General features: G+C 67.0%; 48 protein-coding genes and 1 tRNA gene (2 of these 49 only partly in view). 24 read left to right on the top strand and 25 right to left on the bottom strand.

Annotated elements, in window-relative coordinates; genetic code table 11:
• Both ACT53T_RS01745 and ACT53T_RS01740 read left to right on the top strand, forming a co-directional pair.
• On the top strand, positions 1–449 hold the final stretch of the coding sequence (locus ACT53T_RS01745; RefSeq protein ID WP_476159681.1) for a YfhO family protein. Its footprint begins 2017 nt before the window's first position; 449 of the gene's 2466 nt are visible here — the last part of the coding sequence; the start codon falls outside the window, past its left edge; it ends in the stop codon at positions 447–449.
• Positions 450–518: 69 nt separating this feature from the next.
• Positions 519–1469 (top strand): hypothetical protein, encoded by a 951-nt coding sequence (locus ACT53T_RS01740; protein WP_400770161.1) that lies wholly within the window; start codon positions 519–521, stop codon positions 1467–1469.
• 72 nt (positions 1470–1541) lie between these two features.
• Here ACT53T_RS01740 and ACT53T_RS01735 read toward each other — a convergent pair whose 3' ends face one another.
• The gene (locus tag ACT53T_RS01735) at positions 1542–2561 is read right to left on the bottom strand and encodes a TorF family putative porin (RefSeq protein ID WP_400770162.1); all 1020 of its coding nucleotides are present in this window, start codon (positions 2559–2561) and stop codon (positions 1542–1544) included.
• Between the two features lie 327 nt (positions 2562–2888).
• Positions 2889–10682: an apolipoprotein A-IV repeat region-like domain-containing protein gene (locus ACT53T_RS01730; protein ID WP_476159680.1), complete on the bottom strand. Its 7794-nt coding sequence runs from the start codon at positions 10680–10682 to the stop codon at positions 2889–2891.
• Positions 10683–11056: 374 nt separating this feature from the next.
• On the opposite strand from ACT53T_RS01730, the gene ACT53T_RS01725 reads away from it, so the two are divergent.
• Positions 11057–11398 (top strand): Hpt domain-containing protein, encoded by a 342-nt coding sequence (locus tag ACT53T_RS01725; protein ID WP_476159679.1) that lies wholly within the window; start codon positions 11057–11059, stop codon positions 11396–11398.
• A gap of 4 nt (positions 11399–11402) precedes the next feature.
• On the opposite strand, the gene ACT53T_RS01720 is transcribed toward ACT53T_RS01725, so the two are convergent.
• The 5 genes from ACT53T_RS01720 to ACT53T_RS01700 form a co-directional block, all read right to left on the bottom strand.
• A complete protein-coding gene (locus ACT53T_RS01720; protein WP_018267247.1) occupies positions 11403–11630 on the bottom strand; it encodes a hypothetical protein in 228 nt (75 codons plus the stop codon).
• 110 nt (positions 11631–11740) lie between these two features.
• Positions 11741–12805: an SGNH/GDSL hydrolase family protein gene (locus ACT53T_RS01715; RefSeq protein WP_476159677.1), complete on the bottom strand. Its 1065-nt coding sequence runs from the start codon at positions 12803–12805 to the stop codon at positions 11741–11743.
• 33 nt (positions 12806–12838) lie between these two features.
• Positions 12839–13666, bottom strand: a complete 828-nt coding sequence (locus ACT53T_RS01710; protein WP_476159676.1) for a class I SAM-dependent methyltransferase — start codon at positions 13664–13666, stop codon at positions 12839–12841.
• 245 nt (positions 13667–13911) lie between these two features.
• A tRNA-Leu gene (locus ACT53T_RS01705) sits at positions 13912–13996 on the bottom strand.
• A gap of 80 nt (positions 13997–14076) precedes the next feature.
• Positions 14077–15180 carry a choloylglycine hydrolase family protein gene (locus ACT53T_RS01700; protein ID WP_476159674.1) on the bottom strand — a complete coding sequence of 368 codons (1104 nt, stop codon included), beginning with the start codon at positions 15178–15180 and terminating at the stop codon, positions 14077–14079.
• Between the two features lie 273 nt (positions 15181–15453).
• Between ACT53T_RS01700 and ACT53T_RS01695 the strand changes: the two genes are divergently transcribed.
• Positions 15454–17046, top strand: a complete 1593-nt coding sequence (locus ACT53T_RS01695) for a L,D-transpeptidase family protein (RefSeq protein ID WP_476159673.1) — start codon at positions 15454–15456, stop codon at positions 17044–17046.
• Between the two features lie 89 nt (positions 17047–17135).
• Here ACT53T_RS01695 and fabI read toward each other — a convergent pair whose 3' ends face one another.
• Positions 17136–18014: an enoyl-ACP reductase FabI gene (gene fabI / locus ACT53T_RS01690; protein WP_018267252.1), complete on the bottom strand. Its 879-nt coding sequence runs from the start codon at positions 18012–18014 to the stop codon at positions 17136–17138.
• A gap of 331 nt (positions 18015–18345) precedes the next feature.
• On the opposite strand from fabI, the gene ACT53T_RS01685 reads away from it, so the two are divergent.
• The 3 genes from ACT53T_RS01685 (at position 18346) to ACT53T_RS01675 (ending at position 21817) form a co-directional block, all read left to right on the top strand.
• Entirely contained in the window at positions 18346–18846 is a 501-nt protein-coding gene (locus ACT53T_RS01685) for a sigma factor-like helix-turn-helix DNA-binding protein (RefSeq protein ID WP_476159671.1), read from the top strand.
• Between the two features lie 10 nt (positions 18847–18856).
• Complete coding sequence (locus ACT53T_RS01680; RefSeq protein ID WP_476159670.1) at positions 18857–19735, top strand: anti-sigma factor family protein; 879 nt, start codon at positions 18857–18859, stop codon at positions 19733–19735.
• A gap of 150 nt (positions 19736–19885) precedes the next feature.
• On the top strand, positions 19886–21817 hold the full coding sequence (locus tag ACT53T_RS01675) for an acyltransferase family protein (RefSeq protein ID WP_476159669.1): 1932 nt from the start codon (positions 19886–19888) through the stop codon (positions 21815–21817).
• Positions 21818–21837: 20 nt separating this feature from the next.
• On the opposite strand, the gene ACT53T_RS01670 is transcribed toward ACT53T_RS01675, so the two are convergent.
• From ACT53T_RS01670 to ACT53T_RS01660, 3 genes are all read right to left on the bottom strand, one after another.
• Positions 21838–22284, bottom strand: coding sequence for a DUF2147 domain-containing protein (locus ACT53T_RS01670; RefSeq protein ID WP_018267256.1), 447 nt, complete (start codon positions 22282–22284; stop codon positions 21838–21840).
• 66 nt (positions 22285–22350) lie between these two features.
• Positions 22351–22779 carry a DUF1772 domain-containing protein gene (locus ACT53T_RS01665; RefSeq protein WP_018267257.1) on the bottom strand — a complete coding sequence of 143 codons (429 nt, stop codon included), beginning with the start codon at positions 22777–22779 and terminating at the stop codon, positions 22351–22353.
• Between the two features lie 103 nt (positions 22780–22882).
• On the bottom strand, positions 22883–23947 hold the full coding sequence (locus ACT53T_RS01660) for a GSCFA domain-containing protein (RefSeq protein ID WP_476159720.1): 1065 nt from the start codon (positions 23945–23947) through the stop codon (positions 22883–22885).
• A 218-nt stretch (positions 23948–24165) separates the two neighbouring features.
• Between ACT53T_RS01660 and ACT53T_RS01655 the strand changes: the two genes are divergently transcribed.
• Entirely contained in the window at positions 24166–25215 is a 1050-nt protein-coding gene (locus ACT53T_RS01655; RefSeq protein WP_476159668.1) for a WcbI family polysaccharide biosynthesis putative acetyltransferase, read from the top strand.
• 33 nt (positions 25216–25248) lie between these two features.
• On the opposite strand, the gene ACT53T_RS01650 is transcribed toward ACT53T_RS01655, so the two are convergent.
• The 3 genes from ACT53T_RS01650 to ACT53T_RS01640 form a co-directional block, all read right to left on the bottom strand.
• On the bottom strand, positions 25249–25938 hold the full coding sequence (locus ACT53T_RS01650; protein WP_476159667.1) for an MOSC domain-containing protein: 690 nt from the start codon (positions 25936–25938) through the stop codon (positions 25249–25251).
• A 96-nt stretch (positions 25939–26034) separates the two neighbouring features.
• Positions 26035–26271: a thioredoxin family protein gene (locus ACT53T_RS01645; RefSeq protein WP_018267261.1), complete on the bottom strand. Its 237-nt coding sequence runs from the start codon at positions 26269–26271 to the stop codon at positions 26035–26037.
• Positions 26272–26401: 130 nt separating this feature from the next.
• The gene (locus tag ACT53T_RS01640; protein ID WP_476159666.1) at positions 26402–27073 is read right to left on the bottom strand and encodes a MarR family winged helix-turn-helix transcriptional regulator; all 672 of its coding nucleotides are present in this window, start codon (positions 27071–27073) and stop codon (positions 26402–26404) included.
• A gap of 109 nt (positions 27074–27182) precedes the next feature.
• On the opposite strand from ACT53T_RS01640, the gene ACT53T_RS01635 reads away from it, so the two are divergent.
• Positions 27183–27524 carry a hypothetical protein gene (locus ACT53T_RS01635; RefSeq protein WP_018267263.1) on the top strand — a complete coding sequence of 114 codons (342 nt, stop codon included), beginning with the start codon at positions 27183–27185 and terminating at the stop codon, positions 27522–27524.
• Between the two features lie 25 nt (positions 27525–27549).
• Positions 27550–28557 carry a hypothetical protein gene (locus ACT53T_RS01630; RefSeq protein WP_476159665.1) on the top strand — a complete coding sequence of 336 codons (1008 nt, stop codon included), beginning with the start codon at positions 27550–27552 and terminating at the stop codon, positions 28555–28557.
• Between the two features lie 4 nt (positions 28558–28561).
• Here the strand turns inward: ACT53T_RS01630 and ACT53T_RS01625 are convergent, their stop codons facing one another.
• A complete protein-coding gene (locus ACT53T_RS01625; RefSeq protein WP_476159664.1) occupies positions 28562–29914 on the bottom strand; it encodes a glutamate--tRNA ligase in 1353 nt (450 codons plus the stop codon).
• 206 nt (positions 29915–30120) lie between these two features.
• On the opposite strand from ACT53T_RS01625, the gene ACT53T_RS01620 reads away from it, so the two are divergent.
• Entirely contained in the window at positions 30121–31257 is a 1137-nt protein-coding gene (locus ACT53T_RS01620) for a ceramide glucosyltransferase (protein WP_476159663.1), read from the top strand.
• 69 nt (positions 31258–31326) lie between these two features.
• Here ACT53T_RS01620 and ACT53T_RS01615 read toward each other — a convergent pair whose 3' ends face one another.
• Positions 31327–31767 carry an Hsp20 family protein gene (locus ACT53T_RS01615; RefSeq protein WP_026191558.1) on the bottom strand — a complete coding sequence of 147 codons (441 nt, stop codon included), beginning with the start codon at positions 31765–31767 and terminating at the stop codon, positions 31327–31329.
• Between the two features lie 225 nt (positions 31768–31992).
• On the opposite strand from ACT53T_RS01615, the gene rpmF reads away from it, so the two are divergent.
• The gene (rpmF, locus tag ACT53T_RS01610) at positions 31993–32181 is read left to right on the top strand and encodes a 50S ribosomal protein L32 (RefSeq protein WP_024878183.1); all 189 of its coding nucleotides are present in this window, start codon (positions 31993–31995) and stop codon (positions 32179–32181) included.
• 78 nt (positions 32182–32259) lie between these two features.
• Here rpmF and ACT53T_RS01605 read toward each other — a convergent pair whose 3' ends face one another.
• Both ACT53T_RS01605 and ACT53T_RS01600 read right to left on the bottom strand, forming a co-directional pair.
• On the bottom strand, positions 32260–33054 hold the full coding sequence (locus ACT53T_RS01605; protein ID WP_476159662.1) for an SDR family NAD(P)-dependent oxidoreductase: 795 nt from the start codon (positions 33052–33054) through the stop codon (positions 32260–32262).
• A gap of 3 nt (positions 33055–33057) precedes the next feature.
• Positions 33058–33555 (bottom strand): tellurite resistance TerB family protein, encoded by a 498-nt coding sequence (locus ACT53T_RS01600; protein ID WP_018267271.1) that lies wholly within the window; start codon positions 33553–33555, stop codon positions 33058–33060.
• A gap of 348 nt (positions 33556–33903) precedes the next feature.
• Here ACT53T_RS01600 and ACT53T_RS01595 point away from each other — a divergent pair, with 348 nt between their 5' ends.
• On the top strand, positions 33904–35238 hold the full coding sequence (locus ACT53T_RS01595; RefSeq protein WP_476159661.1) for a DEAD/DEAH box helicase: 1335 nt from the start codon (positions 33904–33906) through the stop codon (positions 35236–35238).
• A gap of 222 nt (positions 35239–35460) precedes the next feature.
• Complete coding sequence (locus ACT53T_RS01590) at positions 35461–36951, top strand: glycerol-3-phosphate dehydrogenase (RefSeq protein WP_476159660.1); 1491 nt, start codon at positions 35461–35463, stop codon at positions 36949–36951.
• Here ACT53T_RS01590 and ACT53T_RS01585 read toward each other — a convergent pair.
• Positions 36932–37633, bottom strand: coding sequence for a class I SAM-dependent methyltransferase (locus tag ACT53T_RS01585; protein WP_476159659.1), 702 nt, complete (start codon positions 37631–37633; stop codon positions 36932–36934). The genes ACT53T_RS01590 and ACT53T_RS01585 overlap by 20 nt on opposite strands.
• An 88-nt stretch (positions 37634–37721) precedes the next feature.
• Here ACT53T_RS01585 and glpK point away from each other — a divergent pair, with 88 nt between their 5' ends.
• On the top strand, positions 37722–39203 hold the full coding sequence (gene glpK / locus ACT53T_RS01580) for a glycerol kinase GlpK (RefSeq protein ID WP_476159657.1): 1482 nt from the start codon (positions 37722–37724) through the stop codon (positions 39201–39203).
• Between the two features lie 13 nt (positions 39204–39216).
• Here the strand turns inward: glpK and ACT53T_RS01575 are convergent, their stop codons facing one another.
• A complete protein-coding gene (locus tag ACT53T_RS01575) occupies positions 39217–40920 on the bottom strand; it encodes a hypothetical protein (RefSeq protein ID WP_476159656.1) in 1704 nt (567 codons plus the stop codon).
• A 791-nt stretch (positions 40921–41711) separates the two neighbouring features.
• Between ACT53T_RS01575 and ACT53T_RS01570 the strand changes: the two genes are divergently transcribed.
• The 5 genes from ACT53T_RS01570 (at position 41712) to ACT53T_RS01550 (ending at position 45628) form a co-directional block, all read left to right on the top strand.
• Complete coding sequence (locus ACT53T_RS01570) at positions 41712–42413, top strand: response regulator transcription factor (RefSeq protein ID WP_018267279.1); 702 nt, start codon at positions 41712–41714, stop codon at positions 42411–42413.
• 6 nt (positions 42414–42419) lie between these two features.
• The gene (locus ACT53T_RS01565; protein WP_476159655.1) at positions 42420–44252 is read left to right on the top strand and encodes a stimulus-sensing domain-containing protein; all 1833 of its coding nucleotides are present in this window, start codon (positions 42420–42422) and stop codon (positions 44250–44252) included.
• A complete protein-coding gene (locus ACT53T_RS01560; RefSeq protein ID WP_476159654.1) occupies positions 44249–44737 on the top strand; it encodes an HPr kinase/phosphorylase in 489 nt (162 codons plus the stop codon). The genes ACT53T_RS01565 and ACT53T_RS01560 overlap by 4 nt, the downstream gene beginning before the upstream one ends.
• A gap of 184 nt (positions 44738–44921) precedes the next feature.
• Entirely contained in the window at positions 44922–45323 is a 402-nt protein-coding gene (locus tag ACT53T_RS01555) for a PTS sugar transporter subunit IIA (protein ID WP_036293661.1), read from the top strand.
• The gene (locus ACT53T_RS01550; RefSeq protein WP_476159653.1) at positions 45320–45628 is read left to right on the top strand and encodes an HPr family phosphocarrier protein; all 309 of its coding nucleotides are present in this window, start codon (positions 45320–45322) and stop codon (positions 45626–45628) included. The genes ACT53T_RS01555 and ACT53T_RS01550 overlap by 4 nt, the downstream gene beginning before the upstream one ends.
• A gap of 19 nt (positions 45629–45647) precedes the next feature.
• Here the strand turns inward: ACT53T_RS01550 and ACT53T_RS01545 are convergent, their stop codons facing one another.
• Positions 45648–48497 carry an AMP-binding protein gene (locus ACT53T_RS01545; protein ID WP_476159651.1) on the bottom strand — a complete coding sequence of 950 codons (2850 nt, stop codon included), beginning with the start codon at positions 48495–48497 and terminating at the stop codon, positions 45648–45650.
• 182 nt (positions 48498–48679) lie between these two features.
• Here ACT53T_RS01545 and ACT53T_RS01540 point away from each other — a divergent pair, with 182 nt between their 5' ends.
• From ACT53T_RS01540 to purQ, 3 genes are all read left to right on the top strand, one after another.
• On the top strand, positions 48680–49558 hold the full coding sequence (locus ACT53T_RS01540) for a hypothetical protein (RefSeq protein WP_476159650.1): 879 nt from the start codon (positions 48680–48682) through the stop codon (positions 49556–49558).
• Positions 49559–49678: 120 nt separating this feature from the next.
• Positions 49679–49915 (top strand): phosphoribosylformylglycinamidine synthase subunit PurS, encoded by a 237-nt coding sequence (gene purS / locus ACT53T_RS01535; RefSeq protein ID WP_400770190.1) that lies wholly within the window; start codon positions 49679–49681, stop codon positions 49913–49915.
• Positions 49916–49919: 4 nt separating this feature from the next.
• Positions 49920–50606 carry a phosphoribosylformylglycinamidine synthase subunit PurQ gene (gene purQ, locus ACT53T_RS01530; RefSeq protein ID WP_476159648.1) on the top strand — a complete coding sequence of 229 codons (687 nt, stop codon included), beginning with the start codon at positions 49920–49922 and terminating at the stop codon, positions 50604–50606.
• A gap of 60 nt (positions 50607–50666) precedes the next feature.
• Here purQ and ACT53T_RS01525 read toward each other — a convergent pair whose 3' ends face one another.
• The 3 genes from ACT53T_RS01525 to ACT53T_RS01515 form a co-directional block, all read right to left on the bottom strand.
• A complete protein-coding gene (locus ACT53T_RS01525; RefSeq protein ID WP_476159646.1) occupies positions 50667–51671 on the bottom strand; it encodes a CorA family divalent cation transporter in 1005 nt (334 codons plus the stop codon).
• A gap of 111 nt (positions 51672–51782) precedes the next feature.
• Positions 51783–53000 carry an acyltransferase family protein gene (locus ACT53T_RS01520; RefSeq protein WP_476159645.1) on the bottom strand — a complete coding sequence of 406 codons (1218 nt, stop codon included), beginning with the start codon at positions 52998–53000 and terminating at the stop codon, positions 51783–51785.
• 64 nt (positions 53001–53064) lie between these two features.
• Positions 53065–54258 carry an acyltransferase family protein gene (locus tag ACT53T_RS01515; RefSeq protein WP_476159644.1) on the bottom strand — a complete coding sequence of 398 codons (1194 nt, stop codon included), beginning with the start codon at positions 54256–54258 and terminating at the stop codon, positions 53065–53067.
• Between the two features lie 193 nt (positions 54259–54451).
• Here ACT53T_RS01515 and ACT53T_RS01510 point away from each other — a divergent pair, with 193 nt between their 5' ends.
• Entirely contained in the window at positions 54452–55831 is a 1380-nt protein-coding gene (locus ACT53T_RS01510) for a class II 3-deoxy-7-phosphoheptulonate synthase (RefSeq protein ID WP_476159643.1), read from the top strand.
• A 147-nt stretch (positions 55832–55978) separates the two neighbouring features.
• Here ACT53T_RS01510 and ACT53T_RS01505 read toward each other — a convergent pair whose 3' ends face one another.
• Positions 55979–56104: the 3' portion of an FTR1 family iron permease gene (locus ACT53T_RS01505; protein ID WP_400770196.1), read on the bottom strand. Its footprint extends 708 nt past the window's final position; only the last 126 of its 834 coding nucleotides appear in the window; its start codon lies beyond the right edge, outside the window; it ends in the stop codon at positions 55979–55981.

Here is a 56104-nt window from a genome sequence, read left to right as displayed (position 1 = left end):
GCGCCGCGCCGCGCGCCTATGTCGCGACCCATGTCGCCGGCGTCGATTCGGACGCCGCCATCGCCGACGACGATATTCCCGATTTCGACGGCGCCCGCGAGGCGCTGGTCGATCAGACGGATCTCCCCAAGCTCGGCCCCGCCCTCGCCGATCCGGCGACGGCCGGCGGGCCGGAGGGAAAAGCGACCATCGTCTCCTATGAGAACGAGCGCATTCTCATCGACGTCGAATCGGACAAGGACGGATTGCTCGTCCTCCACGATCTCTATTATCCGGGCTGGGAGGCGCGCATCGACGGCGCGCCGGCGCCGATCGTGAAGGCGAATATTCTGTTCCGCGGCGTGCCGACGGCGAAGGGACGCCATCGGGTCGAATTCCTATTTCGGCCGTTTTCGCTCGCCAATCTCGCCTCCGCCGCCTCCACCCTGCTCGCTCATCGAGAGGAGTGACAGGGCGGACGGCGGGCCTCACAATAGGCCGTCGAATCCGGGCGTCTCGCCCTCTCCAATTTGCGGCGCATGAAGCTTCTCATCCTCCACACATCGCGGCTGCTGCTCGCCTCGACCCTGCTGGCGGCGGGCGCCGGCGACGCCGCCGCCCAGACCGCCGCCCCGCCCGCCCAGCAGAAGGGCCGCTCGGCCAAGCCGGCCGCGCCAGCGGAAGAGGAGAAGCCCGTCGTCGGCGCGACATTGCGGCTCTCCGCCGCGCTGACGCAGAGCGATTCCGCCGTGCTGCATAGCGGTCTGGTCTGGCGGATTTTCGATGACGCCACGCAGCCGGACGGCTCCCGCAAGCTGGTCGCGGAATCACGCGAGGCGAGCTTTTCAGCGCAATTGCCGGACGGCGCCTATATCGTCCATGTCGCCTTCGGCCTCGCCGGGGCGACGCGCCGCGTCGTCATGGAGGGGCGCAATGTCAGCGAGAGGTTGACGCTCAACGCCGGCGGGCTGAAGCTCATCGACACTCTGGGCGACAATCAGCTGCCGGCGCAGCGGCTCGCCATCTCCATCTATGTGCCGGAAAAAGGAAATTCCGAGGCCAAGCTGGTGCTCGCCAACGCCCGCTCCGGCGAGGTTCTGTGCCTGCCGGAGGGCGCCTATCACATCGTCTCGACGCTTTTGGATGTGAGCCAGGGGTCGCAGGGCGACAACAACACGACCAATTCCGTCGTCACCGCCGATTTGCGCGTGCCCGCCGGCAAGGTCACGGAGGCGACGCTGCGCCATCGCGCCGCGACCATGACGCTGAAGCTGGTGAAGGCGCCGGGCGGCGAGGCGCTGGCCAACACCTCCTTCTCCGTGCTGACGCCGGGCGGCGACGTGATCCGCGAATTGATCGGCGCCTTTCCGTCGCTGGCGCTGGCGGAGGGCGAATATGTCGCCATCGCCCGCCGCGAGGGCAAGACGTTTCAGACGACGTTCAAAGTGACCTCGACGCAGGATCGCGACGTCGAAATCCTCGCGCAATGACGGACAAAAAAACGGACCCGCGTCGCCGCGGGTCCGTCTCCAGAAGGATGAAGTCGAAAGAGTTCGACGGCCTTACTTGAAGGTCGCCGAGCTGAAGTCGATCGACAGCGAGGCGACGAAGCGCGCGCCGCACCAGCTCGACGAGCTCTGGCCGGTGATGGTGTTCACCGAAGCCACGAAATTGCCCGCCGGATCGGAGGTGTTCAGGAAGCAGCCCGCGCGGGTCAGATTGGAGTCGTAGTAGCGCAGGTCGAGCGTGACGACGTTCCAATTATAGGAAGCGCCGACGTTCCAGGTGTTGTAGCTGGCGAATTTGAAGCCCTTGGTGCCGAGAATGCCGGTCGCGAGGAAGGCATAGTCGGGATCGATATAGCTTCCGCCATAGGCCGGGCTGGAATTGCCGATGTAGTAATGGCCGAAGGCGCCCGAGAGCGACAGTCCCGAGTAATCGGTGTTGGCGAAGGGCGTGACCTTGGCGTTGATCTCGGAATACAGCGCGTGGGCGCTATAGTTGTTCCAGTTCGGATCGTAAGCGACCTGGCCGCCCAGAGTCACATAGTCGTTCACCGTCCAGCTCGGCTTGAAGTAGATCTCGACATAGCTCGGGTCGAAAGCCGTGGTGGGGAGCGCGGTGTAGGAGTTCTTGAAGGTCGTGACCGGCAGCGCGCCGCCGATGAACCATTGCTGATGGTTGCTCGGATAGGCGTAGTAGATCGCGCCGAAGTCCAGCGTCAGCGGACCCCAGACGGGGCGGATGCCGGCGGTGATGTCGATCTCGGCGAGCGGGCTCGTGGGCAGCGTCACATTGGTGGCGGCGAGGCCCGTGTAGAACCAGCCGTAGCGCAGCTCCTCATAGACGCTGCCGGCCGGACGATGGGCGCTGTTGGAAATGCCGCGGACGATGTAGTCCGACATGAATTTCGCGCCATAGGCGTAATCGAAGCCGGCGTCGAGGACGTCGAAGTTCGGCTCGGGCAGAGCGACGAGCGGCTTGGCCTCCTCGTGCTTCATATCTTTCATTTCTTCGGCGGCATAGGCGGCGGGCGCGAAGAGCGCGAGCACGGCGACGCCGGCAAACAGTGCGGATTTCATAATCTTAGGCTCCCCGATACTGGAATCATCCTCGTCGCGATTTTTGCGACAAAGCTCCTAGGCACTCAAGCGGAACAGGGAAGCAATTGCCTACGTCTCGAGCAAATTTGGGCTTCGGGCACGTTTTTCGATTCAAGAGTGGCTAAAATGTCACAATGAAGTATGGAATACGACAAATTTTGTCGATTTTGAACAGAAAAGGGCGCGGCGGCGCCGGCCGTGACGCGGCCCTGACAAAAACGGACACGGATTACAGGTTGCCAGATACCGGCTACGCAGTGATGGCCGTCCCCGGCGCCTAATTTTGCGGCGCCAGGGCGGGATACGTCACTCGAAACGGCCCGCCGCATGGCCGAGCATGGTGTAGACCTTGCCGGCGTCGGAGGTGAGATAGCCGCGCGTCAGCGCGCCGTCGCGATCATTGCGGCTGGTGTCGGCGACGAGCCGCTCGAACTCCTGCACATAATGATCGACGGTGGCGTGGAAATCGGGATCGACGCGGTAGCGGCGACGAATCTCCTCGAAGGTCTGATGACCCTGTGCGGTGTAGAGCCTGCGCGTGAACAGGCCCTTCTCGCCGCGCTGGAAGCGGTCCCAGAACTCGCCCACCGCCGCGTGATCGACCATGCGGGCGATGTCGAGGGTGAGATTGTCCAGCGCGCCCGCTGCCTTGGCCCGGCCGGCCGCCGTATTGGCGCGCGGCGGCGCGGCCGCGGGAGCCTCGTCGCGGGAGGCGCGCGCCAATAGATCGGTCAGCCAGCCATCCTCGGTCGCCGAGGCGACGGGCCGCGCCGGAGGAGCCGGCTGCGGCGGGGGCGGCGGCTGGATCGCCCGCGCGGCGCGTTGCGGCTCCTCGCGCGGGGCGCGGGGGGCCCAGCTCGGCTCTTGCGCGCGCGGGGCGGGAGGAGCGACCGGCGGCGGAGGGGGCGGCGGAGCCGCCGGGGCGGGCGCGGGCTGCGGCTGGGCCTCGAAGCCGCGACGCGCGGGAGCGGCCGAGACCGCCGCCGGAACCGGCTCCGCTATGTCATAGGCCCGGCCCGAGCGCGCGACGATGTCGGTCAGCTCGTTGAGCGCCTTCACCTGCTCGCCGACGACCCGGCGCAGCGCGGCGGCCTGCTCGGCCGTCTCGCGCGGCAATTCCTGAGCGCCGCGACGCAGCTCGGCGCGGGTCTGCTCCAGCTCGGTCTGAATCTCCGCCGACATGCCGCGAATCTCATTCGCGGCGGCGGCGAATTTCTCCGTCGCCCGGCCGAATATCTCGGCCATCTCGTCATTGGCCTGATCATAGGCCGCGCGCAGCGCCGCGGCGGTCTCCTCCCGCTCGCGCGAGGCGGCGTCGCGCACGGCGGAAAAGCGCTCGTCGACCAGCTCCGCCGTCTCCTGCGTCGATTGGGCGATGAAGCCGCCAACATCGCGCGCGCGCTCCTCGACCCGGCGGAAGTTCTCCTCGACGAGGCCGGAGAAATTGGCGACCGTGTCCTCGAAATCCCGGCGCTTGTCCTCGACCAGCAGCACGAGATTTTCCAGCGAGCGGCGGCGCGCGTCGAGCGCCGCGTCCAGCTCGGATTGGCTCTGCGCCAGCCGCTCGGCGCTCTGCGTCAGGCTCTGCTGATGCGTCTCCATCGCGCCGACCACGGAGCCCGCGTCGCGCATCACGCCGCTCGAGACCTCGCCCACTGTCGCGATATGTTGCGCGACCGTCTCGATCGCGCCCTGGAACTCGCGCAGCTTGCCGCCGAGCTCCTTGTCGAGATTGGCGAGATTGCCGCCCGCCGCCGAGATGATGGTCTGCAGCGAGGAATTGGTCTCGCCCAGCCGGTCGAGCACCTCGGGCAGCTCGGCGCGAAGCTTCTCATTGACGTCGAGCAGCGCGCGCACGGAGCCCTCGGCGCCGTCGGTGAGCGCTTTCTTCAGCTCCTCCGCCGATTGGTCGATCGCCGCCGCCAGCTCGACGCGCTTCTCGCCGAGATGCTGCACGATGGTGGAGCCGCGACTCTCGATCGCGTGAGCGACCAGCTCGCCGACATTGGCGAGCTCGCGCGTCACCTCGCCGCCGCGATCGCCGAGCGTCGTCTGGATCTGCGTGAGGCGCTGCTCCAGCGTCGAGCTGATCTCGCCGACGCGCTCGGTGAGCGCCTGGCCGAGATCGCCGGTGCGGGCGTGCAGAGTGGTGTCGAGATCGCGCCGCGCCGAGGCGAGCGTCGCGTTGATCTCCTCGATGCGGGCGTTGATGGTCTCGACGACGACGCGGCTGCGCTCGCCGATCTCGCCGGAGACCGCGTCCAGACGGCCGACGACATTGTTCTCGAAGACGCCGATGCGTCCGTCCAGCGTGCCGGCGATCTCCTCCGCGCGGCCGCCGAGCGTGGCGTTGATCTCCTCCGCCTTGGAGGAGAGCGTCTCGGTGAGCTGGGTCGAGCGGGCGAGCAGCACCGCATCGATATCCTTGACCTTCTCATCCAACGAGCGAATGACCTCGCGGCCGCCCTCGCCCATGGCGCGCGCCACCTCCACCGCATGGCGGGCGAGCGTGTCCTGAAAGGCCTTGCCGGCCGAATCGAGCCCGGAATCGACGCGCCCGACCAGCGCGTCTATGCGGTCCGCCGCCTGACGCGTGCGCGCGTTGGAGACGGTCTCGAAGCTCTCGATCTTCGACGACATGACCGCGGCGATCTCCTCGGCGCGGGCGCCGAGCAATTCGACCAGCGCGGTGCCGTCGCCGGAAATCGTCTTGTCTATGGCCGCCAGCCGCTGGCCGACATCCTCCGACAGGCGCTGCGACTGATCGCCGATGCGCGCGGCGATCTCGTCGGCGCGCTCCGCCAGACGATCGGCCAGCGCCCCGCCCTGCTGGACGATGGCCGCGTCCACCGCCGCCAGACGCTCGGCCAAGGTCGCCGCGAGCTGCTGCGAATGCTCGCCGATCTGCGCCGCGATCTGGCCGCCCTGATGGCGCAGGCGCTCGTCGAAAGCGACCAGCTGCTGCTCCACCCCGCGCGTGACCCCCTCGCCGCTCGCCGCCAGCGCCGCGACCAGCGCGCCGCCGCGATCGACGATCGACGTGTCCACCGCCGAAAGCCCCTCGGCCAGCGCCGAGGCGAGCTGCTGCGAGCGTTCGCCGATCTGCGCGGCGAGCTCGCCGCCCTGATGGCGCAAGCGCTCGTCGAATGCGGCGAGCTGCTGCTCGACGCCGCGCGCCACGCCGTCGCCGCTCGCCGCCAGAGCCGCGACCAGCGCGCCGCCCTGGTCGATGATCGTCGTATCGACCGCCGCGAGCCGCTCGGCGAGCGCCGCCGCCAGCTGCTCGGAATGCTCGCCGATCTGCGCCGCCATGAGATTGCTGCGATTGCGCAGCGCCTCGTCGAAGGCCGCGAGCTGCTCGCCGACGTCGCGGGTGAAGCCCTCGCCATTGGCGGCGATGGCCGCCACCAGAGCGGCGCCCTCGTTGACGATGGCGGAGTCGACGGCGGTCAGACGCTGGGTGAGCTCGGCCGCGAGCTGCTCGGAATGCTCGCCGAGCCTCGCGCCGAGCTCGTCGCCGCGATTGCGCAACGCCTCGTCGAAAGCCGCGAGCTGATCGCCGATGTCGCGGGTGAAGCCTTCGCCATTGGCGGCGATGGCCGCCACCAGCGCCGCGCCTTCGTTGACGATGGTCGAATCGACCGCCGCCAGACGCTCGGAGAGCTCGGCCGAAAGCCGCTGCGAATGCTCGCCGATCTGCGCGCTGAGCTCGCCGCCGCGATTGCGCAGCGCCTCGTCGAAAGCGGCGAGCTGATCGCCGATCTCGCGCGTGAAGCCTTCGCCATTGGCGGCGATGGCGGAAACCAGCGCGGAGCCTTCCTCGACAATGGCCGAGTCGACCGCGGTGAGCCGCTCGGTGAGCTCGGCCGCGAGCTGCTGCGTATGCTCGTCGATCTGCGCCGCGAGACGCGCGGAATGGCCGCGCAATGTCTCGTCGAGAGAGGCGAGGCGCTCGGCGACGTCGCGCGCCAGGCCTTCGCCGCTCGCCGTCAGCGCATTGGCCAGCGCGCCGCCCTGATCGAGCGCCATGGCCTCGAAAGCGGCGATGCGGCCGGCGAGCGCTTCCTCGATGCGCTCACCCTGCGTGGCGATGGCGAGCGCCGCCTCGCTGGCCGTGACCGCGAAACGCTCCTGCAGCGAGGCGGACTGCTCGGCGAGGGTCGCGGCGACATCGGCGACGCTCGCGGCGAGGCCCGCCTCGAGCGCGGCCCCGCCGACCGTGAAGGCCTGCTCGGCGCGGCTCTGCGTCTCCTCGAGCGTGCGGGAGACTTGCGCGGTCGCCTCCTCCAGCGCGTCCAGCCGATTGACCAGCACGCCGTCGACCCATTCCGCCTGCTCGGTGACGCGGGCGACGACGTCGCCGCTCTGCCGCACGACCTGCTCCTCGAAAGCGGTGAGCCGCTCGGAGAGCACGGAGGCGATGCGATCGGAATGCTCGGTGACGCGCGTCGCCACCTCGTCGCCATGGCGCACCACCGTCTCCTCGAAGGCCGCGAGGCCTTGGGAGAGATAGGCGCCGATCTCGTCGCCGCGCTCGACCAGGCGCAGCACGGTGTCGTCGCTGCGGCCGGCGATGCGCTCCTCGAAGGAGGCGATCCCTTCGGCGATGGCCTGGCCGACGCGCTCGCCCTGCTGCAGGAAGCGCGATGCGGTTTCCTCGCTCTGCTGCACGACCGCCTCGCGGAAGGCCTCGAGCCCGCCGGCGACGGCGGATGTCGCGCGCTCGCTCTGCTCCTCGAGGCTGGACAGCGTCGCCTCATGCTGCTGCGAGAGCCGATCCTCGAAAGCGGCGATGCCTTCCGCCACGGCGAGGCCGAGCGCGTCGCCATGAGCGGTGAGCCGCGCCGCGGCCTCCTCGCTCTGGCCGAGCACGCGCGTCTCGAATTTGGCGAGGCCTTCGGTGACGATGCCGCTGATCGTGTCGCCATGGGAGACGAGGCGCTGGGCCACATCCTCGCCATGGCCGAGAATGCGCGCCTCGAAGGCCGCGAGGCCCTCGGCGACCGCGACCCCGATCGCGTCGCCATGGGAGACCAGACGTTCGGCCGCCTGCTCGCTCTGGCCGAGGACCCGCTCCTCGAAGACGGCGAGGCTGCCGGAAACCGTGGAGCCGATCTGCTCCGCATGGGCGATGAGACGTTCCGTCGCCTCGGCGCTGTGGCCGGTCACGCGCTCCTCGAAGGCCGCGAGGCCTTCCGAGACCGCGGCTCCGATCGCGTCGCCCTGCGCGACGAGACGATCGGCGACCACCTCGCTGTGGCCGAGCACGCGCGCCTCGAAAGCGGCGACGCCCTCCGACACGGAGAGGCCGATGCGCGCGCCTTCCTCGATGAGGCGCTCGGCGGCCGCGGCGCCCTGGCCGGCGACACGCTCCTCGAAAGCGGCGAGCCCTTCATTGACGGCCGCGCCGACCGCATCGGCGTGCGCCGCGAGCCGCGCCGCGACATCCTCGCTCTGGCCGGCGACCCGCTCCTCGAAGGCCGCGAGGCCCTCGGTGACGGCGGCGCCGATCGCGTCGCCATGCGACACGAGACGATTGGCGACATCCTCGCTATGGCCGATGACGCGTTCCTCGAAGGCGGAGAGGCCTTCCGCCACCGCCGAGCCGATGACCTCGCCATGAGTGACGAGACGCGTCGTCACCTCGTCGCTCTGACCGGCGACGCGTTCCTCGAAAGCCGCGAGGCTGGCCGCCAACGCCGCGCCGATGGCGTCGCCTTGCGTCGAAAGACGCACGGCCGCCTCCTCGCTGCGGCCGGCGACGCGCTCCTCGAAAGCGGCGAGGCCTTCCGCAACGGCGGAGCCGATCGCGTCGCCATGGGTGACGAGACGCGTCGCCACGTCCTCGCTGTGGCCGAGAACGCGCTCCTCGAAAGCCGCGAGACCTTCCGCAACGGCGGAGCCGATCGTGTCGCCATGGAGGACGAGACGCGCCGCCACTTCCTCGCTGTGGCCGGTGACGCGCTCCTCGAAAGCCGCGAGGCCCGCGGCGACCGCCGAGCCGATGGTCTCGCCCTGAGCCGAGAGCCGCTCCGCCGCCGCCTCGCTGCGGCCCGCGACGCGCTCCTCGAAAGAGGCGAGGCCGGCGGCCACGGCCGAACCGATCTCGTCGCCCTGCATCAGCAGGCGGATCGCCACCTCGTCGCTACGACCGGCGACGCGCTCCTCGAAAGCCGCTAGCCCTTCGGCCACCGTCTGGCCGAGACGCGCGCCCTCCTCGGCGAGGCGCGCCGTCGCCTCGGCGCTGCGCTGCGCGACGCTCTGCTCGAATTCCGCGACGCCCTGCGTCAGCGCCGCGCCGATGCGCTCGCCCTGCTCGGCGAAGCGCGTGGCGATCTCGCCGCCCTGGACGACGACATTCTCCTCGAAGGAGACGAGGCGATCGGCGAGCGTCTCGGTGACGCGATCGCCATGCGAGGCGATGGCCGCGATGGCCTCGCCGGCCACGGCGGCGAAACGCTCGTGCAGAGCGTCGGCCTGCTCGGTGAAGGCGCTGGCGCTGTCGGCGAGCGTCTGCGCGAAGCGCTCGTTGAGGCCGCCGCCATGCGCCTCCAGCTCGGCGCGGGCGCGCTCGCGCGTTTCCTCGAGCAGCTCGGCGAGGCGGTCGCCGGCCGTGCGGAAGGCGGATTCGGTCGCCGCGACTTTCTCGGCGAGCTGCGTCGCGAGATTTTCAGAGGCCGACAGCAGCGAGCGCTCAATGGCGCCGCCATGCGTCTCGATCGCCTCGTCGACGCGGCCGCTGGTCTCGGCGAGACGATCAACGAAGCTCTCGCCGCGCTCGCCCACCGCCTGCACGAGATGGCCGCCGATGGAATCGAGCCGATCGACGACATAGGCGCCGCGCGATTCGAAATCGGACGCCAGCGCGTCGCCGCGCTCCTGAAGCTTGCGATCCGCCTCGGCTATGCCGTCGGAGAAGCGCCGCGAGACCTCCTCCGAGGCCAGAGTGAGGCTGACCGCGATCGTCTCCCCGGCGACGGAGAGACGCTGCACCATATCCTCGCCGCGCGTCGAGAGCGTGGAGTTGAAGCCGTCGCCGACGCGCTCCAGCGCCAGACGAATCTCCTCGCCCTTGGAGCCGAGCGCGGCGGTCACGCGGCCGCCGGCCTCGCTCACCGTCTCGGCGAGATGGGAGGAGCTGGTCTGCAGCTCCGCGGAAAGCGACTCGCGCGCGCCGAGCAGCGCCGTGCGGGCGTTGTCGGCATTGAGGAGGATCGCCTCACGCTCGCGGGTCAGCTCGTCGATGAGCACGCGAATGCGGCGCTCGTTCTCGGAATAGGAGCGCTCGAGATTGGAGACCTCGGTGCGCACGATGATCTCGAGCTCGCCGGCCCGCGCCAGCGCGCGCTCTATGCCGTCGCCCATGGAGGCGGCCTCGCGGCGAATGGCCTGCGACAGCGTCACCATCTGCTCGGTGGCGATGGTCTCCGGCTCGATCAGCCGTATCGCCACTTCCGCCATGGAATTGGCGACCTGCTTCATCTCATGGGCGCGGCGCGCCATCACGCCGGTCACGAAAATAAAGACGATGGGGGCGAGCAGCGCCAGCAGCGTCAGCACCGGCTTGGGCGCGAGGAAGGAGCCGTTCTCGCGGTCGAGAATCTCGCCCTGGTTGAAATAGACGAAGAGAGTCCACAGCACCGCCCAGGCGGCGATGGACAGGAAAGTGTAGCCGAGAATGGCGGTGTTGGGACGAACCTGCAGCGCGGCGCGCAGCTCGCCGACGGTCTGGCGATCGTCATTGGCGGGCGCGCCGGCGGGGGCGACCGGCGGCTTGGTGGCGGCGCGGCCCGCGAGCGCGGAGCCTTCCGCCGGGCGCGCCGATTCCCGCGCAGCAGCTTCCCGCGCGGCGTCTCTCGCAGCGTCTCTCGCATCCTGGCGCCGTGAGGAGGGGAGGCTGAAGTTGAAGCCCGGCGCCGTCTTGGCCTGACCCTTGCCCTCGGCCTTATCCGCGGATTTGGCGCCCGCCTCGGCTGGCGCGGCGGTCTCGCCCGCTTCCGTCGCGGCCTCGGCGGTGGGCTCCACGCCCAGATTCAACGCCTCTTCGACCGCCGACAGCGCAGCGATAGCCGCGTCCTGGGGCTTGCCCGATTTCGCCATCGTCACCTCTCCGAGCGGTCATGGTTCCGCGTTATGACGCCGCTCACCCTTTGTCGCCGTTCACATCGAGCAGAAAAGATTAACCAAATATTACCGCCGTCGGCCCGTAAATGAAACGGGGGCCGGCCGCCAATCGAAATCGTCGTTAACGCGACTGGGGGAAGATGCTCGGCGCTCCGCCTGAAGCGGAGCAAAAGGGGCGACCTGCAGCCTGGCCGAAAATCCGAAGCAATGCTTACATAAGATTGATTCGTATAAGAATACGACGCCCGATTCGGCCCGGCGAGCGCAATTGCCGAGGCCGCGCACGAGCACCCGATGCAATCCACAGGAAAAGCGCGCCTTTTCCGCGAATGGCCGATGAGAGGGGTAGAATGACGGATGGCCGAAATCCCGCAGACGCGCCCGACGCGCTCGATTGGGCGCATCTCGCGCGCCAGACGATGGGCGATGCGGAGCTCGAAGCCGAGCTGCTGACGCTTTTCCTCGCCCAGGCCGGCGAGTTCGACGGCAGGCTCACGGCGGCGGCCACCGACAAGGCGCGACTCGATCTCGCCCATACGCTCAAGGGCGCGGCGCGCGCCATCGGCGCCTTCGCGCTCGGCGATGCAGCGGAGGACTATGAGTCCGCCCTGGCGGAGCCGGAGAGGCGGCGGGCGCTCAGCGCGCGGCTGGCCGAGGCGCAGCTGGCGATCACGTCCCGGCTCGGTCGGTGAGGCGTCAGAGCTGGCCGCCATCGATCGATCGCACCTCCGCGGTCGAAGGCGCCCTTATGCTGGCGTTGAGCTTGCGCAGCATGATGAGGCACTGCTCCTTGACCTGCTCGTCGCGGACGGAGTCGGCGACTTTGGCGAGGTGGCAGAAGGCGATGGCGCGCTGAGAGACGATGTCCTCATATTCGGAAGGGTCACTCAGATCGACCGTATGATCGCTCGTCTCGTCGGTCATGATGTAGCGGAACCTCTGGTTTGTCGTATCGGTTGCCCCGGACACTGCCGCGCAATTGTGGTCGCGGCTTGGCCGAACGCTCCGAGCGCTTTGTTCTAGCGAAAGCTTCGCTATTTCCAGCGAAAGCGCAGCGAGAGCAGGGACAGCCAGCGCCGCCAGAAGGACGGGCGCCAGAACATCACGGCGGCGATCTGCAGCCTCTGCTCCGCAAAAGGCGCGCCGGGCGCGGCCGGCAGCAGCGTCTTCTCCTGCGGCAGGGCGGCGAGGGCGCTCTCCTCACCCGGCATGGCGATCTCGAGATCGTCATTGGCCCATGGGCGTCGGCGCGAATAATGGAGGAGGATGAGATTGGGCACGATCTCGCGCATGCTCGACTGCGCGGTGCGGGCGAAGGCGCGCCCGCCCGCCGATATGCGATAGACGCCGCTCTCATCGGTCGAGCGCAGCAGCAGGCCGGCGAGCCGGCCGCGGCCCGGCCAGCGGCTGGCCCCCGGCCGGGCGATCTCCAGAAAGCTCCCGGAGAAGACCGTCGATGCGATCTCCACTCTGCGGCAGCTTCCCTGCGGCTCGGCCTGCGACGCGGCGACATAATCGAAAATGGGCGCGTGAAGCCGGCTCGCCCGAGGAACCGGAACGGCGGCACCGGAAATGAGATCGGCCACGACCTTCGCGCATCGCACCGAGGCTTCCGCGGTGAGATGATGCGGATCGACGAAATCCTCCGCGCGCTCCTCGCCGAAGATCGTCGCAGGCGTCACGCAAGGGGCCATGCCATGCGCCGCGGCGATGCGGCGATAGACGCGGTCGATGCGCCGCACGAAGGCGGAGAGGCGCCGTCCGCCGGTCGGGCGCGGACGCAGGCACAAGAACAGCAGAGGGACGCCGCGCTCGGCGCAATGCTGCGCCACGCTGGCCAGCGCATCGTGAACCAGCGCGGCGGTGGTGAAGCCGGCGTCCAGCAGAATGACGTCGTTGAGCGCATATTCGAAAACGACGAGATCGGGCGGCGCCTCGCCGCGCCGCTCCGCCTCGATGAGCCGCGCGAGGCCGTAGAGCGAGCCGACCGCGCCGAGAAAACGGTTGGTGATCTCATGCTCCGGCATGAGCCCCTGCAATTGGGCGGCCCAGCCGAAATGGACCCCGGCGTTGGACCCGCCGAGCAGCATAACTCTCATATCGCCTTCCCGCTCCGGCCCCCGGCCCGCGCCTTACGATGACTTCCGCGCGAAGATCGATATGGCCGGGCCGAAGAAATGGTCTGGATCGTCGTGATTGGTCCGAATGTCGTCGAAGCCGAGCGCCCGCAGCGCGGCGAGAAGATCGTCCTTGTCGAGCCAGCGATGATCGTCGCGCATGCCGCCGCAAAAGGCCGGATTGCCCTGCGTCCTCACATAGCTGCGCGGATAGGCGCGCACCTTCACGCCGTGAAAGGAGAGGATTTCCGGCTCCTTGGCCATGACGCTGCGCCGCGGATCGGAGATCGGCATGGCGTCCGAGACGACATGCGTCCAGATGAACACGGAAGAAGCGCGCTGCGCGATCAGCTCCAGCAGCCGCAGCGGATCATGCAGATGATAGAGCACGCCGGAGGCGACGATGAGATCATAGCTCTTCTCGGTCTGCTCCAGCCATTTGACGAAATCGCCCAGCCAGAAGCGCGCCTTCTGCATCCGCAGAATCTCCTTGGCGACGAGACAGCGCATGAAGGCGAGCTGATTGGCCTCCACCGCGTCCACCGTCGCGCCGGCGTTCTCCAGCATATAGGTGTGGCCGGCCTCGAGCGGGCCGAGCTCCAGAACCTCGCGGCCCTCCAGCGACCCGAAACATTCGACGGCCCAGAAAATCCGCTGATCGTAATAGGTCGGGACAATGCCGGCCGTCACCCCGAAGGCCTCGGGGAAAGCGGTGCTCCAGCCGGGAATGGCGTCGATGGCGTTCTGATGCGTGGGGAGCGCGTCGACATAGCGGTCGAAGGTCCGCTCCTTGCGTTCGAATAATTTCAGCAAATTGTTCAAACCGAATGCGCGACCCGACATATTTCGTTCCCATGCCCGCTCGAGCGCCCGTCTCTTTCGAAACCGGCGCGACTCTATCTTAGCAGCAGGCGAGAGACAGGAATTATCCGAATCTTTGCCGTCCGCGCATTTCCACCCTCTTCGGGCGAAGGCGCGCAAGGCGGTATTCGGCGAGGCGATCTTCGGGATGGGGAGGGCTTTGCGGGCGCCCGAGGGCCGGGCCGCGACGAAAGCCGATCTGTCAGCAGCCTCGACGAAGAGAGGCTTGGTGCGGTCGAGAGGACTCGAACCTCCACTGGTTGCCCAACTAGCACCTCAAGCTAGCGCGTCTACCAATTCCGCCACGACCGCGCCGGGGCGCTGATCGAAACCAAAGCGCCGGCAGGCGGCCCGTCTAACAAAAACCCTCCCCCATGACAAGGCGCTTCGCCTCAATGTTTTGGAAATTCGACAGGCGCGATCCGGGAGGAGGGCCGCAGAGGGGCCGCCCGGACGCTGCGGCCCTCGAGCTCCGACTTGGTGAGATCTATGCTGCGCAGGGTCTGATTGTCATAGCTCTTCACATAATAGACGCGGCCGGAGAGATCGGCGATCGACGACCATTGCGTGAACTCGAAGCGCGACGTGTCCTGCGGGGCGACGCGCACCAGCCCCAGCGGAATGTCGAAATTATTGAGAATGTGCTCGGCGAGGCGCACCGCGCCGGCGGCGTCCTTCTGCGGCTCGGCGGAGAGGGTCATGCCGACGGCGCGCACGAATCGCGACGGCGGGGTAGGGTCGCCCGGCACGCCGATGAGGCCGGAGCCGGCGCCCAGCGGCGCGAAGCTCTCCCCGGCGATCTTCAGCGGCGGCGCGTCCACCGGCGAGAGCTTCACATAATTGCGCAGATTGGTGAGGTGCCAGTCGAAGGAGGGGGCGTTGGTGACGACGCCGAGCGGATTCTCATAGACTTTCAGCCGCCCGCCGATGGGCTCGACGACCAGCGAGGCGCCGCTGGCGTCATGCAGCGTGTAGTGAAAGGGCGGAACGATTCCGAGGTTCGGCTGCACGATATCGACGATGGCGATCGTGTCCAGCGCCGCGCGCAGCTCCTCGACGCTGGCGAAATTGCCCAGCGCCCAGGTGAGGAAGTCCCAAGGGGCCAGCGCATGGCCGGGATCGGCGGTCTTGGGATCGGCGTAGCCGGCGAAGCCCGGAAAATAGAGAATGCCGCCGGCGAGGCCTTTTTCATTCATGCCGTCGACGACCACCGGCAGGCCGAAGGCGTTGAGCCCGGCGATCGCATAGCGGGATTTCCAGCCCCAGCCGGGCTTGCCGTCCGGCCCCGTCGCCCGCGCGGCGTGATTGCGCGGAATGACGATCGCCTCCGATTCGAGCGGAAAGCCGAACTCCAGCGTGCGGCCGTAGACGCGCGCGCCATCGGCCGCCTTCAGCAGAAAGCTCGTGCAGGCCCCGGCCGGCGCGAGCGCGAGGGCCAGAGCGAGCGGCGCGAGCGCGAGCCGCCCCAACGCCCGACGAAAAGACTTCGCAGCCATCTTCCTCTCCGAAATGATTCTTCGCGGGAGAGATAGGCCGGCCGGGCGCGCGGGGACGGGCGCGGCGGGCGAAAAGCGGAGAACGGCCTCGAGGCATTATGGCGGCGAATGGAAAAATTCCCCGCAATTCTTCCCGACGTGCGCCGGCGCATAGATTTCAAGGCGACATTAACCAATAAGAGCAATGCAGGCGAGGGCGAGGCTCTGTCCAGTTCGGACCAGAGCGTTATGTGCTCGAGCAATGTGTTCGTGTGTGTCAGGAGTTTTCGCGTCATGTCGGAAGTCGCTGCTGTAGCCCGCAGCCGCAGGGTCTGCCTTCGCGCCTTTTCCGCGGCCTGCGCCGCGAGCGTCGCCGCCTCGGTTCTCGCCCTCGAGGCGCGGCCCGCATCCGCGCTCGGCTATTCCGCCGATTCTCCCGTGGGCGAGGCGCCCAAGGCGCCGCGCAAGCGCGGCAAGCGCGGAACCTCCTCCGAGGCCAAGCCGGCCGAGAATGCGAGCCTCGCGCGGCCGCTGTTCGCAGTCGTGTCGCTCGGCGGGCAACATATTTCCATCTATAATCACAATGGCCTCGTGGATCGCTCGGTCATCTCCACCGGCGTGCCCGGCCATCCGACGCCGGAAGGCATGTTCACCATTCTCGGCCGCGAGCGCTTCCACCGCTCCAATCTCTATTCCGGCGCGCCCATGCCCTACATGCAGCGCATCACCTGGTCCGGCGTCGCCATGCATACGGGCCATGTGACCGGCCATCCCGCCTCGCACGGCTGCATCCGCCTGCCGGACTCCTTCGCGCAGAAGCTGTGGGGCATGACCCGCATCGGCGAGCGCGTCGTCATCGCGCCCTATGATCTTTCGCCGAGCGAAATCTCGCATCCCGCTTTGCCCACGCCCAAGATGCGCTCGCCGACGGAAGCCTCGGCCGCGACGCTCGCCGACGCCGGCCTGCGCGACGGCTTCGCCGATGGCGGCGCGGCGCCGCTGCTCAATCCGCGTCGCTACGCCGAGCAGCTGAAGACGAAAGCCGCGGCCGACGCCGCGGCCGCCTCCAAGGCGGCGACGGAAGCCTCGGTCGCTCTCAACGCCAAGCGGCAGCAGGCCGCCCGCGCCTCCGTCGAGCTGCGATCGGCCGAAGCCGCCGAGGCGAGCGCCCGCGCCAAGGCGGAAGCCGCAGCCAAGGCCGCCGACGCCGCCGCCGCCAAACGTCAGGATGTGGCGACCGCCAAGCCGGAGCTGCCCACCAACGACGGCGCGAGCCCGGCCGAGGCCGCCAAGGCCAAAGCGGACGCCGCGCTCGCCGAGGCCAAGGCCCGGCTCGAGGCCGCCAAGACCGCCTATGACGCCAGCGACGCGGAAGTCGTGGAGGCGGGACGCCGCTCCCGCGAGGCGGCGGAAGCCTCCTCCGCCGCCGCCAAGGCGGAGAAGGACGCGCAATTGCGCGCCGCGCCCATCTCCATTCTGGTGAGCAAGAAGAATCAGCGCATCTATGTGCGCCAGGGGCTGACGCCGATCTTCGACGCGCCGGCGACGATCCGCGAGCCGGAACGCCCGCTGGGCTCGCATCTCTATATCGCAACGGCGAGCGGGGAGAATGGCGCGCTGAAATGGTCGGTTCTGTCCATGCCGCCGCGCATCGCCGAAGCGCGCGCCGCGCATAAGAAGAAGGGATTGGTGGAGGAGCGCAGCGCCGCTCCGCTGGGCGCGGCCTCCAGCGCCGCCGAGGCGCTGGACCGTCTCGAGCTCTCGGACGATGTGCGCCAGCAGATCGCCGATCGCCTGTGGCTCGGCGGCTCGATCATCATCTCCGATCAAGGCCCGAGCTCGGAGACCGGCGCCGTCGGCACCGATCTCACTGTGAAGTTCCGCTGAGGGCGCGACGCGAGCCTGAAGGCTCGCAGTCCGAGGCGGCGACTGGACCGCGAGCCTTCAGGCTCGCATCCAACCGCTCGCCCGGCGCCTTATTTCGCCTCTGTCGTATGCTGCGGCAGCAGGGCCAGCAGCGAGGCCATTTTCGGCGCGGCGCCGGGATTCATCATGCCGACGACATGATAGCCGGCGTCGACATGCAGCACCTCGCCGGTGACGCCGCGCGCCATGGGCGAGAGCAGATAGACCGCCGTCTCGCCCACCTCCTCGATCGTCACCACGCGGCGCAGCGGGGCGTTATATTCGTTCCAGCGCAGAATATAACGGAAGTCGCCGATGCCCGAGGCCGCCAAAGTCTTGATCGGCCCGGCGGAAATCGCGTTGACGCGAATGTTCTTCTCGCCGAGATCAGCGGCGAGATAGCGCACGGAGGCTTCTAGCGCGGCCTTGGCGACGCCCATCACATTGTAATGCGGCATCCATTTCTCGGCGCCGTAATAGGTCAGGGTGAGCAGCGAGCCGCCGTCCTTCATCAGCTTCTCGGCGCGCTGCGCGACGGCCGTGAAGGAGAAGCAGGAGATCAGCAGCGATTGCGTGAAATTCTCCGCCGTCGTGTCGACATAGCGGCCGTCGAGCTGGTCCTTGTCCGAGAAGGCGAGACAATGGACGACGAAATCGATCTTGCCCCACAGCTTCTCGACCTCGGCGAAGACGGCGTCGATCGTCTCCGGCTCGGAGACGTCGCAGCGGCCGACGACGGTCGCGCCGATCTCGGCGGCGAGCGGGCGCACGCGCTTCTCCAGCGCCTCGACCTGGAAGGTGAGGGCGAGCTCGGCGCCCGCGTCTGCCGCGGCCTTGGCTATGCCCCAGGCGATGGATTTATTATTGGCGACGCCGAGCACGAGGCCCCGCTTGCCAGCGAGAACGCCGCTGAAAATATTGCCGTTCGACGTCGGTTCCGGTTGCGACATGGGAGCAATGGTCCATAAATCTGCGATCGAGAGGCGGGGTTCCGCCGCCTGTCGGCAACGCCGTTGGAGGGCTACGCGCAACATGCGCGCTCGAGGCGCGCACATCGGACGCTCAGCGCGCGCATGGGCGCGCGGGCTCGGGACGTGAGGCGGGGCGCCAGCGGGAAGACGCCCCGATGAGGCGTCGCTCGCGGCCCGACATACAAAAACAGATAAATCTCAGGGCGCGGAGATAGTCAATCGCGCCGGACTGGCATAATATCCGTGGGGAAAGAAACCGAACCAGCGCCGCGCGGGCGAGGCGTCAGGACCGCGCGAGACGGGCCGAGCGATGGGACAGGCGGAGGATTTCGACGAGACCTTGGAAAGGCTCACGCCGGGCCTGCGCCGCTATGCACGCGCGCTGCTTTCCGGCGCCGCCAATGATCTCGCCGACGAGCTGGTCCACACGGCGCTGCAGACCACGGCCGACGAAGCCGGGCGCGAGACGACCGGCGCCGTTCTCGACCTTCGCGTCGATCTCTACGCATCCTTGACCCTCGCCGCGCAACGTCGGCTGCGCTCCGCCGCGCCGCATCGTCCCTCTCTGCGGCAGCCGGCGATCATGCATCGCCTCGCCGACCTTCCTTTCGAGGAGCGGGAGACGCTTCTGCTCGTGGCGCTCGAGGGCTTCACTTATGAAGAGGTCGCCCGCATCACCCGCACCGATCGGCCGGTGGCGCTGATGCGGCTGATGCGCGCGCGCTCCGCGCTGACCGCGCTCGACCGCCACCCCTCGCCGGGGGCCGACGCCGGCCGCCGGCCGGGTCCGCATCTGCGCGTCGTGAAATAGCGGGCCGCAAATGACGAGCCCTCGGGAGCATGTCGACGAATCCGACCTGCATGCTTTCGTCGACGGCGAGCTCGACGCCGAGAATCGCCGGCGCATAGAGAGTCATCTGCACGATCACGCCGAGGACGCGGCGCTGGTCGAGGGCTGGCGCCGGCAGAATGCGGCGCTGCGCGCGGCCTTCGCCCAGACGGTGAAGGAGCCCCTGCCCGCCGGCTTGCGGACGGCCACAGTGACCAGCCTCACGCGCAGCTTCGGCTCCGGCGTCAATTGGGCGCGCTTCAGCCCCAGCAAGGGCGCCTCGCTGCGCGCGATGCGCCGCTCGGACACCAGCCGTCGGCCGCCGCGCCGACCGGCGATCGTCATGTCGCTGCTGACGCTGCTCGCTGGCGCCGTGGTGGCGGGAGCGGCGCTGCTGGCCTTCACCGGACCGGCCTCGCCGCCGGCCGCCCCGCAACGGGCCATGATCGAGCCGCCGGGCCTCGTCGCCCATGCGCAGCTCGCCTATCTGACATTCGCGCAGGATTCGCGGCCAGTGGAGATCGGCGCCGACCGCAAAGCCGAGCTTTCGAGCTGGCTCGGCGAGCGCGCCGGCTTCGGCCGCCTGCCGGACCTCGCCAATGCGGGCCTCGAGCTCGTCGGCGGCAGGCTCGTTCCGGGCGTGATCTCGCCGGCGGGCCTGCTGATCTATCAATCCGCCGCCGGCGTCCGCGCGGCGCTCTATTTCGAGCGCGCCGGCGGCGAGCGCCCATCGGCGCCGCCCAAGACCGCGCCCGGCCTCGCCGCGGTGGAATGGCGCGCGGCCGGCTTCGCCTTCGTCCTCATCGGCCCGCTCGCCGCAGAGACCGCGCGCGCCGCCGCCGAGAGCGCCGCCGGACAGGCGAGCCGCTGACATCCCTGCGGGGCGCCGGGGCCGACGCGGCGCGCCCTCTGGCATGTTTCCTTCACGCACTCGCACGGGTCGACGGAATTGTCTCCGATTGGCACATCATTTCCGCGGCCTTGGCGGCCGCCCGAACCATTTGTCTCGAAAGGATCGGCTATGTCCGGCAGCAGCGTGAGCGGAAGCGATGAAATCCGCGCCGTCCAATATTTGCGGGCGGCCGCGGCGATTCTCGTCGTCTTCATTCATACCGGCGTCTATACGGAGCAATTCTATTGGCCGACTCCGCGCGCCTTCGGCGCCGCCGGCGTCGATCTCTTCTTCGTGATCAGCGGCTTCATTATGATGGTCGTCACCGCGCAGCGGCCGACCGGGCCGCGCGCGTTTCTGGCGCGGCGGCTCATTCGCGTCGCGCCGCTCTACTGGCTCTTCACCCTGGCGATTCTCGCTGTGTGTCTCATTTGGCCCGCGGCGATGCTGCATAATCTCGTGACCTTCGACCATGTCGCGCTGTCGCTGCTGTTCATCCCGCACTTCAATCCGCTGGAAGACAATTACACGCCCTTCTTCAAGCTGGGCTGGACGCTGAACTACGAGATTTATTTCTATTTCGTGTTCGCCGCCTTGCTGCCGCTTCCGTCGATCCGCCTGCGGCTGGCGATTCTCGCCGGCCTCTTCTCATTGGCGACGGGCTTCTACCTCGTCCTTCTGCCGACCAACCCTCTCCTGCACATCTATTGCAATCCGATCGTGCTCGAATTCGTCATCGGCGCGGCGGTCGGCTATCTCTTCACGCGCGGGACGATAGCGAAAATCTCGCGGCCCGTGGCCTGCGCGCTCATCGGCGGCGGCGCCTTCTCTCTCGTCGCAATGTTCGATTCGGACGATTTCGCGCGTGTGCAAACGGCGGGCCTCGCCTCCGCCGCGCTCATGCTCGGCCTGCTGGCGACGGAAGCGCGCGGCGCCCTCGCGCGCTCTTCTCTGCTCATGCTGCTCGGCGACGCCTCCTATTCCATCTATCTCGCGCATCCGATCGTGCTGACGCTGGCGCGCGTCGGAACGCGCGCGCTGCATCTGCCGGTCGAGCGGCCGCTCATCGGCATGGCCGCCGTCGTCATGACGCTGGCGCTCTCGATCGCCGCCGGCGTCGCCGTGCATCTCCTCGTCGAAAAGCCCATGCTCGCTCTGCTGCGCCGCCGCCTGCTGCAGCGCGCGAAGGCGGCCGAGCCCGCGGCCGCCGCGCCCTCGCTCGATTTCATCGCGACGCGTCTCGCCCGCCGCGCCGGCGCCGCCGCGCTGCTGATCTGCGCGCTCGGCGTCGCCGCCATCGCCTTCGCCGAGCGTGGCCTCGCCGCAGAGCCGAAGCGCGCCGCCCGTCTCGTCCATGAGGAGGATTTCGCGCGCGCCGGCGCGCTCGATCAAAATTTCTGGTCTTATGAGATCGGCTTCATCCGCAATCACGAGGCGCAATATTATCGCCCCGAGAATGTCTTCGTCGCCGATGGCGCGCTGGCGCTGGAAGGCCGCGCGGAAGGCGTGCTGAACGCCCAATACGACGGCGCCTCCAAAGATTGGACCCGCTCGACGCTCACCTCGGACTACACATCCGGCAGCATCGTCTCACGCTTTTCGATGCGCTATGGCGCCGTGGAGGTGATCGCGCGCACGCCGAAAGGCGCCGGGACATGGCCGGCGATCTGGATGCTCGGCGGCGACGACGGCCCGCCCTATCGCGAGATCGATATAGTGGAGGCGGTCGGCAAGCATCCGAACATCGTCTTCACCAGCGCCCATGCCGGCCCGACGCTGGACGAGCTGACCAATTGGTCGGCCGAGACCAATGTGCCGACTCTGTCCTCTCAATGGCACGTCTATCGGCTGGATTGGAGCGCGGAGACCATCGCCGTCTCCATCGACGGCCGGCAGGTGCTCGCCGTCACGCCGCGCGGCCCGGACGATCCGCTGCGCATGCCGATGCGGATTCGCATCAATCTCGCGCTCGGCGGCTCCTGGGGCGGACCGATCGACAGAAACGCGCTGCCGGCGCGTTTCGAGATCCGATCGATCCGCGTCTATTCCAACGAGATTTGATCGCTCCGCATGAGCGGCGCCTATCTCAGATCATCGCCGACCATCGCATGGGCGGCAGGCGGAGCGGAAACGCGCGTCCATGTCTCGCCGCTGCACAACATGCCCCAGAGGCAACCTTTCAGCGTCAATCGCGTCGGGCTGTCGACGGTGACGAAGCCGTCATAGGTCTTGCCGTCCTCGACATTGAAGATCTGGCCCGCCCAATGATTGGGGCCTGTCTGCGTCGCGCCGCGAAGAATCACCGCGCCTATGGAGGAGCGATCCTCGGCGTTCTGCGCGGCGACGACCTTGGCGCAGAGCTTGCCGTTCTCGCAATCATAGAAGCTGAAGCGCACGCCGCCTTCCGGCCGCAGCCAGACGCCGCGCGGATCATTGGACGAGGCGCCGGCCGCAGAACCGCAAGCCAGAGCGGCGGCGGCCAGCAGCGCGGAAGGCGCGAGAAGCTCGCGAGCGAAAGAGCGCGTCATGTCGATCCTCCTTCTGTCGGGAGGGAGGATCGGCGAGCATGATGTCGAATCTTCGGCCGCGACGCCTCAGCCGTTGGCGAAGACGAAGAGCGCGACCGCGAGCGCGCCGAGCGCTGTGAGCGCGAGCTGAACCTTGCCCCACAGCTCGATCGACTTGCGCGCGTCGGCGCCGTCCTCGGCCGAGATCAAGGCGAGAATGCGGTTGTCGAGCGGCGAGACCGCATAGAACATGAAAGGCCATGCGGCGACGATCACCGCGGCGCCGGCCAGCCAGCGCGCATCGTCGGAGGTCTTGTAGTCGATGAAGCCGAGAACGGCCGAGAGCAGCGAGAGGCCGGCGAGCAGGGCGAAGCCGCGATGATCGGAGGTCTCCCATTCCTTCATCAGCGATTTGTCGTCGAGCTTCAGCCGCGCGGGCTGCTCGACGAAATTGACGTAGAGAGACGCCCCTGTGAAAGCGCCGGCGACAGCGAGCGCGAGCGAGCCCGTGACCATGAGGCGAATCCTCCGTTCGAACTGCGACAGAGGATATATAAGCTCTAGTTTCGGGAAACGAAGATCGCGTTTCCCGCCGATGGGCGGGAAACGCTGAAAATGGTCACGCGGTCTCGATGGCCTCTTCGTCGCAGACGATGCGAGACGTGCTCTCCGCCTCCGCCGCCACGTCGAATTTCAGCGGCTCGATCTTGGCCGTCTGCGTCTCACGCTCGGTGAAATGATCGAAGAACATGCGCATCGTCTGGCTGATGCCGAAGGGATTTATGCGCCGCACATCCTCCCGATAGAAGCGCGCGACATTGGGCGGCGCCGTCGCGACGTCGTAAGACGGGAAATAAGCGATATTGGGCCGCGCCCGCACCACCTCGTCCGCCGCGGCGCGCAGAATCGCCTTGATCGCCGAATTGGCCTCGAGCACATGGCGATCCTCGTAAGTGGCGATGATGCCGACCGGCGAGACGCTGAGGATGATGCGCGACGCCGGATTGACCGAGCGGATGCGATCGACGGAAGCGAGAAAGTCGCGCACCACTTCCGAGACGGTCATATTGTGGAAGGCGTAGAGCGAAGGATCCCAAACGCCGCCGGCGACGCCGGGCGCCTGCTGCAGCACCGCGCCGTCGCTACGGCAACGCCAGGATTCGGTATGGCCGAAGGTGAAAACGAAGACGTCCAGCGTCTCGAACATTTTGCGCACGGCGGCGAAATGCCGCTCGCGCTCGGCCAGCATGTCGTCGATCGTCTCATAGCCGTCCGGCTCTATGCTGGGGCGGAAAGGATCGACGATGCGGCCGTCCTCCTGCCGCACCCAATGCACGAGCTCCGGCTTCAACGCGCCATAAGCGCGGTCGAACAGCTGGAGCAGCGCCGTCGTCGTGTAGAGATTGCCGTAGCGGCAGGAATACATCGAATAATTGCGCCGCTCCGCCTCAGCGGCCGACATGCCCTCCGGCGGCTGCTCGGCGAGATAATAATGGAAGCCGCTGGCCTTCAGCCTCTGGGCGATCTCTTGCGCGAAGCAGCTGCCGCCGGTCGCCACTTTGTCTTTCAGCGAGATTTTGAAAGGCGTGGAGAGAATGGGGTCGATCGCGAAGGGCGGCGTCTGCGTCACCGCCTTGCGCCAGAAGCGATGGTCGGGTAGGGAGCTATAGGGATGTTCCGCCAATTGTCGGTCTCCTGGAAAGCCGCCGGCCGCATGGCTCGTCGAGCAGGGTTCATCCAAGACGCGCGATCCGCCCTCACAAAGGCGAGAACAGCGCGCCGGAACGGGATGAATGCGGCGGCTTCATCGATGCGGCCGGGAGCATAAACGGCGACCGGGCGCTTGTCATCCTTCGGCGCCGACTTCGTTTTCGGGCCGCGACGAAATGGCATAACGCGCGCATGTTGTCTCAGATCGATCGGCAGATCATCCGCTCCTGGTACAGTCATCTCGTCGAGCCGCGGCTCGCGCCGTTCTATTCGAAAGGGCCGCGCCTCACCGGGCCGCGCATCGCCGTCATCGGCAATTGCCAGGCTTTCGGTCTCGCCTATGCGATGAAGCTGCTCGACCCTTCCGCGCGCGTCTCGCATTTCTCGGCGATCGCCAAGACGCTCGCCGACATAAAGCTGCTCGCCAAGACGCTCGCCACCTATGACTATGTGTTCTGCCACGAGTTTCTGCACGGGCCTGTGCGCGGCGGCGGCTCGGCGGAGCTGTGCGAGCTCTTGGACAAAGTGATCATGATCCCGGCGATCACCTTCTCCGCCTTCCACCCCGATCTCATCTATCTTCTCGACGAGACGCGCGGCCATGCGCCGACCATCGGCCCCGTCGGCCCCTATCATTCGGCGCTCGCCGTCTTCGCCTTCCGCCGCGGCCTCTCGGTGGACGAGGCGCATGCGCTGTTCAACCGCAATGTGTTCGAGGCGCTCGGCTATTTCGACGTCTGGAACGACGCCGTGAACGAGCTGGTCGAGACCGGCAAGCGCAAATACGGCATGGATCTCTCCGGCGAGATCGCCAATTGGTCGCGCCGCGGCGTGTTCATGTATTCGCTGGTGCATCCGCGGCCGTTCGTCCTCTTCGATCTCGCCAAGAAATTTTTCGCCCATGCCGGCCTGCCGACTCCGGCGCCGGTCAATGGCGACTATTACGCGATCGACGATCTCGGACGCGCGGAGATATTCCCCATCTATCCGCCGATCGGCGAATATTTCGGCGTGCAGGGCAGCTACACATTCAAGCTTGAGAATTATCATCTCTCGAGCGAGGTCGGCGAATTCGTGTCGCTGCCGTACTATCTCGCCGAATGCTACAAGGTCTATCGCCGCAGCACGCCGGCGCAGCTCACCCATCCGCGCATAGAAGCTTGGCTCGCCGACCCGGCCGCCGTCGGCCGCATCATCACGCTCGCGGGCGAGAATTTGCGCAAGGGCCTGCTGCCGGCCTGACGCGCCGCCTGCGTTCGGCGGCGCGCGACGCTCTCATGCGCCTTCGAGGCGCGTGGACCAATCCTCCACCGCGCCGCGCGCGAGACGGCGCGCGGCCAGCTCTCGCCAATTGCGCGCGAGCGGCGCCAGCTCGGCCATTTGCGCCAGCGCATCGCGATCGAGCATGCGCAGATAGAGCAATTCATTGAGCCGCGACAAAGGCCAATCCGGCAGCGGCCGCTCGACGCGCTGGAGAGACGCGCCGGGCTCGGCGACGCCCTCACGCAGCACGCGATAGTACCAGCCGGTGCGGCCGCTCGTCTGAACGCGCCGCGCCATATCCGGGCGCGCGAAACGCAGATTCAGCTTCCAGCAGGGCTGGCGGCCCTGGCTCACCTGCAGCAGCGCCGAGCCCAATTCGAAGATATCGCCGATGCAGATGTCGCGCTCGGTCACGCCCAGAGTCGAAATATTCTCGCCGAAGGCCGGCGCCGACGCGAGCGCTTCGCCGAGCGCCAGCTCTTCCTTTGCCCAGGCCGCGTAATGATCGCGCGGATAATGATGCAGCGCCTTCTCCGGCCCGCCATGATGGCGCAGATCGCCCTGACGATCGCCGTCGAGGCCGTCGCGCAATATGCGCCAGGGCGGCGGCGCCGCGCTTTTGGCGATGCCGCTCGGCGCCGCGCGCGGGCCGAGAGAGATGAGCGCCGGCGCCGCGAATAGGGTCTCGATCGCAGGGGTCATGGACAGGGTTCGCTTAAAAAAAGGCCTCGCGCGAGCATAGCTCGGCGAGGCAGTTCGGAGTCGCCGAAGTGACAACGGCGGGGGGTCGTCGGTGGTCTATTTCAGCGCGGAGAGATCGGCGCCGAAATTAATGTGATAGGCGCGCCCGTCGATGACGAAGGCGGGCACGGATTTGACGCCGGCCGCCTCGGCCTCGCCGAGCCGGGCCTTGTCCTCGCCGAGATGCACGATCTCGACATCGAAGACTTGCGGGTCGAGCGCTTTGGCGAAGGCGGTCTCGGCATCCGCGCAAACGGGGCATCCGGCGTGATAGAAAGTCGCTTTCGTCGCCATGGCCTTGGTCCTCCTCTCTTCTGCTTCCTGCGCGCCGTCTACGAACGGCGCGCCATTCTTCTGCGAACCCGCCGCGGGCCTGGGCCGGCTACGCCGGAGCCCCGAGCGGCTCGAGAATTTGCGAGGCGTCTCAGGCTCCCGCCTGCTGCGCGTCGTGATGCGCGAAAAGGCTCCAGGCCGCCTCGCTCTCCGCCGGCGGCGCCGGATCATGCTCCGGGCAATCCAGGCGCAAATGACGGCCTCCGAACGCCGCGTCGACGAGCGCGCAATGATGCGGAAGCTCGGCGTCGGCATGGGCGTGCGGGCGGAAATGGCGGCAGCTGACGCAGAGCCGCTGCGGCGGAATGGCGTCGGCCTTCTGCAAGGCGCGGATCGTCTTGATGACCAGATCGAGCAGCGTCTGCTGCTCATGCGGCGTCAGCGTCTCCAGCGCCCGTTCGGCGGAGGTCATGGCGAGGCCGATGGCGCGCACGACGTCGCAGCCCGCCGGCGTCACGCGAATGGCGATGGCGCGCTTGTCGGCGGGATCGGCGAGCTTGGTGACGAGGCCCTTGCGTGCGAGCGCGGCGATGGAATCGGTGGCCGTCGGTTGGGTGACGCCCAAATGCTCGGCCACCGCGCGCAGGCGCATCCCCGCCTCTCCGCGGCCGGCGATGAAGGTGAGCGCGTGCAATTGCGTCGGGGTGAGGCCGGCCTCCTCGGCGACGCCCCATTCATCGGCGCGCATGGCGGCGGCGATGCGGTCTAGCCCCTCGCGCAAGCGGCGCGGCAGAGGCGTTGTGATGGCGTCGAAGAGCGTCATGGAGTTTTATTAGGACTCCTATCTATTTTTGTCAAGCGCGGGCGCGCTTGCGATTCGCCATGCGCTTGCGCTAGGCCAATGCGGTCGCAGCCATTACAGGATCGACCCTATGCTCCGCGCCGCCGCCGCTTGCCTCTTCGTCCTCGCCGCCGCGCTTCCCGCGCGCGCCGCCGATCTCAATGATTATCCGACCTCGGCGCGGGCGGATTATGTGTTCGGCTGCATGAAGGCCAATGGCGATTCGCGGCAGGCGCTGGAGCAATGCTCCTGCTCCATCGACATCGTCGCCTCCATTTTGCCCTATGAGCGCTACGTCTCGGCCGAGACGGTCGCCAGCATGGATCAGCAGGCGGGGCAGATCGGCTCGCTGTTCCGCAACTCGCGCCTCGCCAAGGAAGCGCTGGAGGAGCTGCGCCGCGCCCAGGCGGAAGCGCAGGTGCGGTGCTTCTGAGGGACTGATCAGCGGATTTTGTGTTATGCACGAGAAATGCCCAGAAGGTTTGACGGATACCGGCGCGAAGTCGGAAAAGGTTGCATTTCCTGAAAAAATTACGCTTTCATGGGTGTCCGACAATGTTCCTATCGCGTGGTTTTGGTATTCCTTCGCCGCGCTATTCACTGGCGCTTGTCTGGTATTTGTTGCCGGCATGGAAACGAAGGCGTGGTTATTGACACACAGCGCGCCTATAACACCTCAATCCGCGTACGTAGACGATGCCTCTGGACGCCTTGAGGCCTGCCATGTTCAATATCGTGAAAATATTAAACAGCTCGCCGACGCGAATTCAAAAATTACCCAACTCACAGATGCTATTTCACACCCTACTTCTTTAAAATCCGATTTGGATCTCATTGCGAATCAGCGAAGGCAAATCGATTCACTCCAACGAAGCCTTACAGAAGCCAGAACAGATACTTTTTCTAGACAGCCTTCTGGATTTTCTCCATTTCTACAGACAACTGTATTACAAAGAAAACTGATCCATAAGGAGGCTGAGCGCCTCATTGAGATCATTGATCAACTAAAGGACATAGCGCGGATGTCACAACAGGTTAAAATTCCTACTGCCTTGGTAATAAATCCATACACTCGCCGCCCGAACATGGATGGGTTTCCGCATTCGATAATTTCGCCGGGGGCAGACAGCGCAATTTCTCAGATTTCAAAATTTAAAAGCGATGTAACAGAAATAGACGAGAAAATAAAATCAGTAATATCAAATAATATAAATTATGAATCTGAGATAAAATCAATTGTCGGAAACACGGCGGTTCAAGAAATAATTATTGTTGAGGATAATTATATGAAGCAGCTTGACACCGCTAAATCGCAACAATGCAATAGCACAATTTTACTATATTCATTCCTTAGCAACGAAGCCTCTCGGCTTGGAACTGCGGTTAATCATTTCAATACATGGGTATCATTGTTCTTGCAGGAGCGAGCACCATCCGTCCGCCGAGAAATCGAAGCTTTTTTATAGACCTCTACGAGCCGGATGCCGAGAGTCGCGCGACCGCCCGCGCGTGGCCGATCAGCGGCAGCAGCAGCGACAGCTCGGGACCAATCTCCGCGCCTGTGAGCGCGACGCGCAATGGATGAAACAGCGCCTTGCCCTTGCGGCCGGTGCGCGCCTTCACCGCGCTGGTCCAGGCGGACCAGGTGGTCTCGTCCCAGGGCTCGGCGGGCAGCAGCGCCTGCGCCTCGGCCAAAAACTCCGCATCCTCGCGGATCGGCTCGATCTCGCCCTCGACGACGCGCCACCAGTCCAGCACATCGGCGAAGCGCGTCAAATTCCCCCGCACCGCACGCCAGAAGGGCTCGGCCTTGAAGCCGACGATGTCATGCGCCTCCAAGCGCTCGCGCACGTCGTCATATTCCGATATCGCCAGCGTGCGATGGGTGAGCGGGCCGAGATCGGCGGGATCGAAACGCGCAGCGTTGCGCGAGAGATGCGCGAGATCGAAAGAATGCGCGAGATCGCCGAGCGAGCGTACCGCATGGACGCTGTCCGACGAACCGGTGAGCACGGCCAGCGCCGCCACGGCGAGAGCCTCATAACCCTCCTCGCGCAGCGAGGCGATGGCGAGCGAGCCGGTGCGCTTGGAGAGCGCCTCGCCCGCGCCGCCGACGAGAAGATTGTGATGCGCGAAGACGGGATGCGCATGCTCCGGCGCCAGCGCCTGGAACAGGCGAATCTGCACCGCCGTATTGGTCACATGGTCCTCGCCGCGAATCACATGCGTAATCGCGAGCTCTATGTCGTCCACCACGGAAGGAAGCGTGTAGAGAAAGCTGCCGTCCTCGCGCAGCAGCACGGGATCGGACAGCGTGGCGCAATCGATGGCGCAATCGCCGCGCACGAGATCGCGCCATTCCACGACGCCCGCCGGCAGCTTGAAACGCCAATGCGGCTTGCGTCCCTCCGCCGCGAGCCGCGCGCGCTCCTCGGCCGAAAGCTTCAGCGCGGCGCGATCATAGACGGGCGGCAGTCCGCGCGCCTGCTGCAATTTGCGGCGCTTCTCCAATTCCTCCGGCGTCTCGTAGCAGGGATAGAGCAGGCCCGCCGCCTCGAGACGCGCCGCCGACGCCTCATAGCGCGCGACGCGCTGCGACTGCCGCACCACCACATCCGGCCGCACGCCGAGCCAGGCGAGATCGACCTCGATCGCCTGCGCGAACTCCTCGCTCGAGCGGGCCAGATCGGTGTCATCGAATCGCAGCACGAATCTTCCATGGTGGGAGAGGGCGTACAAATAGTTCAGCAGGGCCGGACGCGCATTGCCGATATGGATGCGGCCGGTCGGCGAGGGCGCGAAGCGAACGATCGGAGTGGTCATGAGCAAACTTCGGCAGGAGGAGAGTGCGAGGGCCGCGCGACGCGACAAGATTCTCGCGCCGCCACCCTTTTGCCAAGAGCTGAGCTCCTTGTCAGGCGGAATATCGGTCTGGCCCGCTCCGGGATTGCGCAGCCGTCGCCGCCCGCTGGCGCAGGCGCAGGCCGCCGCCCGTCTCGAATCCCGAAAGTGACAGGCAGGGAACACGCATGATCATGGCCTATGTGTGCGCCGCCTTTTGCGCGACGCTGCTCTCGCTCAACCTCGCCAGCATCGCCATCGCCGCCTTTCGCTGCAAAGCCCGTCCCCGCAATCTGCCCGTGCCGGCCCATGCGCCGCCGGTGAGCGTCGTGCGGCCGCTGCGCGGGCTCGAGACTTTCAGCGAGGAGACGATCGGCTCCACCTTCGCGCTCGATTATCCGAGCTATGAGGCGCTGTTCTGCGTGCAATGCGCCAATGATCCAGTGATTCCGCTGGTCGAGCGGCTCATCGCCGCGCATCCGCATATTTCCGCCCGGCTGCTCGTCGGCGACGATTATGTGAGCGTCAATCCCAAGCTCAACAATTGCGTGAAGGGCTGGGACGCCGCGCGCCATTCCTGGGTCGTGCTCGCCGACTCCAACGCTCTGCTGCCGCCGGACTATGTTCAGACCATGCTCGCCGCCTTCCGCGACGATACGGCGCTCTCCATCTCCATGCCGATCGGCTCTCGCCCCAAGGGCTTTTGGGCGGAGGTGGAATGCGCCTTCCTCAACACTTTCCAGGCGCGCTGGCAATATGGCGCGGAGGCGGTCGGCATCGGCTTCGCGCAGGGCAAGAACATGATGTGGCGCCGCGAGGTGCTGGAACGCGCCGGCGGCATTCGCGCTCTCGGCGCCGAGATTGCCGAGGACGCCGCCTCCACCAAGATCATCCGCGCGCAAAAGATGAAGGTGCGGCTCGTCGACATGCCCTTCGAGCAGCCGCTCGGCCATCGCACGGCGCATGAGGTCTACTCCCGCCATGTGCGCTGGGCGCGCCTGCGCCGCGTGACCTTCCCCGCCTATTTCGCGCCGGAATTCATGAATGGCAGCTTCATGCCCGTGGTGACCGGCGCTTACGCCGCGCATCTGCTCGACGCCAATGTGGCGCTGACCGCGGGCGCGATCCTCGCCGGGCTCTATGGCGCGGAATGCCTCCTCGCCCGCGTCGCCGGCTGGCGGCTCTCCCGGCTGACCCCGCTGGCGCTGCTGACGCGCGACATTCTGCTGCCAGTGATGTTCGTGGACGCCTGCCTCTTCGACGATTTCGTCTGGCACGGCAACGCCATGACCGTCCGCGAGCAGGAAGAGCAGACGACCGGCTGAACGAATTCCCCCGAGGTCCCCCTCGAAACGACCTGCGAAAACGAAGGGGGCGCCTCGCGGCGCCCCTTTTCATTTGGCCGGCTCCTCCGGCGTCGCTATGTCGATCTTGCGGATGACGCGCTCCGGCTCCGGCCGCACCAAATCGATGGACAAGAGCCCGTTGACGAGATCGGCGCCCAGCACCTGCATCCCCTCGGCCAGCAGAAAGGCGCGCTGGAACTGCCGCGCGGCGATGCCGCGATGCAGGAACTGCCGCTCGCGATCGTCCACCTGCTTGCCGCGAATGACGAGCTGGCTCTCCTCGAGCGAAATCTCCAGCTGATCGCGCGTGAAGCCGGCGACCGCCAGCGTCAGCCGCAGCCGATCGGGACAAGAATCGGCGCCCGGCAGCCTCTCGATATTATAGGGCGGATAACCATCGGAGCCCGAGCGTGTGACGCGATCCAGCGCGCGTTCAATCTCGTCGAACCCCAGGAGAAAGGGGGAATTCAGCGTCGGCAGTCGTGCCATTACGAAGCCCTCGCGGCGCTTCTCGTGCGAAAAATCTGCGAGGCCCGGCGGCGGCGCCTCGAGGCCGTATATGGAGCCGAAGCTCGACACGATCAAGCGGGGCGGCGGAGCTGAACGTCGCCCTTCAGAGTCCGGTCCAGGCTAGCCATGCGCGCGGATTTGTTGTATGCGGCCCGCACGAGTTTTCACCCCGCCCCCGATGCGGGGAGTTGGAGATCGAGACAAATGGCCGTTCCGAAGCGAAAAACCTCCCCGATGAAGCGCGGGTTCCGCCGCTCCGCCGACGCGATCAAGGCGCCGACCTATGTCGAGGACAAGGATTCGGGCGAGCTGCGCCGTCCGCATCACATCGACCTCAAGACCGGCATTTATCGCGGCCGGCAGGTGCTGAAGGTCAAGGCTCAGGAAGCCTGATCCATTCAGCCGCGCGAATTTGCGAGCCCGACGCGCGAAAGCGCCGTCGGGCTCGCGGCGTTTCAGCGATGACGATCTTCAGCGCGCCTGCTGCGCCTTGGCGAGCAGCGGCAGCAGAATCGCGCGCGGCGCCACGCGGCCCGCCGCAACGAAGAATTTGTTCACCAGCCCCGGCACGACCACGCGCCGGCCGGAGAACAGCGCCTCATAGCCCTGCCGTGCGACCTCTTCGGCCGGCAATAGCGCGGGCTTCACCGCTTTCATCTCGCCCTTGTAGTCGAAGCCGGCGCGCTCCTGAAAGCCGGTCTGCACCGGACCGGGGCAGAGCGCGGTGACGCGCACGCCATGCGGCTTCAGCTCCTCCGCCAAGGCTTCGCTGAAGGAGCGGACATAGGCTTTGCTGGCGTAATAGACGGCGAAGCCCGGCCCCGGCATGAAGGAGGCCACGGAGGCGACATTCAAAATGCCGCCGCGCGTCTCTATGACCGAGGGCAGAAAGCGCAGGGTCAGCGCCGTCAACGCGCGTATATTGAGATCGACGATCGCCAATTGCTCGGCGGCGTCCAGCTCGGCCACCCGGCCGACGAGGCCGAAGCCGGCGTTATTGACCAGAATCTCGGGCTTGCGCCCGGCTGCGCTCAAAATTTCGGCCAAGCTCTCGCAGGCGCCCGTCGCGCAGAGGTCGAGATCGACGACCAGCGGCCGCTCTGGCGCGCCGGCGGCCTCGATCTCGCCGGCCAGCGCCTCCAGCCGCTCGCGGCGGCGGGCGACGAGAGTGACATGACGCCCCTTGCGGGCGAAGAGCTTGGCCAGCTCCAGGCCAATGCCGTCCGAGGCCCCAGTGACGATGGTTGTGGTCGCGGCGTCGCTCATCTCTCAGCCTCCCCAGGGGCCGGGCGTAACCGGCTTGTCCGCGTCCTTCGCCGCAATGTCTTTCGCTTCTTGACGAAGCGCGACGCGATCGCGCGTCGAGACGCCGAGCAGCTCGGCGACGCGCCAAATCACATTTTCCTCGAACTCATGGACCTCGCCATCGGCATAGGCCATTTCCCACAACATGCCGATGACGACGCGGCGGCCGTCCTCGTCGAGCTTGCGCTTCAGCACCTGGGTGAAACGATAGAGATCGACGGCCTCGCGCTCGCTCTCCGCCGCGGCCTCGATCAGCGCGCGGGCGGCGGCGTGGTCGAGGCCGAAGCGCGTCTCGACGATCTTTTGCAGCAGCGCCCGCTCGCCGGCGTCGAACTCGCCGTCTATCGAGGCGAGATGCACCAGAAGCGCGACCGCGGCGAGCCGATAATCGGACGCTTCCAGCGGCCGTGGCCGCGCCGGCGCGGCGACCTCATCGAGAAAAGCGCGGAGGGCTTCGAGCATGATCGCGGCCTTCGAGGGTTCGGAATATCCTTGCGTTCTATATGGCGGCGAACGCGCGAAGCATAGTCCACGGCCATGCCTGCCGCGCGCGGCCAAAGCGCCACAATGACGCAAACTGCACAATTGCCGATTGACAGAGCCTTGAATTCTCTTTACCTACGTTCTTGCTGCAATGCAGCGTGACTCGTTCCGGCCGCGTGGATCGCTTCCCACAGGGGATCGGAGCCGTAGAGCGGGTCCTCATCACGATGACGGCCCGATACGCGGGGCAGGTCTCCCATCCATCGCTGCATGGCCTCGCACGGGAGACGTTCTCGCGCGCATGCGGCCTATTTCGAAAGTTACGCAGTGACCAATTTCGCAGATCTCGGCTTCGCCGAGGTCATTCTGCGCGCGCTCGCGCAGGAAGATTATGTGACGCCCACGCCGATTCAGGCTCAGGCGATCCCCGCGCTTCTCCAAGGCCGCGACCTGCTCGGCATCGCGCAGACCGGCACCGGCAAGACCGCCGCCTTCGCTCTGCCGATCCTGCAACGGCTGCTCGAGGACCGCCGCCGCCCCGCCCCCAACACCACGCGCGTTCTGGTGCTGGCCCCGACGCGCGAGCTGGCCGCGCAGATCGCCGACAGCTTCCGCGCCTATGCGCAATTCGCCCGCATCAGCATCGGCGTCATCGTCGGCGGCGTGGCCCATGGCCCGCAGATCCGCATGCTCGCCGGCGGGCTCGACGTTCTCGTCGCGACGCCCGGCCGCCTGCTCGACCATGTCTCCTCCAATCATCTGCGGCTCGAGTCGACGCGGACGATCGTGCTGGACGAGGCCGATCATATGCTCGACCTCGGCTTCATCGTCCCCATTCGCAAGATCGTCTCGCGCCTGCCCAAGGACCGGCAGAATCTCTTCTTTTCGGCCACCATGCCGAAGGAGATCGCCTCGCTCGCCGACGACATGCTGCGCGACCCCATCACCGTGAAGGTGACGCCGGCGGCGACGACGGCCGAGCGCGTGGACCAGCGGGTGATTATGGTGGACGGCGCGGCCAAGCGCGACGTTCTGCTGGAGCTCTTCGCCGATCGGAACTTCTCGCGCGCCATCGTCTTCACGCGCACCAAGCGCGGGGCCGATCGCGTGGCGCAGCATCTCGACGCGAATGGCGTCGGCGCCTCGGCGATCCACGGCAATAAGAGCCAGAATCAGCGCCAGCGCGCGCTGGAGGATTTCCGCTCCGGCCGCACCCGCGCGCTGGTGGCCACGGATATCGCCGCCCGCGGCATCGATATCGACGGGGTCTCCCATGTCGTGAATTTCGAGCTGCCGGAGACGCCTGAGGCTTATGTCCACCGCATCGGCCGCACCGCCCGCGCCGGCGCGACGGGCGCCGCCGTCTCGCTGTGCGACAATAGCGAGCGCTCGCTGCTCAAGCAGATCGAGCGCGTGACGCGCCAGACGCTGCCGATCACCGACCGCCGCAGCGCGCCGGGCTCCGCGGCCGCCGATAGCGACGCCCCGCGCCGTCCGCACGAGCATCGCCGCACGCATCAGGAGCCGGGCCGCGCCGCGCGCCATCCGGGCAAGCCCGCCGAGCATGGGCGTCCGCCGCAACAGCAGCAGCGCCGCCGCGCCAAGCCGGCCGCCGCCCGCCGGCCGGACCATTCCGCGCCGCGCTCGCGCGCTTCAGAGTAAGCGCTTCCACGGCCGAATGGGGAGGGGGCCGCACAGGCCCCTCCCTCACCCTCCCCCGCTTCGCGGGAGAGGGGGACGGCAAGCGTTTCGCGAAACCTCGATGACGCGCCGAATCTGCTCCCTCTCCCGCGCAGCGGGGGAGGGTTGGGGAGGGGGCGCTGGCAAATCTTTCAGCTCTCCGCTGTACTCTCCTCGCGAGAAAAATCGCGGGGGGAGCCGGCCATGGTCTTCGATCTCCTTATCGTCGGCGGCGGCGTCAATGGCTGCGCCATAGCGCGCGACGCCGCCGGGCGCGGGCTGAGCGTCCTTCTGCTCGAGCAAAAGGACCTCGCCGCGGCGACCTCCTCCGCCTCCACCAAGCTGGTCCATGGCGGGCTGCGCTATCTCGAGCAATATGAGTTCCGCCTCGTTCACGAGGCCTTGGCCGAGCGCGAGCTGCTGCTCGCCGCTGCGCCGCATATCATCCACCCGCTGCAATTCATCCTGCCGCATGAGAGCGCGATCCGCCCCGCCTGGCTCGTGCGGCTGGGCCTGCTGCTCTACGATCATCTGGCGCGGCGAAAGCGCATCCCCGGCTCCTCGACGGTCGCGCTCGCCGGCGCGAGATTCGGCGCGCCGCTGACCGCCGATCATCGCCTCGGCTTCTCCTATTACGATTGCCGCGTCGATGATTCGCGCCTCGTCGCGCTGGAAGCGCTGGACGCTTTCGAGCGCGGCGCGCAAATTCGCGTCGGCGCGCGGCTCGTCGGCGCACGGCGGGACGGCGCGCAATGGATCGCCAGCGTCGCCGGCGCCGATGGGCGGCTCGAGGAGGTCCGCGCTCGCGCGCTCGTCAACGCCTCCGGGCCTTTCGTCTCAGAGACGCTGGAGCATCGTCTCGGCCTCAGCTCGCGCAAGCATGTGCGGCTGGTGAAAGGCTCGCATATCGTCACGCGCAAGCTCTATGAGGGCGCGCAGGCCTATATGCTGCAGCGGCCGGACAAGCGCATCATCTTCGCCATTCCCTTCGAGGAGGATTTCACCCTCGTCGGCACCACCGACATTCCTTTTCCCGCAGCGCCGGGGCCGGTGGCGATCAGCGAGGAGGAGACGGATTATCTCATCGCGGCGGTGAATCATTTCTTCGAGAAGAAGATCGCGCGCGACGATGTCGTCTGGAGCTATTCGGGCCTGCGTCCGCTCTATGACGATGGCGCTCTCGAGGCCTCCGTCGTCACGCGCGATTACGCTTTCGATCTCGACGCGCGGGCGGAAGAGGCGCCCGCTCTGTCGATTTTCGGCGGCAAGATCACCACGGCGCGCCGCCTCGCCGAACATGCGCTGGAGACGCTCGCGCCCTTCTTTCCACAAATGCGCGCGGCCTGGACGGCGAGCGCCGTGCTGCCCGGCGGCGACATAGGCGCGGCCGCCTTCGACGCCTTTGTCGCGGAGCTGGAACGCGCCAAGCCGTTTCTGGAGCCCCGCCTCGCGCGCCGGCTCGCCGGCGCCTATGGGACGCGGGCCTGGCGCTTTCTGGAGCCGGCGAAATCTCTCGCCGATCTCGGCGAGGATATCGGCTGCGGCCTCACCGAGGCCGAGCTCGATTATCTCCGCGCGCAGGAATGGGCGCGCACGGCCGAGGATGTGCTGTGGCGACGCTCTAAGCTCGGCCTGCGTTTCGACGCCGCGCAGACGGAGAGGCTGACGCGCGCGCTCACCCCGCGCGGGGCGTGAAGCGCGCCACCTTGTGCCAGCGAAAGGCGGCGATCGGCGCCGCCTCGAGTCCCGCCGCGCGCGCCTGCGCCTGCAGGATAGAGAAGCTCTCCGGCATATCGTTCTCGACGAGATGCGCGCAGGTCGTCTCGCGCTCCTCGAGCGTCAGCTCGCTCCAGTCGCGGCGCAGCCATTCCACATAATGGGCGTGATAGAGGGGCAGCGTCTCGTCCTCCTCGCGCATCACATCGGTCATCAGCAGCAGCCCGCGCTCCGAAAGACGCGCGGCGGCGCGGCGGAAGAACTCGGCCTTCTGCTCGGTGGAAAGATGATGCACGGCGAAGCTCGTATGAATGACGTCGAAGCGCTCCTCGCCGGCGCCGATCGCGGCGAGCAGATCCTCGCGGCGCAGCTCCGCCGGGCAGGCGAGAACCTTCAAATTCTCGGCGGCGAGGCCGAGCGCGGTCTCGGAGAGATCGACGCCGACATAGCGATTGGGACGGAGCCGCGCGAGCCGCGGCGCGAAGACAGAGGCGTCGCCGCAGCCGAGGTCGAGAATGGAAAAGCCCTCGTCGCCGAAGGCGGCGCGCAGCGTCTCCTCGACGCGCTCGCCGATCTCGCGATGGAACATGTAATTCGTGTCGACGATCTTGCGATAGGTGCGCCAGGCGGCGAAGAATGCGTCGGTCGGCTGGTTCGTCATTTCGGACCCGTTCCTCGAGTTTTCGCTCTCATAACATTTAGCGCATCTCGTGTCTCGGCGACACGAACGAACAGAAGCGGAGACGGTCATGACCAGATATGTCGGCGCGATCGACCAGGGCACGACGAGCTCGCGCTTCATCCTCTTCGATCATGAGGGCGAGGTCGTCGCACTCGACCAGCGCGAGCATGCGCAAATCTATCCACGCCCCGGCTGGGTGGAGCATGACGCGGCCGAAATCTGGCGCAACACGCAGAGCGTCATCGCGGGGGCTTTGAACAAGGCTGGGCTGACGGCAGCCGATCTCGCCTGCGTCGGCCTCACCAATCAGCGCGAGACGACTCTGCTGTGGGATCGCCGCACGGGCGCGCCGCTGCACAACGCCATCGTGTGGATGGACACGCGCACCGACGCGCTGGTCGCGCGCTTTTCCGCGCAGGGCGGCAAGGATCGCTTGCGCGCGAAGACCGGTCTGCCGCTCTCCACCTATTTCTCCAGCCTGAAGCTCATCTGGCTCTTCGAGAACATTCCCGGCGCGCGCGAGAAAGCGCAGGCCGGCGAAGCGTTGTTCGGCACGATGGATTCCTGGATCGCCTGGAATCTGACCGGGCGCCATTTCACCGACGCCACCAACGCCGCGCGCACGCAGCTGATGAATCTCGAGACGCTGCAATGGGACGATGAGCTGCTCGCGCTCTTCGACATTCCGCGCGCCTGCCTGCCGCAGATTCTCTCCTCGAGCGAAGTCTATGGCGCCTGCCGCGCACCGCTCCAAGGCGCCCTGCTTTCCGGCGCGCTCGGCGATCAGCATGCGGCGCTGATCGGCCAGGCCTGCTTTGCGCCGGGCGACGCGAAAAACACCTATGGCACAGGATGTTTTCTGCTGATGAACATAGGCGAGACGCCGCGGCTCTCCACCAAGGGACTGCTCACCACGCTCGCCTATAAGCTCGGCGAGGAGAAGCCCGTCTATGCGCTCGAGGGCTCTGTCGCCATCGCCGGCGCGCTGGTGCAATGGCTGCGCGACAATCTCGGAATTATCGCGAAGAGCGCGGATATAGAAGCGCTGGCGGCGAGCGTTCCCGACAATGGCGACGTCTATTTCACGCCCGCATTCTCCGGCCTCTATGCGCCCTATTGGCGCGAGAGCGCGCGCGGGATCATCGCCGGCCTCACGCGCTTCTCGACGAAAGCGCATATCGCACGCGCCGCGCTGGAGGCTGTGGCGTTTCAGACGCGCGACGTCGTCGCGGCGATGGCGGAAGATTCCGGCGTCGCGCTGGAGGAGCTGCGCGTCGACGGCGGCATGGCGGTGAATGCGCTGCTGATGCAGTTTCAGGCCGATATTCTCGGCGCTCCCGTCGTGCGGCCGCGCTGCATAGAGACGACGGCGCTCGGCGCCTCCTATGCCGCAGGACTGGCCAGCGGCTTTTGGAAGGATAAGCGCGAGATCGCCACGCATTGGCGCGCCGAGAAGCAATGGAGCCCGATAATGTCGAAGGAAGAGCGCGAGCGCCGCATCGCCAAATGGGCGAAGGCGGTGACGCGCTCCTTCGATTGGACGGACTGACGCGCGGCATTTTTCAGAACTTGGCGATCACGGGAATGGGCGGCGCCTTCCCCTCGAAGGGATAGTAGCGGAAGCTAATGAAGACCATGCTGTCTCGCGCCTGCGGCGCACCGCCGACGCCGGAAAAGCCGTCCTTGATCGTATAGGAATATTGCACGCCGCCGCGCACCTTGCCGAACTGCCCTTCGTACAAAGTGTGCCAGAAACCGCCGGTGACCTGCCGAATGTCTTTGATGATTCCGGCGCAGGCCAGCGCTCCGCCCAATGGAACATTGGCCGCCGTGCCGCCGGAGAGGAAGGCCGTCGTGGTCAGCGCGTCATTCTCTATGTTGCATCCCAGATTGTTGAAATAGGGATTGGCGAAGCCGCCGAAAATGACATTGCCCGGAATGGCGACATATTGCGGATTGCGCCGCGTGAACTCGCCGCCGGCATAGGCGTATATGTCGAGATCGGGCCGCGGATGCAGCACGCCGCCGATGAGAATCATGCGCTCGTTGATCGGCAACGGGCCGCCGTCGACGGCCGACCATGTCGCGTCCGCGAGCTGCCCGGCGCCATAGCGGCCGATTCCATGGCCGATGGCGCCGGAGACTTGGAAGTCGAGGAGACCGGGGAGAACCGGCGCGAATAGGCCGGCGCCGAAGCCGCCGCCCCAGGCGTTGCGATTGCCCCAATAGGCGCGCGTGGTGAAATTGCGCGCCAGGCCGAAGCCCTCCATATGCACGGTCCGATCGCCGAGATCGGCGTCCCATGCGGCTTTGCCGATGAGATCGGGCGCGCGATTGAGCGAATAGCTGTTCACAATGTTGAACAGGCCGCCGCCCGCCGCTTGTCCGAACAATATCGGATTTTGCAGCGGCAGAGCGGTCGTGCCGAAAAAGCCCGGCGGCAGCGCGCCATAGCCGGTGAAAGTGGTGGCGGCGCCCTCGGCGGCGAATGCGAGCCAGAATTCCTTGTTGAAATCCACGGTGAGGCGCATGCCGGGCTGCCGCGCCCAGACATAGCCGGGGACATATTGCGCATCGATGGTGAGCGGCTGAATCGTCGTGTCCGGCTTTATGCCGACCTTGTTCAGCGTCACCAGCGACCACGCCTGCCCGGCCATGAAATGCGCGCCGAACGAATCCCAATCGATATTCGTGTACATCTGCCGCAGGCGCAGATTGTAGGAATTGCTCTCGTTGGAATTGGCGGTTTGCGCCGCGCCGAGAAAATCGGTTTCGACATAGCCGGCAATCTTGGTGAAAGGATCGATATCGCCCTTCACCAGCATGGACAGACGGCTCTGTCGCGCGCTGAAGCGGAACTCGCTCGAATGTCCCGTCGCGAAGAAATTATAGGGAATATTCTGAAACGGCGTGTTGACGTCGGCGCCGACCCAGCGGCTGCGCCAGACGCTTTCGAGCGCGATGAAGCCGCCGGGCGTGATCGTGATTCCCCGAAAGCGAAAATTGTCCGGCCCCTTCTTTTCCGCCTCCTCCTTTTTTTCCTTCTCTTTCTGCTTCTCCTCCTTCTCCTTTTTCTTATCGGCCTGCGCGGTCTTTTGCGACTTGTCCAATCGCGCCTCGAGCTTGTGCAAGCGCTCCGTGAGCGCGCGAACCTCCGCGCGCAATTCCTCTTCATTCGCGCTCGACGATGTCGTCGAGACGAGGAGAAGCGTGATCGCGATTGAGCCGCGCAGCAGCTCTGCACGATGAGAATGAAAAGGATTCATTGCGCCGGTCCCCTGGACGGCGCCGCGCCGATGAGAAAGGCGCGCCCGCGCGCGTCGCCGAGCGAGCGCGCGAGGGGCGGCCGAAACGCTGTGCGGCGCGACGCCGATCACTGTCGAAAACGAAGAGGTGATGAAATCGCACGCGACGCGCGACACGAATGCGCGCGGCCATGCCGGCGCGGCGCCGATTCGCTCGGCGTCGGGACGCTACGCGCAGGCTATGACGAATCGACGACCGAGGGAATGCTCGCCTCGCGCCGCTCTCCGACGATCACATGCGCGGAAAGCGGATGCGAGCTCTAGCCGCGCAGCGCCAATCGAAAGCGTCCGCGAATCACGGCGCCGTCGATGCGCGAGCGTCGCTTTTGGCGCGGGCCGCGCGCATGCGGGAGCGCGAGCGCCGCGCGCTGCGCCGGCACGGCTGCGGACGCGCCGGCAACATCTTGCTTTTTATCGAAATTTTCGACGCTTTGCGGAAGCCTTGCGAGCGAAGGCTTCGCCGCCTGTTTCCGCGGCGATTCGCCCCTATGACAGCAATAGGTGATTTGTGTCGCGATTATGTATATAAGGCGACACGAAACCGATTGTCGGCCCTGTTTCGGCCGACGTCATGCGAATGGCCGAGGCCAGCCACATTTCGGCCGCCAACGCCTTGGAACGTGGCGCCCGAACGGCGATGTTCCAAAGCGGCGAGGCGAGCCGCCGAGACGACGAGTCGCGCGGGCGCAAAAATCGAGGCCCCCGAAGCGAACATCGAGCCCGATATCGGACGTAAACAGTAAAGGTTGAAGATGCCGACAATCGCTCTCGTCGACGACGACCGCAATATTCTCACTTCCGTCTCGATCGCGCTGGAAGGCGAGGGCTACCGCGTTCAAACCTACACCGACGGCGCCGCCGCGCTCGATGGCTTGCGCGCCAATCCGCCGGACCTCGCCATTTTCGACATAAAGATGCCGCGCATGGACGGAATGGAGCTGCTGCGCCGTCTGCGGCAGAAATCCGACCTTCCGGTGATCTTCCTCACCTCCAAGGACGAGGAGATCGACGAATTGTTCGGCCTCAAGATGGGCGCCGACGATTTCATTCACAAGCCGTTCTCGCAGCGCCTGCTGGTGGAGCGCGTGAAGGCCATTCTGCGCCGCGCCAATCCCAAGGAAGCCGCCGCGCAGAAGGAATCGGAAGCCAAGGTGCTGGAGCGCGGCGCGCTGGTCATGGACCCGGAGCGCCATACCTGCACCTGGAGGGGCGATCCCGTCGTGCTCACGGTGACGGAATTTCTCATCCTGCAGGCGCTGGCGCAGCGCCCCGGCGTGGTGAAGAGCCGCAATGCGCTGATGGACGCCGCCTATGACGATCAGGTCTATGTCGACGATCGCACCATAGACAGCCACATCAAGCGGCTGCGCAAGAAGTTCAAGGTCGTCGACAATGAGTTCGAGATGATCGAGACGCTCTATGGCGTCGGCTATCGCTTCAAGGAAGCCCCATAACGGCTCATGACAGTCACGACCGACAATGAACATGGCGTCGCCGAGACGCAGGCGCGGCAAAAGCGAATCGGCCGCGCCGCGTCGGTTCGCTTCGCGCGGCTCACGCGCGCGATTCAGTCGCGCCTGTCGTCCTCGCTCACACGCCGCATCGTCGTGCTCAATCTTGGCGGCCTCGTGGCGCTGCTCGGCGGTTTTCTCTATCTCAACCAATTTCGCGAAGGCCTGATCGACGCGCGCGTGCAGAGCCTGCAGACGCAGGGCGAGATCATCGCCGCGGCGATCGCCGCCTCCGCGACCGTCGATACGGACGCCATCACCATCGATCCCGAGAAGCTGCTGCGGCTCGCGCCCGGCGAGAGCTACAGCCTCGCGGAGGGCAGCCAGCCGTCGATGGAGTTCTCGCTCAATCCCGAGCGCATCGGCCCGCTGCTGCGCCGTCTCGTCTCGCCGACGCGCACGCGCGCGCGCATCTATGATCGCGACGGCTATCTGCTGCTCGATTCGCGCTCCGTCACCGGACGCTCCAATATTCTGCGCTTCGAGCTCGGGCCGCCGGGCGGCGCGAGCGAATCGTCCAGCTATCTCGAGCAGGGCGTGAATGCGCTGCGCCGCTGGACGCGCCGGCCGGAGCTGCCGCTCTATGAGGATATCGGCGCCGGCAATGGCAAAGCCTATCCCGAAGTGGCCGCCGCGCTCACCGGCGGCGCGCTCTCCGTGGTGCGGGCCAACGCCAAGGGCGAGACCATCATTTCCGTCGCCGTGCCGGTGCAGCGCTTCCGCTCCGTGCGCGGCGCGCTGCTTCTCTCCACGCTCGGCGGCGACATCGACGCCATTCTGGCGCAGGAGCGCTGGGGCATCATCCGCATCTTCCTGGTCTCGGCCGGCGTGATGCTGCTGCTGTCGCTGCTCTTCGCCGGCACCATTGCCGAGCCCATGCGCCGCCTCGCCGAGGCGGCCGAGCGCGTGCGCCGCGGCGTCAAATCACGGCAGGAGATTCCCGATTTCTCGCAGCGTCAGGACGAGATCGGCCATCTCTCCGGCGCGCTGCGCGACATGACGCGCGCGCTCTACAATCGCATAGAGGCGATCGAGCATTTCGCCGCCGATGTCGCGCATGAGCTGAAGAATCCGCTCACCTCTCTGCGCAGCGCGGTGGAGACTCTGCCCATCGTCAAGGACGAGAATGCGCGCTCGCGCCTGCTGACCATCATCAAGCACGACGTCGGACGGCTCGACCGTCTCATCAGCGATATTTCCGACGCCTCGCGTCTCGACGCCGAGCTCGCCCGCGCCGACATGGACATTGTCGATGTCGCCGGCGTGCTGAAGACCGTCGTCGGCATGGCGCATGACCTCGATCGCGGCGACGGCGTCACTGTCACGCTCGACATTCAGCCCGCCGATCCGCGGCGGCGCTGGCGCATCCTCGGCCATGATTCGCGCCTCGCGCAAGTGTTCGACAATCTCATCGGCAACGCCCGCTCCTTCTCGGCGGAGGGCGGCGATGTGCGCGTCTATCTGCGGCCGGAGCAGGCGATGGGGCCGGGCGGCCAGCCGATCGACGGCTATGAGATCATCGTCGACGACGACGGGCCGGGCATTCCCGCCCATGCCTTCGAGCGCATTTTCGAGCGCTTCTACACGGATCGGCCGGAGCAGGGCTTCGGCCAGAATTCCGGGCTCGGCCTCTCCATCTCGCGCCAGATCGTCGAGGCGCACAATGGCCGCATCCGCGCGATGAACCGCACGCGGGCGGAGCCGGAGGGAACCGACGAGATCGCGCCGGAGGATGTGGTGCTGGGCGCGCGCTTCGTGCTCTGGCTGCCGGCGGCGAAATGACCGGCGCGCCTCGCCAGACCGAGCCGGCCGAGGAGCAGATCATGATTCACGCCAACGCCCTGCTCATCGGCCCGGCCGGCGCGCTGCTGCGCGGGCCGTCCGGCGCGGGCAAAAGCGGGCTCTGCCTCGAGCTGATCCATTTCGCGCAGGGGCGCGGGCTGTTCGCGCGGCTTATCGGCGATGATCGGGTCGCGCTCGTCCGCCGTCACGGCCGCCTGCTGGCGCGCCCGCACCCGACCATAGCCGGAGCGATAGAGGAGCGCGGCCGAGGCGTTCTGCCGGCCGAATTCGAGCCTGCGGGGGTGCTCCGCTGTCTCATCGATCTATGTGGAGAAAGAGACGAGCCGCCGCCCCGCTACCCGCCGGAGGAGGACGCGGAGGCCGATCTGTGCGGCGTGAGGCTGCCGCGGCTCGCCGCGGACGCCCGCGAGGCCGGCGCGGCGCGGAAGATTTTCTCGTTTATTCATCAGTTTGTAGCATTTTAACGAGGACCGGAGGTTTTCGCTTGCCAATTTCGCCGCAACGCACAAAATGGCGCCCGAAACGCTGCGAACGTCGGGGCGACATTCGCGTTAGTAAATTGGTGAGCCGCAATGCGGTCTGCTTCGGTTCTCCGGTTTCGACGATCTCGTTCTCCTGCGAGACGGTCTTCATGAGCGGTAGCTGCGAATGATCGGAATGGTCCTGGTGACCCATGGCCACCTCGCCACGGAGTTTCGCGCGGCCCTCGAGCATGTCGTCGGCCCGCAGAAGCAGCTCGTGTCGATCTCGATCGGCCCCGAGGACGATATGGAGCGTCGGCGCCGGGACATTATCGACGCCATCGCCGAGGCGGACAGCGGCGACGGCGTCGTCGTGCTGACCGACATGTTCGGCGGCACCCCCTCCAATCTGGCGATTTCCGTGATGAATGGCGGCAAGGTGGAGGTGCTGGCGGGCATCAACCTGCCCATGCTCATCAAGCTGGCCTCGGTGCGCGAATCGGCTCCGCTCGAGCAGGCAGTGTTGCAAGCCCAGGACGCCGGGCGCAAATATGTCTATATCGCCAGCCGAGTCCTCAACGCCAAATGACCGACCAATCCGTTTCCGCCGCCGCCGATGACGGCCGCATCGTCCGCGATCTCACCATCGTCAACCGCAAGGGCCTGCACGCGCGGGCGACGGCCAAATTCGTCCAATGCTGCGAGGCCTATGAGGCCGAGATCACCGTCTCCAAATGCGGGGACACGGTCGGCGGCAGCTCCATCATGGGCATATTGACGCTGGGCGCGGCGCAAGGCTCCACCATCACCGTGACCGCCGCCGGCCCGCAGGCCTCGCAGGCGATAGAGGCGCTGGCGGCGCTGGTCGGCAACCGCTTCGGCGAGGACGAGTAGGGCGCGCAGGCCCCCTCCGCTACGCTTCTCCCCGCTTCGGCTTGGACAATTCGCTCAAATCCGGCTCCCCGCAGCGCGCGAGAATGGCGGCGCGGACATGGTCGCGCAGCCGCAGCGCGCAGAGGAAATCGCTCCCGCCCGCCCGTATCGGCGGCAGAATGGCGAGCGACAGCGCGGAGCGGCGCGGGAACCATTGCTCGCCCCGCAACATGCCGCGGGTTCCGCGCAAGACGCCGGGGTAGACCGGCAGCTCCGCCTCCGCGGCGATCTTGAACGCGCCGAGATAGAAGCCGCAGAGCCCGGCGCGGCGCGTGAAGGTTCCCTCCGGGAAGAACACGAGATTGCGTCCCTCCCGCGCCGCAGACGCGAGCTTCTCCGCATCGGCCACGCTCGCCGCAATGTCGAAGCGCTCGACGAAAAGCGCCCCGAGCCGGCGCAGGAACGGCCCGGCGAACATCTGCCCGGCCAGCTCCTTCTTGGCGACGAAGGCCGGCTCGCCCGGCAGGCTCGCGGCGAGCAGCATGACGTCGACATAGCTCGAATGGTTGAAGGCGAGCACCGCGCCGCCCGTCGGCAGACGCTCCAGCCCCTCCGTCGTGACCTTCGCGCCAATGGCGCCGAGCATTGTCCCGGCGATCTTGCGGACGGCGGGCCAGCGCGAGCGGCGGGGCAGGATCATCACCGCCCACCAGGCGGCGAAATAGCCGGCGCAGACGATGAGCCACCACCAGAAGGCATAGGCGAGCTCGCCCGCCCGCCGCGCCGCCCCACGCAGCGCAGGCCATAGGCCGAGCAGCGCCAGCCGGCCGATCTGCAGCCAGACCGGGCCGCGCGGCTCGCCGAGCCGACCCTCCTCGAACAGCGCCTTGGCGGCGCTGCGGCGAATCTTGCCGCTCGAGGTTTTGGGGGTCGAGCGCGGCGGCAGGAAGCGGACTTCGTCCGCCGGCGCGCCGCAGACGGCGGCGACCGCCGCCTGAACCTTGGTCTCCAGCGCGCCCAGCGCTTCGGGCACGGTCTCATAGGTCTCGGCGACGACGATCAGCCGTTCCGTGCCGGTCTCCATGTCGGCCGCGCCGAAAGCGGCGACGCAGCCCTTGCGAATGCCGGGCAGCGCGGCGACGGCCTCCTCTATCTCCTGCGGATAGAGATGCCGCCCAGCGCGAATCACAATGTCCTTGACCCGCCCGGTCACATAGATCTCGCCGCCGGCCATATAGGCGCGATCGCCGCTGTCGAGCCAGCCGCCCCGAATCAGCGCCCTGGTCTTCTCCTCATTGCGGAAATAGCCCGTCGTGGCCGAGGGGCCGCGAAACTCCAGCCGCCCCTCGCGGCGCTCGGAAAGCTCGCGGCCGGCGGCGTCGACGATGCGAATCTCATGACCCGGCAGCGGCGCCCCGCAGCCGACGATCTCCAGCGCGCCCGCGCCCTCCCCCGCCGGCTCGGCGCGGCCGTCGGTCGCCAGCGCCTCGCGAAAGATGCGGTCGACGGCCGGCGCGCGGCCGGGCGGCGGAAAGGCGAGGCCGACCGCATTTTCCGCGAGCCCATAGACCGGCGCCATGGCCTCCGCCCGAAAGCCGTATCTGGCGAATTTTTCGGCGAATCGCCGGATCGTGCGCGGGGAAATGGGCTCGGCGCCATTGGCGACCATGCGCAGCGAGGAGAGATCGAGCCCCTCGATCTGCGCCGGATCGATCTTGTCGAGGCATAGCTCGAAGGCGAAATTGGGCGCGGCGCTCAACGTGCCGCGATGGCGGTCGATCGCCTCCAGCCAGCTCGCCGGCCGCGAGAGGAAGGTCAGCGGCGACATGACATAGAGCGGCGCGCCGAAATGCAGGCAGCCGAGCCAGGCGCCGATGAGCCCCATATCGTGATAGAGCGGCAGCCAGCTCACGAAGCTGTCGGCCGAGCTGGCGCCGATGGCGAGGCCCATGGCGCGCACATTGGCGAGAAGATTGGCGTGGCTCAGCACGACGCCTTTGGGATCGCCCGTGCTGCCGGACGTATATTGCAGCATGGCGGTCGCGCCCGCCTCGCGCGTCGGCGGCAGCGGCGCGCCATTGGCGCCGCTGGTGAGATCGGCGACGCAGACGATGGCCTCGAGGCTCTCCACGCGCCCGCGGGCGAGGCCGGCGAGGCGCAGACCCTCCGGCGTGGTGACGAGCAGCCGCACCCCCGCATTGCGCAAAATGCCGATCTGCCGGGTGAGATGCTCCTCGATCTGCGCCATGCGCATGGGCGGATAGATCGGCACGGGAATGGCGCCGGCGTAGAGCGCGCCGAAAAAGCCGACGAAGAAATCGAGGCCCGTCGGCAGCATCAGCGCGATGCGGTCGCCCGGCGCGACGTCGCGGGCGACGAACCCCTCGGCCGCGCGCCGCGCCTCATCGGCGAGCCGCCAATAGGTGAGCGCGCCGCCGGGCGTCGCGGCGTCGCGCAGAAAGGTGAGATGCAGCCGCTCGGGATTTTGCGCGGCGTGCCAGTCCAGCGCCTCGGTCAGCGTCCTCGCCTCGAAGGCGGCGCGAATATGCGGCAGCGCCTCGGCCGGCGAAGGCTCGGCGAAGGCGGGCGGCTCGGCGCCGGGGGCCTTCTCGAGCGCCGTCAGCAGATCGCCGACCGTATCGGCGCGGCCCAGCTCCTCGAGCGGCAGAGGGGCGTGGAAGGCGCGCTCCAGCCGCATGTTCAATTCGGCGCGCGCCAGACTGTCGACGCCGAGATCCTGCTCGAGCCGGCTGGACAGCGAAATCTCCGTCGGCGCGCCGCGCCGCGGATGCATCTCGCGGGCGAGCGAGTCGACGACGGCGAAAACCTCCCGTCGCGCCGCCTCCTGCGTGGCGCGCCGACGTCCCGGATAGTTGGAGACCGCATGCATTGGGAGCCCCTCACTCGCTGACGAGGCAGATAGAGCGAGGTCGGCGGCATTCGACTCTTTTCTGTAACCCGCCATCGACATGGGGCGCCGATAATCGCTGCGCTTGCGCCGAGATCAGCCTCGCGCAAGCCGGACGCCGGAAACTGGATGCGCGTCCGACGCGCCATGGATGGTCACGAATCATGGTCTCGCCGATTTCCGCCGTCACCTCCCGAGCGCCCAGCGTGCGCGCCCTGTCGCGCGTCTCGCAGGTCACGGCGAGAGCCGAGCCGGTGGAAGAGACGAGCGTCGAGACCGCGACGACGGCCGCCAAGCCGCCGCCCCCGCCCGGTCCGGGCCTCCGCGACGCGCTGCCCGCCGGCTATCGCAATTTCGCCATGCCGCTCGGCGCCGAATCCGACGAGCCGCTCGCCGGCGAGAACGCGCCCTTGCGCTCCGCCTATGGGCCGAGCGCGGCGGCGCTCTCCGGCCTGCCGCGCCTCATCGGCGAGCGCATTCCACTGCGCATCGTCATTCGCGAGGCGCAGACCGCCCTGCGCGCGGCGGCGGAAGCGCGCGGCGAGACGGTGCGGGAATTTCTCGACGCCGCCGAGACCGTTCCGCGCGCGCGCCTTCCCTCCCGCAATCCCGCCGAGGCCGCGCCGACGATTCGCGCCGCGCTTCTGGTCCGCGACGGCGAGCGCGACACCGCCACCATCGATCTCTATGTGACCAAGACCGGGCCGGGCGCCTTCGAGGCCGCCGCCTATGACCGCGATTTCGCCTCGCCCTCCGGCGGCTTCCCCTATGCCGCGCCGCCGCTCTTCATCGATCGCATCAATTTCGATCCCGCCTATCAGGCGGTGGTCGCGGCCGTCGCCAGCCCGCCGCGCCGGCGCAGCGCCGCGAGCGGCCGCGGGGCGTCGCCGGTCGGCTCCTTCGTCGTCACCTCGGTGATCGGCGTCGCGACCTTCGTCGCCGTCATGCTGACGCTCGCCGCCGGCCAGCCCGTGTTCGCCGCCACGATCGCGCTGCTCGGCGCCATGGGCTTCGTCTACGCGCTGCGCGCGCGCTCGACCTGAAGCGTCACGGCGAAATTCCCTCCCGCAGAAATTCTCTCGCCCTCAGAAATTCTTGCGCTCCGGCGCGTCCCCCGCTAACCCTGCGGCCAGCCTCCGAAGCCCAAACAGGGAAGCCGCCGCATGAAAGCCCGCGTCATCGTCACCTTGAAGAACGGCGTGCTCGATCCGCAGGGCAAAGCCATTGAAGGCGCGCTGGCCTCGCTCGGCGTCGAGGGCGTCGGCGGCGTGCGGCAGGGCAAGGTGTTCGACATAGAGCTCGAGGGCTCCGACCGCGCCCTCGCCGAGACGCGGCTGCGCGCCGCCTGCGAGAAGCTGCTCGCCAACACCGTCATCGAGAATTTCCAGATCGAGATCTGATCCCATGAAAGCCGCCGTCCTCGTCTTTCCCGGCTCCAATCGCGAAGGCGATATGGCGCGCGCGCTTCGCCAAGCCACCGGCAACGAGCCGGCGATGGTGTGGCATTCGCAGACCGAGCTGCCCGCGGGCACGGATCTCGTCGTGCTGCCGGGCGGCTTCTCCTATGGCGATTATCTGCGCTGCGGCGCCATCGCCGGCCGCGCCGCCATTATGGACGCGGTGCGCGCCCATGCCGCGCGCGGCGGGCTGACGCTCGGCGTCTGCAACGGCTTTCAGATTTTGTGCGAGGGCGGGCTGCTGCCGGGCGTGCTGATGCGCAACGCCAATCTGCGCTTCGTCTGCCGCATGCAGCATTTGCGCGTCGAGCGCGCCGACACCGCCTTCACCCGCCATTATCGGCAGGGCCAGACGATCGAGGTCGCCATCGCCCATGGCGAGGGCAATTACGAGGCCGATGACGAGACGATCGCCCGGCTCGAGGGCGAGGGGCTGGTCGCCTTCCGCTATTGCGACTCGCTCGGCCGCGTCGGCGGCGAGGCCAATCCCAACGGCTCGCGCAACGACATCGCCGGAATCTTCTCCGAGCGGCGCAATGTGCTCGGACTGATGCCGCATCCCGAAAATCTCATCGATCCGCTGGTCGGCGGAATCGACGGCCGGGGATTGTTCGAGAGCCTCGCGGCGGCGTGAGGCCGATCGGCGCGGGCGGCTCGCCGCCGGCCCTCTCCCCGCGAACGGGCGCGCGCTCCGCTAGCTGTCGCGGCGCTTGATCCACGCCAGCGCGAGAAAGGCCGCCGCGGCCGAGGCGACGCAGATCGCCGTCGCATAGAGCGTGCCCTGCTCATTATCGGCGAAGAACAGATTCTTCGTGTTCATGCCGAAGAGGCCCGTGATCAAGGTCGGAGGCATCAGGAGCGTGCCGAGAATGGTCAGCACATAGAGCTGCCGATTGGTCTCCGCCGTGAGATTGGAGACGATCTCGTCCTGCAGCAGCCGCGCGCGCTCCTCCACCGCCTGCAGCTCCTGCTGCAGCGAATCGAAACGCTGCGTCAGCCGGCGCAGCGCCGCATGGGTCGGCGGCGAGACGCGCGGCGAGAAGGCCGTGCGGGAAAAGACGCGCTGGCCGTCGGCGAGCTCGCGGCGCAGGCGGATCGTCTGGCGGCGCAGCGCGCCGAGATCGCGCCGATCGTCATGCGCCTCGTCGTCGAGCACGCGATCTTCGATCTTGTTGAATTTGGCGAGAAGCTTCTCGAGCCCGATGTCCATGGCGACGAGGCTGCGCGTCACCAGCGCCTCGAAGAGATCGAGCGGCGTTTGCAGCCGCTGGCCCTCCAGCGCCGCTTGCCGAATGGCGGCCGTCGATTCGACCGCGTAGCGGCGGGCGGTGACGATGCAGCGCTCGGTGACGACGACGCGCAAGGGGCGCAGCACGTCCTCCTCCCGCTCGAGATCGCGGCCGTAGTCGGCGAGCACGCCCCATAGCGCCTGCTCGTCGGCGTCGAGCCGCTGATGGCCGTCCTGATCGATGAGCAGCGCGCGGGCCTCCGCCGGCATTTGCCGGCGGCCGGCGACCCAGTCGCGATAGCGAAGATCGGCGACGTTGAGATGGACCCAGAAATAGCCGTCGACGTCCGCATCGAGCTGCGCGGAATCGTGATCGGCGACGAGCGTCGCCGCGCCGTCCGCATCGAAGCGCATGACCCAGAGAAAGGGCGAATCGCCCGCGATCGCGCCGGCCGGCGGCATCGTCTTCATTTTCATGCGTCCCCGCGGGCGCGCGCCTTCGGCGGCCCGCCTCGGGTCCTCACCATTAGAGGAGGGATGCGACGTTTCGTCGACAGAGGGCGGCACGGATGACCTTCAGCCTCAGGCGTCGGCTTTTTGCGGCGCGCGCTCCAGCTCCTCGAGCGGCTGCGGGAGGCGCCGACGCCGACGCTCCTCCGCCGCCTCGAAGGCGTTGCGCAGCGCGCGCCGAGCGGAATTGGTGTGCGCCTCGGTGACGCGCGAGAAGAGGAAGCCGAAGACGACAGCCGCCGTCATCACCGCCGCCATCACCAGCCAATGGACAGGCGTCGCCAGCTCGCGCGCCCATAGCGCGCCGAAATGCCGATCGGCCAGGGCGCGCGCCAAAATCAGCACGGGCATATGGACGCTGTAGAGCGAGAAGGAGAAATCGGCGAGCCGCCGATGCAGCTGCGGCTGGAACAGCGCCCAGCCTTGCTGCGGCCCGAAGCGCAGCGTCGCCACGAGATTGAGGAAGAGGACCGCCGACAAAGTATCGGCGAGATCGGCGAGATAGGGGAAGGCCTCGAGATTGGGGCCGCGCACCAGAAGGCGAATGGGGATGACGGCCGCGACATAGAGGGCCAGCGCGATCCAGCGCGACTGGACCAGCGGGCGCCGCGCCAGAGTCGCCAGCGCGCCGAGGCCCCAGAGCAGATAGCCGAAGCGAAACCAGCCGCCGGACGGGATCGACATCACGACGAGAATGGCGAGGCCGAGCGCGAATCCGAAAGCGCGCGCCCGCAGCGAATAGGCGCGGGCGAAGGGCAGCAGCAGCAGCGGGAAAGAGATGTAATACCAGAACTCGCAGGCGAGCGACCAGAGCGGCCCATTGGTGCCGAAGAAATCGCAATAGATCGCCGAGAGATTGGCCAATGAGCCGAGGAAGAGATCGGCGCGATAATGGTCCTTGAACACCGGCCAGTCATAGACGCCGCTGTCGCCGAGCCAGCCGCGGCCGATCCCATCCACCGCGGCGGTGACGAGCAGCGCCGGCGCGAGAACGATATAGATGCGCGCGAAGCGATGGATGAGATAATCGCGCAGGAAGGGCTTGTCCTTGCGCAATTGCGCCAGCACCGCGCCGCCGACGAGATAGCCCGAGATGGCGAAGAAGCCGACGACGGCCTGATGTCCGAGCTCGAAGCTGACGAAGAACCACCAGGCGTAGACGCTCGCCGCATGGGGCGCGCTCATTATGTCGGCGAGATTGACGAACATATTGGTGGAGTGGACGGCGAGCACGAGCAGCGCGCCCACCCAACGACATGCCTCGATGAATTGCGACAGAAGGACGGGCATGTGTCTCCGACGGCTTTGGAGCGAATGGATCGCTCCAAATGAAAAAATGGTGGACAGGGCCGAGTTATAGCCCCTCGGCTCGACCTTGGCCAACCCAGCGGGCGCGCTCGCCGAGCCGCGCGCGCCGGTCCAGCGCGGCGACAGCCGCGTGCAGAAACCGCCGCAGCGCCGGCGTGTGCGCCTCGGTCACACGCGAGAAGACGAAGGCCGTCGCGACGGCGACGAGGAGCAGCGCCGCCGCCGCGAGCCAATGCGTCGGCGTCGGCAGAAGCTTGTGCCAGTCCACGCCGAAAATATGGCCGGCTCCGGCCCAGAAGAAGAAAACGATCGGCATATGCGTGGCGTAGAGCGAGAAGGAGAAATCCGCGAGCCGGCGATGCAGCGCCGAATCTCCGAGCGCAAAGCCGCTTTCCGAAAAGCGCAGCGTCGTCAGCAGATTGGCGAGCGTCGCCGCGGTGAGCGCGTCGGCGATGTCGTGCAGAACCGGATGCGCCTCGAAGAGCGGCCCGCGCGCGGCGAGGCGGCCGACGACGAGCGCCGCGAGAAAAATCCCCAGCGACAGATATTTGGCGGAGAGGAGCGGGCGCTTCGCGCGCGCCGCCAGCGCGCCCATGGCCCATAGCACGAAGCCGAAAGGCACGCGCGAGGAGGGAATCGAGAGAAGGAGCAGCAACAGCGCGCCGAAGGAAAAGCCGACAAGACGCACGGGCTCCGAATAGGCGCGCGCCCACGGAAGCAGCAGTAGCGGGAACAGCAGATAGTACCAGAACTCGCAGGCCAGCGACCACAGAGGCCCGTCGGTGCCGGCCTGGCCCGCCCAGATATTCTGCTGCATGGCCAGCGCCGAGAGAATGCGCGAGGGCTCATAGGCGCCCTCGAGGCCGGGGAGCTCATAGATGCCCGCGCCGGCGAAGAGGGCGCGGCCGAGCGCGTCGAGAGCGAAGGTCAGCGCCAGCGCCGGGACCAGCACCAGATAGATGCGGGCGAAGCGATCGACGAAATAGGCGCGCAGGAAGGGCGTCCGCCGCTCCATGGCCGCGAAGACGCGGCCGCCGACGAGAAAGCCGGACAGCACGAAGAAGACCGTCACCGCCTGATGCGAGAAGGCGGTGAGGAACCACCAGAGATAGACCAGCGGCCCATGCGGCGCGACCATTATGTCGCTCAGCGAGATGAGCACATTGGCGTGGGCGAGCAGAACGGCGAGAGCGGCGAGCCAACGGGCGGCGTGAACGAAATCCGACAAAAAGACAGGCATGAAAAAAGCGCTCGTACGAAAATAGCGCTGGTCAGGATAGGAGAAACCGCGCGCCGTGTCACCCTGCGGAAAAGCCGAGGGTAGGCCGAGGGGATAAGGCGACGCTTGCGGCGCGCCGGCAAAAGCTCGCCTCCGCGGGCCGGCTCCTGTATAGCTGGGCCGCGCGGGGGAGCGGCGAGCAGGAGCCAGGCCAGTGGAGAATTGGACGCCCGGAAGCTGGAGAGCGAGACCGATCGAGCAGACGCCGATCTATCAGGATCAGGCGGCGCTCGCCGATGTCGAGCGGCAGCTGGCCGGATTTCCGCCCCTCGTCTTCGCCGGCGAGGCCCGCAGCCTCAAGCGCTCGCTCGCCGAGGTCGCGGGCGGCCGCGCCTTTCTGCTGCAGGGCGGCGATTGCGCCGAGAGCTTCAGCGAGCATTCGGCCGACAATATCCGCGATTTCTTCCGCGTCTTCCTGCAAATGGCGGTGGTGCTGACCTATGCGGCGGCCTCGCCCGTGGTGAAGGTCGGCCGCATCGCCGGCCAATTCGCCAAGCCGCGCTCCGCCCCCACCGAGAAGCAGGGCGCGCTGGAGCTGCCGAGCTATCGCGGCGACATCATCAACGACATCGAATTCACCGCCGCCGCCCGCACGCCCGATCCGCAGCGGCAGCTGATGGCCTATCGGCAATCGGCGGCGACGCTCAACCTCATCCGGGCTTTCGCGACGGGCGGCTACGCCAATCTCGTCAATGCGCATCGCTGGATGCTGGGCTTCGTGCGCAACAGCCCGCTTTCGGACCGCTATTCGCAGCTCGCCGACCATATCAGCGAGACCTTGGGCTTCATGCGCGCCATCGGCCTCGATCCCGAGCATCATCCAGAGCTGCGGCAGACGGATTTCTACACCTCTCACGAGGCGCTGCTGCTCGGCTATGAGCAGGCGCTGACCCGCGTCGATTCGCTCGAGGGCGGCTATTTCGCCACCTCCGGCCATTTCCTCTGGATCGGCGACCGCACGCGCCAGGAGGACGGCGCCCATATCGAATATCTCCGCGGCGTTCAGAACCCCATCGGCCTCAAATGCGGGCCGAGCCTGAAGCCGGACGCGCTGCTGCGCCTCATCGACAAGCTCGATCCGCAGAACGAGCCGGGGCGGCTGACGCTCATCTGCCGTTTCGGCTCCGACAAGGCGGCCGAGGCGCTGCCGCCGATCCTGCGCGCCGTCGCCCGCGAAGGGCGCAATGTCGTGTGGTGCTGCGACCCGATGCACGGCAACACGATCAGCGCCGGCGGCCGCAAGACCCGGCCTTTCGATCGCGTAATGGCGGAAATCCGCAATTTCTTCGAGGTTCACCGCGCCGAAGGCACCTATGCCGGCGGCATTCACCTCGAGATGACGGGACAGAATGTCACCGAATGCATGGGCGGCGCGCGCGATATTTCCGAGCAGGAGCTGGGCGTGCGCTACGACACCACCTGCGATCCGCGCCTCAACGCCGAGCAGGCGATAGAGGTGGCCTTCCTCGTCGCGGAATTGCTGAAGGCCGAGCGGCTCGCGCGCGGCGCGCAGGAGCAGGACGCGGCGGAGTAACACCGCCAGCGCCCTCATCCTGAGGCGCTTTTTGCGGAACGCAAAAAGCCTCGAAGGATGCTTCAGGAGGCGCGGCCCCCCATCCTTCGAGACGGCCCCTTCGGGGCCTCCTCAGGATGAAGGGACTGGCTTTTTCGATACCAACAATCACTCCGCCGCGGCGTGGACATTGGCGGCGGCGGGCCGCGGAGAGGCGAGGCGCGTGGCGATGATAATGCCCGCCAGAGTCGCCACATAGGCGACGAGCTGCAACGCCGTCGGCTGGTCGACATA

The sequence above is a fragment of the Methylosinus sp. DMC45 genome, assembly GCF_056313885.1.
The sequence above is the reverse complement of the archived record's forward strand: the minus strand, read 5'-3'. Positions and strand labels throughout refer to the sequence as shown.

What these genes read in the sequence shown, in the direction of transcription:
- ACT53T_RS01740 (WP_400770161.1), top strand. Translation starts at nt 519, where the DNA reads ATGAAGCTTCTCATCCTCCACACATCGCGGCTGCTGCTCGCCTCGACC.
- ACT53T_RS01735 (WP_400770162.1), bottom strand. Translation starts at nt 2,561, where the DNA reads ATGAAATCCGCACTGTTTGCCGGCGTCGCCGTGCTCGCGCTCTTCGCG.
- ACT53T_RS01730 (WP_476159680.1), bottom strand. Translation starts at nt 10,682, where the DNA reads ATGGCGAAATCGGGCAAGCCCCAGGACGCGGCTATCGCTGCGCTGTCG.
- ACT53T_RS01725 (WP_476159679.1), top strand. Translation starts at nt 11,057, where the DNA reads ATGACGGATGGCCGAAATCCCGCAGACGCGCCCGACGCGCTCGATTGG.
- ACT53T_RS01720 (WP_018267247.1), bottom strand. Translation starts at nt 11,630, where the DNA reads ATGACCGACGAGACGAGCGATCATACGGTCGATCTGAGTGACCCTTCC.
- ACT53T_RS01715 (WP_476159677.1), bottom strand. Translation starts at nt 12,805, where the DNA reads ATGAGAGTTATGCTGCTCGGCGGGTCCAACGCCGGGGTCCATTTCGGC.
- ACT53T_RS01710 (WP_476159676.1), bottom strand. Translation starts at nt 13,666, where the DNA reads ATGTCGGGTCGCGCATTCGGTTTGAACAATTTGCTGAAATTATTCGAA.
- ACT53T_RS01700 (WP_476159674.1), bottom strand. Translation starts at nt 15,180, where the DNA reads ATGGCTGCGAAGTCTTTTCGTCGGGCGTTGGGGCGGCTCGCGCTCGCG.
- ACT53T_RS01695 (WP_476159673.1), top strand. Translation starts at nt 15,454, where the DNA reads ATGTCGGAAGTCGCTGCTGTAGCCCGCAGCCGCAGGGTCTGCCTTCGC.
- fabI (WP_018267252.1), bottom strand. Translation starts at nt 18,014, where the DNA reads ATGTCGCAACCGGAACCGACGTCGAACGGCAATATTTTCAGCGGCGTT.
- ACT53T_RS01685 (WP_476159671.1), top strand. Translation starts at nt 18,346, where the DNA reads ATGGGACAGGCGGAGGATTTCGACGAGACCTTGGAAAGGCTCACGCCG.
- ACT53T_RS01680 (WP_476159670.1), top strand. Translation starts at nt 18,857, where the DNA reads ATGACGAGCCCTCGGGAGCATGTCGACGAATCCGACCTGCATGCTTTC.
- ACT53T_RS01675 (WP_476159669.1), top strand. Translation starts at nt 19,886, where the DNA reads ATGTCCGGCAGCAGCGTGAGCGGAAGCGATGAAATCCGCGCCGTCCAA.
- ACT53T_RS01670 (WP_018267256.1), bottom strand. Translation starts at nt 22,284, where the DNA reads ATGACGCGCTCTTTCGCTCGCGAGCTTCTCGCGCCTTCCGCGCTGCTG.
- ACT53T_RS01665 (WP_018267257.1), bottom strand. Translation starts at nt 22,779, where the DNA reads ATGGTCACGGGCTCGCTCGCGCTCGCTGTCGCCGGCGCTTTCACAGGG.
- ACT53T_RS01655 (WP_476159668.1), top strand. Translation starts at nt 24,166, where the DNA reads ATGTTGTCTCAGATCGATCGGCAGATCATCCGCTCCTGGTACAGTCAT.
- ACT53T_RS01650 (WP_476159667.1), bottom strand. Translation starts at nt 25,938, where the DNA reads ATGACCCCTGCGATCGAGACCCTATTCGCGGCGCCGGCGCTCATCTCT.
- ACT53T_RS01645 (WP_018267261.1), bottom strand. Translation starts at nt 26,271, where the DNA reads ATGGCGACGAAAGCGACTTTCTATCACGCCGGATGCCCCGTTTGCGCG.
- ACT53T_RS01640 (WP_476159666.1), bottom strand. Translation starts at nt 27,073, where the DNA reads ATGACGCTCTTCGACGCCATCACAACGCCTCTGCCGCGCCGCTTGCGC.
- ACT53T_RS01635 (WP_018267263.1), top strand. Translation starts at nt 27,183, where the DNA reads ATGCTCCGCGCCGCCGCCGCTTGCCTCTTCGTCCTCGCCGCCGCGCTT.
- ACT53T_RS01630 (WP_476159665.1), top strand. Translation starts at nt 27,550, where the DNA reads ATGCACGAGAAATGCCCAGAAGGTTTGACGGATACCGGCGCGAAGTCG.
- ACT53T_RS01625 (WP_476159664.1), bottom strand. Translation starts at nt 29,914, where the DNA reads ATGACCACTCCGATCGTTCGCTTCGCGCCCTCGCCGACCGGCCGCATC.
- ACT53T_RS01620 (WP_476159663.1), top strand. Translation starts at nt 30,121, where the DNA reads ATGATCATGGCCTATGTGTGCGCCGCCTTTTGCGCGACGCTGCTCTCG.
- ACT53T_RS01615 (WP_026191558.1), bottom strand. Translation starts at nt 31,767, where the DNA reads ATGGCACGACTGCCGACGCTGAATTCCCCCTTTCTCCTGGGGTTCGAC.
- rpmF (WP_024878183.1), top strand. Translation starts at nt 31,993, where the DNA reads ATGGCCGTTCCGAAGCGAAAAACCTCCCCGATGAAGCGCGGGTTCCGC.
- ACT53T_RS01605 (WP_476159662.1), bottom strand. Translation starts at nt 33,054, where the DNA reads ATGAGCGACGCCGCGACCACAACCATCGTCACTGGGGCCTCGGACGGC.
- ACT53T_RS01600 (WP_018267271.1), bottom strand. Translation starts at nt 33,555, where the DNA reads ATGCTCGAAGCCCTCCGCGCTTTTCTCGATGAGGTCGCCGCGCCGGCG.
- ACT53T_RS01590 (WP_476159660.1), top strand. Translation starts at nt 35,461, where the DNA reads ATGGTCTTCGATCTCCTTATCGTCGGCGGCGGCGTCAATGGCTGCGCC.
- ACT53T_RS01585 (WP_476159659.1), bottom strand. Translation starts at nt 37,633, where the DNA reads ATGACGAACCAGCCGACCGACGCATTCTTCGCCGCCTGGCGCACCTAT.
- glpK (WP_476159657.1), top strand. Translation starts at nt 37,722, where the DNA reads ATGACCAGATATGTCGGCGCGATCGACCAGGGCACGACGAGCTCGCGC.
- ACT53T_RS01575 (WP_476159656.1), bottom strand. Translation starts at nt 40,920, where the DNA reads ATGAATCCTTTTCATTCTCATCGTGCAGAGCTGCTGCGCGGCTCAATC.
- ACT53T_RS01570 (WP_018267279.1), top strand. Translation starts at nt 41,712, where the DNA reads ATGCCGACAATCGCTCTCGTCGACGACGACCGCAATATTCTCACTTCC.
- ACT53T_RS01565 (WP_476159655.1), top strand. Translation starts at nt 42,420, where the DNA reads ATGACAGTCACGACCGACAATGAACATGGCGTCGCCGAGACGCAGGCG.
- ACT53T_RS01560 (WP_476159654.1), top strand. Translation starts at nt 44,249, where the DNA reads ATGACCGGCGCGCCTCGCCAGACCGAGCCGGCCGAGGAGCAGATCATG.
- ACT53T_RS01555 (WP_036293661.1), top strand. Translation starts at nt 44,922, where the DNA reads ATGATCGGAATGGTCCTGGTGACCCATGGCCACCTCGCCACGGAGTTT.
- ACT53T_RS01550 (WP_476159653.1), top strand. Translation starts at nt 45,320, where the DNA reads ATGACCGACCAATCCGTTTCCGCCGCCGCCGATGACGGCCGCATCGTC.
- ACT53T_RS01545 (WP_476159651.1), bottom strand. Translation starts at nt 48,497, where the DNA reads ATGCATGCGGTCTCCAACTATCCGGGACGTCGGCGCGCCACGCAGGAG.
- ACT53T_RS01540 (WP_476159650.1), top strand. Translation starts at nt 48,680, where the DNA reads ATGGTCTCGCCGATTTCCGCCGTCACCTCCCGAGCGCCCAGCGTGCGC.
- purS (WP_400770190.1), top strand. Translation starts at nt 49,679, where the DNA reads ATGAAAGCCCGCGTCATCGTCACCTTGAAGAACGGCGTGCTCGATCCG.
- purQ (WP_476159648.1), top strand. Translation starts at nt 49,920, where the DNA reads ATGAAAGCCGCCGTCCTCGTCTTTCCCGGCTCCAATCGCGAAGGCGAT.
- ACT53T_RS01525 (WP_476159646.1), bottom strand. Translation starts at nt 51,671, where the DNA reads ATGAAGACGATGCCGCCGGCCGGCGCGATCGCGGGCGATTCGCCCTTT.
- ACT53T_RS01520 (WP_476159645.1), bottom strand. Translation starts at nt 53,000, where the DNA reads ATGCCCGTCCTTCTGTCGCAATTCATCGAGGCATGTCGTTGGGTGGGC.
- ACT53T_RS01515 (WP_476159644.1), bottom strand. Translation starts at nt 54,258, where the DNA reads ATGCCTGTCTTTTTGTCGGATTTCGTTCACGCCGCCCGTTGGCTCGCC.